This window comes from Virgibacillus oceani (assembly GCF_014638995.1).
GTDB classification, from domain to species: Bacteria; Bacillota; Bacilli; order Bacillales; family Amphibacillaceae; genus Virgibacillus_E; species Virgibacillus_E oceani.
The window spans coordinates 346,028-403,698 of sequence record NZ_BMFR01000001.1; the positions used below are offsets into that span (position 1 = coordinate 346,028).

61 protein-coding genes, 6 tRNA genes, 2 riboswitches and 1 other annotated feature (2 of these 70 running past the window's edge) are annotated in these 57,671 nt (G+C 35.7%); of the genes, 49 read left to right on the top strand and 18 right to left on the bottom strand.

The window, feature by feature from the left end; translation table 11 throughout:
- The 17 genes from ybeY to IEV74_RS01845 form a co-directional block, all read left to right on the top strand.
- On the top strand, window positions 1-189 hold the 3' end of the coding sequence (gene ybeY, locus IEV74_RS01765; protein WP_188453624.1) for an rRNA maturation RNase YbeY. Its footprint begins 276 nt before the window's first position; the window shows 189 of its 465 coding nt (coding positions 277-465); its start codon lies beyond the left edge, outside the window; its stop codon occupies window positions 187-189.
- Window positions 167-562, top strand: a complete 396-nt coding sequence (locus IEV74_RS01770; RefSeq protein ID WP_188453625.1) for a diacylglycerol kinase family protein — start codon at window positions 167-169, stop codon at window positions 560-562. The genes ybeY and IEV74_RS01770 overlap by 23 nt, the downstream gene beginning before the upstream one ends.
- A gap of 742 nt (window positions 563-1,304) precedes the next feature.
- Complete coding sequence (gene era, locus IEV74_RS01775) at window positions 1,305-2,207, top strand: GTPase Era (protein WP_188453626.1); 903 nt, start codon at window positions 1,305-1,307, stop codon at window positions 2,205-2,207.
- A 95-nt stretch (window positions 2,208-2,302) separates the two neighbouring features.
- Window positions 2,303-2,449, top strand: coding sequence for a YqzL family protein (locus IEV74_RS01780; protein ID WP_188453627.1), 147 nt, complete (start codon window positions 2,303-2,305; stop codon window positions 2,447-2,449).
- A 38-nt stretch (window positions 2,450-2,487) separates the two neighbouring features.
- Window positions 2,488-3,231: a DNA repair protein RecO gene (recO, locus tag IEV74_RS01785; RefSeq protein ID WP_188453628.1), complete on the top strand. Its 744-nt coding sequence runs from the start codon at window positions 2,488-2,490 to the stop codon at window positions 3,229-3,231.
- 57 nt (window positions 3,232-3,288) lie between these two features.
- Window positions 3,289-3,458, top strand: a binding site (T-box leader).
- A gap of 64 nt (window positions 3,459-3,522) precedes the next feature.
- On the top strand, window positions 3,523-4,401 hold the full coding sequence (glyQ, locus tag IEV74_RS01790; RefSeq protein ID WP_188453629.1) for a glycine--tRNA ligase subunit alpha: 879 nt from the start codon (window positions 3,523-3,525) through the stop codon (window positions 4,399-4,401).
- Window positions 4,402-6,486 carry a glycine--tRNA ligase subunit beta gene (glyS, locus tag IEV74_RS01795; RefSeq protein ID WP_188453630.1) on the top strand — a complete coding sequence of 695 codons (2,085 nt, stop codon included), beginning with the start codon at window positions 4,402-4,404 and terminating at the stop codon, window positions 6,484-6,486.
- Between the two features lie 231 nt (window positions 6,487-6,717).
- Window positions 6,718-7,347, top strand: a complete 630-nt coding sequence (gene ccpN / locus IEV74_RS01800; protein ID WP_188453631.1) for a transcriptional regulator CcpN — start codon at window positions 6,718-6,720, stop codon at window positions 7,345-7,347.
- Window positions 7,348-7,427: 80 nt separating this feature from the next.
- A complete protein-coding gene (locus tag IEV74_RS01805; protein WP_188453632.1) occupies window positions 7,428-8,231 on the top strand; it encodes a pyruvate, water dikinase regulatory protein in 804 nt (267 codons plus the stop codon).
- A 548-nt stretch (window positions 8,232-8,779) separates the two neighbouring features.
- A complete protein-coding gene (gene dnaG, locus IEV74_RS01810) occupies window positions 8,780-10,594 on the top strand; it encodes a DNA primase (protein WP_188453633.1) in 1,815 nt (604 codons plus the stop codon).
- Window positions 10,595-10,623: 29 nt separating this feature from the next.
- Window positions 10,624-11,745 (top strand): RNA polymerase sigma factor RpoD, encoded by a 1,122-nt coding sequence (gene rpoD, locus IEV74_RS01815; protein WP_188453634.1) that lies wholly within the window; start codon window positions 10,624-10,626, stop codon window positions 11,743-11,745.
- 87 nt (window positions 11,746-11,832) lie between these two features.
- Window positions 11,833-12,372, top strand: a complete 540-nt coding sequence (locus IEV74_RS01820) for a hypothetical protein (RefSeq protein WP_188453635.1) — start codon at window positions 11,833-11,835, stop codon at window positions 12,370-12,372.
- Between the two features lie 103 nt (window positions 12,373-12,475).
- On the top strand, window positions 12,476-12,856 hold the full coding sequence (gene cccA / locus IEV74_RS01825) for a cytochrome c550 (RefSeq protein WP_188453636.1): 381 nt from the start codon (window positions 12,476-12,478) through the stop codon (window positions 12,854-12,856).
- Between the two features lie 83 nt (window positions 12,857-12,939).
- Window positions 12,940-13,659 carry a tRNA (adenine(22)-N(1))-methyltransferase gene (locus IEV74_RS01830; protein ID WP_188453637.1) on the top strand — a complete coding sequence of 240 codons (720 nt, stop codon included), beginning with the start codon at window positions 12,940-12,942 and terminating at the stop codon, window positions 13,657-13,659.
- Complete coding sequence (locus tag IEV74_RS01835) at window positions 13,640-14,755, top strand: Nif3-like dinuclear metal center hexameric protein (protein WP_188453638.1); 1,116 nt, start codon at window positions 13,640-13,642, stop codon at window positions 14,753-14,755. The genes IEV74_RS01830 and IEV74_RS01835 overlap by 20 nt, the downstream gene beginning before the upstream one ends.
- Before the next feature lie 38 nt (window positions 14,756-14,793).
- The gene (locus IEV74_RS01840) at window positions 14,794-16,110 is read left to right on the top strand and encodes a DEAD/DEAH box helicase (protein ID WP_188453639.1); all 1,317 of its coding nucleotides are present in this window, start codon (window positions 14,794-14,796) and stop codon (window positions 16,108-16,110) included.
- A 52-nt stretch (window positions 16,111-16,162) separates the two neighbouring features.
- A complete protein-coding gene (locus IEV74_RS01845) occupies window positions 16,163-17,056 on the top strand; it encodes a deoxyribonuclease IV (RefSeq protein WP_188453640.1) in 894 nt (297 codons plus the stop codon).
- A 309-nt stretch (window positions 17,057-17,365) separates the two neighbouring features.
- Here IEV74_RS01845 and IEV74_RS01850 read toward each other — a convergent pair whose 3' ends face one another.
- Entirely contained in the window at window positions 17,366-17,650 is a 285-nt protein-coding gene (locus IEV74_RS01850) for a DUF2624 domain-containing protein (RefSeq protein ID WP_188453641.1), read from the bottom strand.
- 171 nt (window positions 17,651-17,821) lie between these two features.
- Here IEV74_RS01850 and IEV74_RS01855 point away from each other — a divergent pair, with 171 nt between their 5' ends.
- Complete coding sequence (locus IEV74_RS01855) at window positions 17,822-18,226, top strand: DUF4190 domain-containing protein (RefSeq protein WP_188453642.1); 405 nt, start codon at window positions 17,822-17,824, stop codon at window positions 18,224-18,226.
- A gap of 38 nt (window positions 18,227-18,264) precedes the next feature.
- Here IEV74_RS01855 and yqfZ read toward each other — a convergent pair whose 3' ends face one another.
- Window positions 18,265-18,591, bottom strand: coding sequence for a protein YqfZ (gene yqfZ, locus IEV74_RS01860; protein WP_188453643.1), 327 nt, complete (start codon window positions 18,589-18,591; stop codon window positions 18,265-18,267).
- Between the two features lie 79 nt (window positions 18,592-18,670).
- Between yqfZ and IEV74_RS01865 the strand changes: the two genes are divergently transcribed.
- From IEV74_RS01865 to phoU, 16 genes are all read left to right on the top strand, one after another.
- Window positions 18,671-19,324: an NfeD family protein gene (locus IEV74_RS01865; protein ID WP_188453644.1), complete on the top strand. Its 654-nt coding sequence runs from the start codon at window positions 18,671-18,673 to the stop codon at window positions 19,322-19,324.
- A gap of 211 nt (window positions 19,325-19,535) precedes the next feature.
- Entirely contained in the window at window positions 19,536-21,161 is a 1,626-nt protein-coding gene (locus IEV74_RS01870) for a Na/Pi cotransporter family protein (RefSeq protein WP_188453645.1), read from the top strand.
- 234 nt (window positions 21,162-21,395) lie between these two features.
- A tRNA-Asn gene (locus IEV74_RS01875) sits at window positions 21,396-21,470 on the top strand.
- 3 nt (window positions 21,471-21,473) lie between these two features.
- Window positions 21,474-21,550, top strand: a tRNA-Met gene (locus IEV74_RS01880).
- Between the two features lie 21 nt (window positions 21,551-21,571).
- A tRNA-His gene (locus IEV74_RS01885) sits at window positions 21,572-21,647 on the top strand.
- Window positions 21,648-21,656: 9 nt separating this feature from the next.
- Window positions 21,657-21,733: transfer RNA gene (locus IEV74_RS01890), tRNA-Ile, on the top strand.
- 10 nt (window positions 21,734-21,743) lie between these two features.
- Window positions 21,744-21,836: transfer RNA gene (locus IEV74_RS01895), tRNA-Ser, on the top strand.
- A 70-nt stretch (window positions 21,837-21,906) separates the two neighbouring features.
- Window positions 21,907-21,979: transfer RNA gene (locus IEV74_RS01900), tRNA-Phe, on the top strand.
- A gap of 172 nt (window positions 21,980-22,151) precedes the next feature.
- On the top strand, window positions 22,152-22,763 hold the full coding sequence (locus IEV74_RS01905) for a superoxide dismutase (RefSeq protein ID WP_188453646.1): 612 nt from the start codon (window positions 22,152-22,154) through the stop codon (window positions 22,761-22,763).
- 297 nt (window positions 22,764-23,060) lie between these two features.
- Window positions 23,061-24,332, top strand: a complete 1,272-nt coding sequence (locus IEV74_RS01910; protein ID WP_188453647.1) for an MFS transporter — start codon at window positions 23,061-23,063, stop codon at window positions 24,330-24,332.
- Window positions 24,333-24,402: 70 nt separating this feature from the next.
- On the top strand, window positions 24,403-26,517 hold the full coding sequence (locus tag IEV74_RS01915) for a peptidoglycan D,D-transpeptidase FtsI family protein (RefSeq protein WP_188453648.1): 2,115 nt from the start codon (window positions 24,403-24,405) through the stop codon (window positions 26,515-26,517).
- Window positions 26,518-26,737: 220 nt separating this feature from the next.
- Window positions 26,738-27,682 carry a PstS family phosphate ABC transporter substrate-binding protein gene (locus IEV74_RS01920; RefSeq protein WP_373284296.1) on the top strand — a complete coding sequence of 315 codons (945 nt, stop codon included), beginning with the start codon at window positions 26,738-26,740 and terminating at the stop codon, window positions 27,680-27,682.
- A gap of 95 nt (window positions 27,683-27,777) precedes the next feature.
- Window positions 27,778-28,707 (top strand): phosphate ABC transporter permease subunit PstC, encoded by a 930-nt coding sequence (gene pstC / locus IEV74_RS01925; protein WP_188453649.1) that lies wholly within the window; start codon window positions 27,778-27,780, stop codon window positions 28,705-28,707.
- Window position 28,708: 1 nt separating this feature from the next.
- Complete coding sequence (gene pstA / locus IEV74_RS01930) at window positions 28,709-29,587, top strand: phosphate ABC transporter permease PstA (protein WP_188453650.1); 879 nt, start codon at window positions 28,709-28,711, stop codon at window positions 29,585-29,587.
- A gap of 44 nt (window positions 29,588-29,631) precedes the next feature.
- On the top strand, window positions 29,632-30,414 hold the full coding sequence (pstB, locus tag IEV74_RS01935) for a phosphate ABC transporter ATP-binding protein PstB (protein WP_188453955.1): 783 nt from the start codon (window positions 29,632-29,634) through the stop codon (window positions 30,412-30,414).
- Window positions 30,415-30,432: 18 nt separating this feature from the next.
- Complete coding sequence (phoU, locus tag IEV74_RS01940) at window positions 30,433-31,089, top strand: phosphate signaling complex protein PhoU (RefSeq protein WP_188453651.1); 657 nt, start codon at window positions 30,433-30,435, stop codon at window positions 31,087-31,089.
- Window positions 31,090-31,663: 574 nt separating this feature from the next.
- Here the strand turns inward: phoU and IEV74_RS01945 are convergent.
- Both IEV74_RS01945 and IEV74_RS01950 read right to left on the bottom strand, forming a co-directional pair.
- Window positions 31,664-32,188: a hypothetical protein gene (locus IEV74_RS01945; RefSeq protein WP_188453652.1), complete on the bottom strand. Its 525-nt coding sequence runs from the start codon at window positions 32,186-32,188 to the stop codon at window positions 31,664-31,666.
- 19 nt (window positions 32,189-32,207) lie between these two features.
- Complete coding sequence (locus IEV74_RS01950; RefSeq protein WP_188453653.1) at window positions 32,208-32,426, bottom strand: hypothetical protein; 219 nt, start codon at window positions 32,424-32,426, stop codon at window positions 32,208-32,210.
- 285 nt (window positions 32,427-32,711) lie between these two features.
- Between IEV74_RS01950 and rpmG the strand changes: the two genes are divergently transcribed.
- The 5 genes from rpmG (at window position 32,712) to IEV74_RS01970 (ending at window position 36,433) form a co-directional block, all read left to right on the top strand.
- Window positions 32,712-32,861, top strand: coding sequence for a 50S ribosomal protein L33 (rpmG, locus tag IEV74_RS01955; RefSeq protein ID WP_099158510.1), 150 nt, complete (start codon window positions 32,712-32,714; stop codon window positions 32,859-32,861).
- 90 nt (window positions 32,862-32,951) lie between these two features.
- Window positions 32,952-33,521 carry a 5-formyltetrahydrofolate cyclo-ligase gene (locus IEV74_RS01960; RefSeq protein ID WP_229683032.1) on the top strand — a complete coding sequence of 190 codons (570 nt, stop codon included), beginning with the start codon at window positions 32,952-32,954 and terminating at the stop codon, window positions 33,519-33,521.
- Window positions 33,521-34,534 carry a ThiF family adenylyltransferase gene (locus IEV74_RS01965; protein ID WP_188453655.1) on the top strand — a complete coding sequence of 338 codons (1,014 nt, stop codon included), beginning with the start codon at window positions 33,521-33,523 and terminating at the stop codon, window positions 34,532-34,534. The genes IEV74_RS01960 and IEV74_RS01965 overlap by 1 nt, the downstream gene beginning before the upstream one ends.
- A gap of 63 nt (window positions 34,535-34,597) precedes the next feature.
- Window positions 34,598-34,789, top strand: a complete 192-nt coding sequence (yqgO, locus tag IEV74_RS20075; RefSeq protein ID WP_506016878.1) for a protein YqgO — start codon at window positions 34,598-34,600, stop codon at window positions 34,787-34,789.
- Window positions 34,790-34,882: 93 nt separating this feature from the next.
- Window positions 34,883-36,433: a rhomboid family protein gene (locus tag IEV74_RS01970; RefSeq protein WP_188453656.1), complete on the top strand. Its 1,551-nt coding sequence runs from the start codon at window positions 34,883-34,885 to the stop codon at window positions 36,431-36,433.
- Window positions 36,434-36,470: 37 nt separating this feature from the next.
- Here IEV74_RS01970 and IEV74_RS01975 read toward each other — a convergent pair whose 3' ends face one another.
- Window positions 36,471-37,322, bottom strand: coding sequence for a hypothetical protein (locus IEV74_RS01975; protein ID WP_188453657.1), 852 nt, complete (start codon window positions 37,320-37,322; stop codon window positions 36,471-36,473).
- A gap of 237 nt (window positions 37,323-37,559) precedes the next feature.
- Here IEV74_RS01975 and IEV74_RS01980 point away from each other — a divergent pair, with 237 nt between their 5' ends.
- The 3 genes from IEV74_RS01980 (at window position 37,560) to IEV74_RS01990 (ending at window position 41,454) form a co-directional block, all read left to right on the top strand.
- Complete coding sequence (locus tag IEV74_RS01980) at window positions 37,560-39,017, top strand: spore germination protein (RefSeq protein WP_188453956.1); 1,458 nt, start codon at window positions 37,560-37,562, stop codon at window positions 39,015-39,017.
- Window positions 39,018-39,099: 82 nt separating this feature from the next.
- Window positions 39,100-39,300: a YqgQ family protein gene (locus IEV74_RS01985; protein ID WP_188453658.1), complete on the top strand. Its 201-nt coding sequence runs from the start codon at window positions 39,100-39,102 to the stop codon at window positions 39,298-39,300.
- A gap of 270 nt (window positions 39,301-39,570) precedes the next feature.
- Window positions 39,571-41,454 (top strand): LTA synthase family protein, encoded by a 1,884-nt coding sequence (locus IEV74_RS01990; protein ID WP_188453659.1) that lies wholly within the window; start codon window positions 39,571-39,573, stop codon window positions 41,452-41,454.
- A 60-nt stretch (window positions 41,455-41,514) separates the two neighbouring features.
- Here the strand turns inward: IEV74_RS01990 and IEV74_RS01995 are convergent, their stop codons facing one another.
- The gene (locus IEV74_RS01995) at window positions 41,515-41,685 is read right to left on the bottom strand and encodes a DUF2759 family protein (protein ID WP_188453660.1); all 171 of its coding nucleotides are present in this window, start codon (window positions 41,683-41,685) and stop codon (window positions 41,515-41,517) included.
- Between the two features lie 170 nt (window positions 41,686-41,855).
- Between IEV74_RS01995 and IEV74_RS02000 the strand changes: the two genes are divergently transcribed.
- Window positions 41,856-42,479, top strand: a complete 624-nt coding sequence (locus IEV74_RS02000) for an MBL fold metallo-hydrolase (protein ID WP_188453661.1) — start codon at window positions 41,856-41,858, stop codon at window positions 42,477-42,479.
- Window positions 42,480-42,833: 354 nt separating this feature from the next.
- Here IEV74_RS02000 and IEV74_RS02005 read toward each other — a convergent pair whose 3' ends face one another.
- The 9 genes from IEV74_RS02005 to comGA all read right to left on the bottom strand — a co-directional run bounded on the left by IEV74_RS02005 (window position 42,834) and on the right by comGA (window position 47,858).
- Entirely contained in the window at window positions 42,834-43,073 is a 240-nt protein-coding gene (locus IEV74_RS02005) for a DUF2626 domain-containing protein (protein WP_099158500.1), read from the bottom strand.
- 84 nt (window positions 43,074-43,157) lie between these two features.
- Window positions 43,158-43,859, bottom strand: coding sequence for a helix-turn-helix transcriptional regulator (locus IEV74_RS02010; protein WP_188453662.1), 702 nt, complete (start codon window positions 43,857-43,859; stop codon window positions 43,158-43,160).
- A 130-nt stretch (window positions 43,860-43,989) separates the two neighbouring features.
- A complete protein-coding gene (locus IEV74_RS02015) occupies window positions 43,990-44,367 on the bottom strand; it encodes a competence type IV pilus minor pilin ComGG (protein WP_188453663.1) in 378 nt (125 codons plus the stop codon).
- Window positions 44,339-44,788, bottom strand: a complete 450-nt coding sequence (locus IEV74_RS02020) for a ComGF family competence protein (RefSeq protein ID WP_188453664.1) — start codon at window positions 44,786-44,788, stop codon at window positions 44,339-44,341. Before IEV74_RS02020 ends, IEV74_RS02015 begins: the two co-directional genes overlap by 29 nt.
- Entirely contained in the window at window positions 44,736-45,077 is a 342-nt protein-coding gene (locus tag IEV74_RS02025; RefSeq protein WP_188453665.1) for a type II secretion system protein, read from the bottom strand. The genes IEV74_RS02020 and IEV74_RS02025 overlap by 53 nt, the downstream gene beginning before the upstream one ends.
- On the bottom strand, window positions 45,064-45,498 hold the full coding sequence (comGD, locus tag IEV74_RS02030) for a competence type IV pilus minor pilin ComGD (protein ID WP_188453666.1): 435 nt from the start codon (window positions 45,496-45,498) through the stop codon (window positions 45,064-45,066). Before comGD ends, IEV74_RS02025 begins: the two co-directional genes overlap by 14 nt.
- 8 nt (window positions 45,499-45,506) lie before the next feature.
- Window positions 45,507-45,815, bottom strand: coding sequence for a competence type IV pilus major pilin ComGC (comGC, locus tag IEV74_RS02035; protein ID WP_188453667.1), 309 nt, complete (start codon window positions 45,813-45,815; stop codon window positions 45,507-45,509).
- A 14-nt stretch (window positions 45,816-45,829) separates the two neighbouring features.
- Window positions 45,830-46,885 (bottom strand): competence type IV pilus assembly protein ComGB, encoded by a 1,056-nt coding sequence (comGB, locus tag IEV74_RS02040; RefSeq protein ID WP_188453668.1) that lies wholly within the window; start codon window positions 46,883-46,885, stop codon window positions 45,830-45,832.
- Window positions 46,848-47,858 (bottom strand): competence type IV pilus ATPase ComGA, encoded by a 1,011-nt coding sequence (gene comGA / locus IEV74_RS02045; protein ID WP_188453669.1) that lies wholly within the window; start codon window positions 47,856-47,858, stop codon window positions 46,848-46,850. Before comGA ends, comGB begins: the two co-directional genes overlap by 38 nt.
- A 118-nt stretch (window positions 47,859-47,976) precedes the next feature.
- Here comGA and IEV74_RS02050 point away from each other — a divergent pair, with 118 nt between their 5' ends.
- Together IEV74_RS02050 and IEV74_RS02055 are read left to right on the top strand one after the other, a co-directional pair.
- Window positions 47,977-48,474, top strand: coding sequence for a shikimate kinase (locus IEV74_RS02050; RefSeq protein ID WP_229683033.1), 498 nt, complete (start codon window positions 47,977-47,979; stop codon window positions 48,472-48,474).
- Window positions 48,467-48,709: a YqzE family protein gene (locus tag IEV74_RS02055; RefSeq protein WP_229683034.1), complete on the top strand. Its 243-nt coding sequence runs from the start codon at window positions 48,467-48,469 to the stop codon at window positions 48,707-48,709. Before IEV74_RS02050 ends, IEV74_RS02055 begins: the two co-directional genes overlap by 8 nt.
- 26 nt (window positions 48,710-48,735) lie before the next feature.
- Here the strand turns inward: IEV74_RS02055 and IEV74_RS02060 are convergent, their stop codons facing one another.
- On the bottom strand, window positions 48,736-49,539 hold the full coding sequence (locus IEV74_RS02060; RefSeq protein ID WP_188453670.1) for a YqhG family protein: 804 nt from the start codon (window positions 49,537-49,539) through the stop codon (window positions 48,736-48,738).
- Entirely contained in the window at window positions 49,529-51,190 is a 1,662-nt protein-coding gene (locus tag IEV74_RS02065; protein ID WP_188453671.1) for a DEAD/DEAH box helicase, read from the bottom strand. The genes IEV74_RS02060 and IEV74_RS02065 overlap by 11 nt, the downstream gene beginning before the upstream one ends.
- A 177-nt stretch (window positions 51,191-51,367) precedes the next feature.
- Window positions 51,368-51,470, top strand: a riboswitch (glycine riboswitch).
- 3 nt (window positions 51,471-51,473) lie between these two features.
- A riboswitch (glycine riboswitch) is annotated at window positions 51,474-51,587 on the top strand.
- Window positions 51,588-51,650: 63 nt separating this feature from the next.
- Between IEV74_RS02065 and gcvT the strand changes: the two genes are divergently transcribed.
- The 3 genes from gcvT to gcvPB are packed head-to-tail and all read left to right on the top strand — an operon-like array spanning window position 51,651 to window position 55,569.
- On the top strand, window positions 51,651-52,757 hold the full coding sequence (gene gcvT / locus IEV74_RS02070; RefSeq protein ID WP_188453672.1) for a glycine cleavage system aminomethyltransferase GcvT: 1,107 nt from the start codon (window positions 51,651-51,653) through the stop codon (window positions 52,755-52,757).
- A gap of 12 nt (window positions 52,758-52,769) precedes the next feature.
- Window positions 52,770-54,119: an aminomethyl-transferring glycine dehydrogenase subunit GcvPA gene (gcvPA, locus tag IEV74_RS02075; RefSeq protein ID WP_188453673.1), complete on the top strand. Its 1,350-nt coding sequence runs from the start codon at window positions 52,770-52,772 to the stop codon at window positions 54,117-54,119.
- A complete protein-coding gene (gene gcvPB / locus IEV74_RS02080; protein WP_188453674.1) occupies window positions 54,112-55,569 on the top strand; it encodes an aminomethyl-transferring glycine dehydrogenase subunit GcvPB in 1,458 nt (485 codons plus the stop codon). The genes gcvPA and gcvPB overlap by 8 nt, the downstream gene beginning before the upstream one ends.
- 51 nt (window positions 55,570-55,620) lie before the next feature.
- Here gcvPB and IEV74_RS02085 read toward each other — a convergent pair whose 3' ends face one another.
- A complete protein-coding gene (locus IEV74_RS02085) occupies window positions 55,621-55,986 on the bottom strand; it encodes a rhodanese-like domain-containing protein (protein WP_188453675.1) in 366 nt (121 codons plus the stop codon).
- 414 nt (window positions 55,987-56,400) lie between these two features.
- Here IEV74_RS02085 and IEV74_RS02090 point away from each other — a divergent pair, with 414 nt between their 5' ends.
- A protein-coding gene (locus tag IEV74_RS02090) for a vitamin B12-dependent ribonucleotide reductase (protein ID WP_188453676.1) crosses the window boundary here: on the top strand, window positions 56,401-57,671 show its 5' end (the start). Its footprint extends 1,291 nt past the window's final position; only the first 1,271 of its 2,562 coding nucleotides appear in the window; it begins with the start codon at window positions 56,401-56,403; the stop codon falls past the right edge of the window.

Here is a 57,671-nt window from a genome sequence, read left to right on the forward strand (position 1 = left end):
GTCATTTCGGTTGACCGGGCTAAAGAACAAGCCGAGGACTATAACCATTCATTTGAACGGGAATTAGGGTTTCTAACTGTTCATGGTTTTCTTCATTTATTAGGGTATGACCATATGAATGAAGAAGATGAAGCGCAAATGTTTCAAAAACAAGAGGAAATTTTAGATGAATTCGGGCTCGCACGATAAGTCGAAAAAGCGGTCAATTGGGTTTATCTATGCGTGGAATGGTCTGGCGAATATGATTAAATCGGAACGCAATTTCCAAATCCATATCTTTTCAGCAGTAATTGTGATTGTGATTGGATTTATAGTCCGTTTATCTACTTTGGAATGGTCCATTGTTTTATTGGTTATAGGCTTCGTATTAGTTACAGAAATGGTAAATACTGCAATAGAAAAAATAATTGACTATCTTAAACCCGATATTCATCCCGATGCCAAAATGATTAAGGATGTTGCAGCTGGAGCTGTCCTAGTGTCTGCAATAATAGCTGCAATTGTTGGATTTCTTATTTTTCTGCCTAAATTAATCTCCATTATGAGGCTATTTTCCTTATAGATTAAAAATCAGATAGAAACGATAGATTAGCTGCCGTTGCTGAAATTCCCGGTATTCCTAAGTTCCGCGATGTGTCCGCTCGGAAGGGAAAAGTTCCTGCAGTGACCCGTAATCTTTGCCATCTATGTTGTTCATTCTCTGGGGTTGGGCTTCATCTGTTTATTTTATTTATGAGGGAATAGATATACAGTATACAGGTATATTTTTTGTATGCAGTCCGTATTCAAAGTGACCCATGAAGAATTGATGCTTCAGTTAAAAAAGTATCTGTGTGTCCCGTAGTGCAACAAGCAAAATCACTGCTGAAAATCTGCGTGCTGCGAGAGTGCAGCATTGAAGAAAATATTTGCATCAAGTGAATATCGGGCACGGGAACATCTATTAACTGCACTCGGAAAATCACTTAAGTTACATTTTTACTGAAATTGACATGTCTCAGTAACAGGGCCGCCACCTAAAACCAAATACCCGTATTCTTCTTGTTCAGTAATGTCACTACAAACGTTAGTCCCCTTGCTTATGCCGCCTATTCTCAATCAATCGCCTACACGTATATACTATCTATGTCATATTTTGATAAAGTAAATAATCTTTTTAAAGCTTTTGTCGATTGCATGAAAATAGATTGCATTTGTAGTATTATAAAATAAACATGAAGAAATATTCTCGGAGCACAAGAAAGTCTTTTGAATAAACGTAGCACAGGAATAGTATTTTCTTTTCGAGAACCGGAGGATACAGCATGGAACACAACTTTAAATCTGGCTTTATCGCAATTATCGGCAGACCAAACGTAGGAAAGTCAACATTTATGAACAGAGTTATTGGTCAGAAGATAGCGATTATGAGTGATAAAGCTCAAACTACACGAAATAAGATTCAGGGTGTTTTAACACAGGATGATGCACAAATGGTCTTCATTGATACACCTGGAATACACAAACCGAAGCACCGCTTAGGGGATTTTATGGTAAAAATAGCTGAAAATACACTAAATGAAGTTGATGCCATATTGTTTATGATTAATGCAAATGAAGGTTATGGGAAGGGCGATCAATATATATTGGATCGATTAGAAAAAGTGAAACGTCCTGTTTTTCTAATCATTAATAAGATCGATTTAATCCACCCGGACGAGTTATTTTCATTAATTGAACAATACAAAGATAAACATGAATTTGAAGAAATAATCCCTATTTCAGCATTACAAGGAAATAATGTTGCACATTTGCTTGATGTCCTAAAAGAACACCTACCTGCAGGACCGCAATATTATCCAGATGATCAAGTTACTGATCATCCGGAACGATTTATTATTGGTGAATTAATTCGGGAAAAGGTATTGCAGCTGACAAGAGAGGAAATTCCTCATTCAATTGCAGTAGTTATCGAAAATATTGAAAAAAGAGATTCAAATGCGATATTTATTCAGGCGACAATTGTGACTGAAAGAAAAACACAAAAAGGAATTTTAATTGGCAAACAAGGAAGTATGTTGAAAACAATTGGCAAAAATGCTCGCAGGGATATTGAGGCATTACTTGGAACGAAGGTGTATTTAGAGCTATGGATAAAGGTGCAAAAAGATTGGCGTAATAAACAAAATCAATTGCGTGAATATGGATTTCGAAATGATGAATATTAAACATGGTAAAATTTAAAACTCATTCTTTAATGAGCAGTGGTAATTCTATAAATGAGTGCTTTTTCAAATAATATTTAAGAAAGGTGGGGTTTCTTGTGATCGACTTTACTTGGAAATTATTTAGTCAGACGGGGAACATTGAAACCTATTTGTTATTGAAAGAGTTAGAAGTGAACCCAAATCATGCAGATCCAATTCAAGATGGAAAAAAAGAATTTACACAATTAGATTCGAAAATGTAGCATATACAGTTATCAAATGACAAGAAAGGTGATGCTGTGTGCTCGAAAAAATGGAAGGTATTATAATCAAAACGCAGGATTATGGTGAAACACATAAATTGGTAACAATTTTCAGCGGGAAAATAGGAAAGTTCACAGCAATAGCTAAAGGTGCAAAAAAACCAAAAAGTAGAATGGCTGCAGTTGCGCAGCCATTCATACATGGTGAATTTTTAGTTTATGTTAATTCTGGATTAAGTACAATCCAGCAGGGAGATGTAGTAAATTCATTTCGGGCAATTCGGGAGGATATTATAAAGACTGCATATGCCGCTTACCTTGCAGAATTAACGGATAAACTTCTGGATTCTAAGGATACTGAACCATATTTGTACAAGCAATTGTATCAAACATTTCAATGGATAGCGGAAAATGAAAATACGGATATACCTGTCATGATCTACGAGCTAAAGCTATTTGTGAAGGGCGGTTTTGCGCCAGTAGTGAATCACTGTGTAAACTGCGGTCTTAACGAACCTCCTTTTTCTTTCTCAATAACTGAAGGGGGTTTGCTTTGTGAAAAGTGCACGCACATAGACAATAATTCAATTGTCTTACCAAATAAGATTGCAAAACTTTTTTATCTATTTATGAGCGTTGGCCTTGAACGAATTGGTAAAATTTCATTAAAAAGAGAGAATATACAATTATTACGCCAAATCATTGATGAATATTATGATCGTTATGGCGGCTATTATTTGAAATCAAAGAAGTTTTTAAAGCAATTAGATAAAATTATGTAGTATTTATATTGACAAAGTATTGATGGATAAAGTATATTTGTACATATTTCATGATAATTTATTGCTGTGATGGAGAAAAGTACCTATTGAGCTCTATTTGAAGCGAGTCCAGAATAGTGTGAGCTGGATAATAGTACATTAGGAAAAGGCGCTCTTGAGCAATCTAATAAAGTGGCTCCGAGTTTGGGGCAAATAGGGTGGAACCGCGGGTATGTCCCGTCCCTATGTCTGTTTAATAACAGACATAGGGACGGGCTTTTTTATTATTCTAAATGATAGGAGTTTGAGTTTATGAATATTCAAGAAATGATCTTAACACTGCAAAAGCATTGGTCCGATCAAAATTGCATCCTGACACAAGCATATGATGTGGAAAAAGGCGCGGGTACGATGTCACCAATGACATTACTGCGCAGTTTGGGACCAGAGCCTTGGAATGTAGCATATGTTGAACCGTCAAGAAGACCTGCAGACGGGAGATACGGACAAAATCCAAATCGCTTGTATCAGCATCATCAATTTCAAGTTATTATGAAGCCTTCACCTAATAATATACAAGATCTTTACTTAGATTCACTAAAGGCATTAGGAATTGATCCATTAGAACATGACATTCGTTTTGTTGAAGATAATTGGGAAAACCCTACACTTGGCGCTGCAGGACTTGGATGGGAGGTTTGGCTTGATGGGATGGAAATTACACAGTTTACCTATTTCCAGCAAATTGGCGGTCTTGAAGCTAATCCTATAACAGTTGAACTGACCTATGGACTGGAGCGGTTGGCTTCCTATATACAAAATAAGGAAAACGTGTTTGATTTAGAATGGACAGCCGGGGTTACCGTTAAAGATATTTTCTTCCAGCCGGAATTCGAACACTCAACATATACGTTTGAAGAATCTGACACTGATATGTTGTTTAAGCTGTTTAGTATGTATGAACTAGAAGCTAAGCGTACCATGGAAAATGAACTTGTATTTCCAGCATATGACTATGTACTTAAATGTTCACATACGTTTAATCTCCTTGACGCAAAAGGAGTAATTTCAGTTACTGAACGTACAGGCTATATTTCACGAATTAGAAATTTAGCACGAAGTATCGCGAAGGCTTATGTAGCAAAAAGAGAAGAACTAGGATTCCCAATGTTAACAAAGGAGGAGAAATAATTGGCTAAGGATGCGTTATTTGAAATTGGATTAGAAGAATTACCTGCACGCTTCGTGGATGATGCAGAACAGCAGCTTTTAGAAAAGACAGAAATCTGGTTAAAAGAATTACGTATTTCTTTTGCTTCTGTTACTTCTTATTCAACACCAAGAAGAATTGCAGTTTTTATTCAAGATATGGCGGAAGAACAAACGACAATAGAGGAAGAGGCAAAAGGTCCCGCAGAAAAAATCGCTAAAGATGCTGAAGGTAATTGGACAAAAGCAGCTATTGGCTTTACAAAGGGCCAAGGCAAAACACCGGATGACATATATACGAAAGAAATTAATGGAACATCCTATATATTTGTCAAAAAACATATCGACGGGAAACAAACAAAAGAATTACTTCCAGGCTTTAAGGAAATTATTCTAGCTTTACAGTTTGCTAAAAACATGCGCTGGGGAAAACAAACTCTTCGATATGCTCGACCTATAAGATGGCTTGTAGCATTATTTGATAATGAAATTATTCCATTCGAAATTGCAGGCGTCAGAACGGGGAATCAGACATTTGGGCACAGATTTCTAGGAAAACCTATCACACTTGTCAATCCAAATGATTACGCAGCATCCCTTGCCCAAAATTATGTTATTGCAGATGCTAAACAACGTGAAAATCTTATTGTTAATGGAATCAAGGAGCTTGAAAGGAAGGAAGGTTTTCACATTCCTGTGTCACGGGAATTGTTAAATGAAGTTCGTAATTTAGTAGAATATCCGACTGTTTTTATGGGTTCATTTGATGAATCTTTCTTAAAGCTTCCTTCCGAGGTGCTGATTACTTCTATGGCAGAACATCAACGGTATTTCCCGGTAAAATCAAAGGATGGTCATTTACTTCCCCACTTTGTTGGGGTTCGCAACGGTGATGATTATAAGCTGCAAACAGTAGTAAAGGGAAATGAAAAAGTATTGAAAGCAAGACTTTCTGATGCACAATTTTTCTATGAAGAAGATCACAAACACTCAGTAAATCATTATTTACAAAAATTAGAAAAGGTTGTTTTTCAGGAAAAGTTAGGTACAATCAGTGACAAAGTTAATCGAATTATGCATATTACCGAAAAATTAGCAGAGATGCTAAATGTTGATAATGTAACCAAACAAAGAGCTGTAAGAGCCGCACAAATCAGCAAATTCGATTTGGTAACAAATATGGTAAACGAATTTACTGAACTTCAAGGGATTATGGGTGAGAAATATGCAATGAACTTTGGTGAGGAGAAAACAGTCGCAAAGGCAGTTGCTGAACATTATATGCCTCGTCATGCTAATGGAAAGTTACCAGAATCTGCAGAAGGCTCTATTGTAAGTGTTGCTGATAAACTAGATACGATTGTTGGCTGTATTTCCGTAGGCTATATCCCAACAGGTTCACAGGACCCATATGGTCTTAGACGTCAAGCATTGGGGATATTAAAAACATTGCAAAAGAATGAATGGAATATTACTGTTGAATCATTGTTAGATATTACACTAGATCTATATCAGACTTTAGACATTGAAATAAAAGATGTAAACAAGGTATCAGCAGAGCTTAATGAATTTTTCCTAATGCGTGCGTCTTATTTGATGAAAGAAATGTCTATTCCACAAGACATTATTCAAGCAGTACTGTATAAACAGGTTGGAATAGTGGGATATACAATGGAAAAAGCAAGTATATTGTCAGAAAAACGAAATGATGCAGATTTTAAACAGGTACAAGAAGCATTTACACGCGTTTTAAATTTATCTAAAAAGGCACAGTTTACTGAAGTTGATGAACTTTTGTTCGAAACCGCGTCAGAGCAAGAACTGTTTCAGCAATATTTAAGCGTATCAGCTGACTATTTAGACAAAAGGAATAGTCGGGATGCCAATCTGGCCTTGGAGCAGATAAGTAAATTAGCAGAACCAATTCATACCTTTTTCGAACATAATATGGTTATGGCTGAAGATGAAAAGTTACGTAAAAATCGTTTATCGTTAATCCGTCTTGTCGCGAAGTTAATTTATGACTTTGCGGATATGACGAGGATTGAATGGAAGCAGCACTTTTAATGCGTTCCTGTGGCGCATGTTGTAATAAATGGACATTCTATTAGTGAATTCCATCAAAATATCTGCTTTCTTGCATAGAACGTTGCTAACAATCAGTGGGTAAGAAAGAAAAGTCCCCACTGTTTGAAGTTTTAATTTTATATAGTATAACTAAGTTTCCTTTTTCACTATAAATAGTCTATAATATTTAATTAATAGTATAACTGATTGTGTTTGATAGGTGGTGAAAAAGTGGAGTTATCGAATAGACAGGAACAGATTATAGAGATCGTTAAAGAGAACGGACCAATTACCGGGGAACATATTGCGGACCGCTTAAGCTTAACAAGGGCTACTTTGCGTCCGGATTTAGCAATATTAACAATGGCAGGTTTTCTTGATGCTAGACCGCGTGTAGGATATTTTTTCACAGGAAAGACAGGCTCTGAACTATTGACTGAGAAAATAAAGAAGTTTAAAGTACATGAATATCAATCGGTCCCAATAGTAGTTAAGGAAAGTGTATCAGTATATGATGCAATTTCAACAATGTTCCTGGAGGATGTAGGAACATTGTTTGTTGTAGATGAACATGCATGTCTGACAGGTGTATTATCACGTAAGGACCTATTGCGGGCTAGTATCGGAAAGCAGGATTTAAATAACATTCCGGTACACATTATCATGACAAGAATGCCGAATATTACCATATGCAGAAAAGACGATTTACTTTTAGATGTTGCAAAACAGTTAATCAACAAGCAAATTGATGGTATTCCCGTAATAAAAGATACCGAAACAGGACTTGAGGTTGTTGGACGCATCACCAAAACAACCATAACCAAGGCTTTTGTAGAGCTGATAATGGATGAACATTTATAGGAAGACGTGTTCAAGAAAAGATATGTGCTGCTTAATTGCTGCTAATTGGCAGACTTTTGAATATGGGAAGGAGCTTATATATGGGTACAAAACCGTTAGTTTTCGTTTTGTCAGATTCTGTTGGCGAAACGGCAGAATTGGTAATTAAAGCAGGCTTAAGTCAGTTTAATAATGGCCAATATCAAATACAGCGAATTCCTTATGTAGAGGATAAGAAAACCATTGATGATGCTTTACTTTTAGCAAAAGAAAAGCAAGGTATAATTGGATTCACATTAGTTGATCCAATACTTCGGCAATACTTAAACAATGAAGCGGATAAAATAAATATCGAAGCAATTGATATTATGGGACCGATGATGGATGCAATGGAACGGGTTTTCGGAAAATCTCCTAGGCTTGAAGCTGGGTTAGTTCATAAGCTGGATGATGATTATTTTAAACGAGTTGAGGCAATTGAATTTGCTGTGAAATATGATGATGGCAGAGACCCACGCGGGATCTCCCGAGCAGATATAATATTGATTGGTGTTTCCCGAACGTCGAAAACGCCACTTTCCCAATATTTAGCCCATAAACGGCTAAAAGTTGCTAACGTGCCGATTGTTCCAGAGGTTGATCCGCCAGAGGAATTGTACGAAGTTGATCCTAATAAGTGTATTGGCTTGCGAATTACGCCGGAAAAACTAAATGACATTCGCAAGGAGAGGTTGAAGGCGTTAGGATTAGGTGACCAGGCAACATATGCAAATATGGATAGAATTCACCAGGAGCTTCATTATTTTGATAAGGTAGTAAATAAAATTGGATGTAAAGTTGTGGACGTTTCAAATAAAGCAGTCGAAGAAACAGCCAACAGTATAATGCGACTCATTAGAAAGTAATGCGGAAAAATACAAACACTTTTGAAGGTAGTGTGATGAAATAAACCTCTACATATAGTGTGTGCTATTTAAAAAATGGATAAGAATTAAAACATTCTGTACAGTAAATGGCAGAGTGTTTTATTATTTTAATAAAAAAATATAATTTTTTTCTGGCATTATAATAAATATTGTATTATAATTAATATTTGTGTAAAAATGAAATAATAAAGTTTCTAAACGCTATTCTGTTGTAAAGGTTTAGATATTCAGAAAAATAAAACATTGTGAATTAAGGAGGATTCTTATTCTTTTATGTAGAATAATGAGTAAAGAAGAGATGGATTGAGTTGATTTACCCATACTTCAAGTATTTGCAGCTAGTGTTTACAGCATAGCCACAAGAGGCACAATAGTAAGGCAAATATCTCAGGACATAAGAGATAAGGGCTCCTTTTATACTTACATGACATGGTAGAAGGGAATTTTTTTCGATTTATGAAAAAATAATGTCGAATTATGAAGGATATTCTGCATGTGGTCTCGAATATTAAAACGTGGTGATCGATATGTCTAGTCAGATTCCTGAAGAAGTAATAGAAGAAGTTCGAAAAGCAAATGACATAGTTGATGTTATTGGTGAATATGTACAATTGAAAAAGCAAGGGAGAAACTATTTTGGATTATGCCCATTTCATGGGGAAAAAACTCCCTCATTTTCAGTCACACAAGAAAAACAAATTTTTCATTGCTTCGGCTGTGGAAAAGGCGGAAATGTAGTGACATTTTTAATGGAAATGGAAAGCTTTTCATTTTATGAAGCATTATCGTTGTTGGCTGATCGAAGCGGTATCAAACTTCCCGAGACAGGAGTCAGGAATGAAAGTTCATTATCAAAAGAGCATCAAGATGTTTTATCCGCTTATGAATGGCTGACAAAGCTTTATCACCATTTATTAAGATTTACGAAAGATGGGAAAGAAGGATACAGCTATTTTAAAGAGAGAGGAATAAGCGAAGAAACTATTGATGCATTCCAATTAGGATTTGCGTCAAATACAAAGGATTTTACAGCTGAATTCCTGCAAAAGAAAGGTTTCCACCAACAGGTTCTAATTAAATCCGGTTTGTTGACATTGCATGAGGATAATAGTGTATCAGACCGTTTTAGAGGAAGGGTTATCTTCCCGATCAGAAATCATTTAGGTAAAACAATAGCATTTGGTGGAAGAACAATTACAGAGCAAGAGCCTAAATATTTAAATAGCTCGGAAAGTAAATTGTTCCAAAAAAACAAGATTCTGTATAATTTTGATTTAGCAAAAAAGCATATTCGCAAAAGCAGTGAAGCTGTGCTGTTTGAGGGATACATGGATGTTATTTCAGCTTATCAGGCAGGTGTGAAAAATGTAATTGCCACATTGGGCACTGCTTTGACTGAAAATCAGGCAAAATTGCTGAGACGTTATGTGGATACGATAGTTCTCTGTTATGACTCTGACAAGGCTGGTATTGAAGCAACGTATAAGGCTGCTAACATCCTCCGTAAAGTAGGATGCCAGGTGAAAATAGCGCGAATGGATGAAGGAATGGATCCTGATGAATATATTGAGGCTTATGGTGGCGATGCATTTCAGAATAAAGTAATTAAAGCAAGCGGAACGTACATGAGTTTCTACATGCGATACCTTAAAAAGGACTATAATTTAAATCTTGAAGGAGATCGCATTGAGTATGTCGAAAATGTTCTTAAAGAGCTTGCAATGATTGATAGTTCTGTTGAGAGGGAATATTATCTTAAAGAGCTCAGTAATGAATATAATTTATCAATGGATACATTAACTGAGGAAATCCATAAATATCGCCAAAACATGGGGGTTCATAAGGATAAGAGAGAAAAGAAAAGATATACTAATAGTGCTATAAAATTTAATCAGTCAACAAAGCTGCTGCCTGCCTTTCAAAATGCAGAAAAACAATTGATTGCATATATGTTGAAAGATAGGTCCATAACTGATAAGGTGCAGGAGGAAATAGGCGGTGCTTTCAACGTAGATGAGCATAAGATTATTGCCACATACTTGTATGCTTTTTACGAGGAAGGGCATTCCGCTGACGTTAGTTTGTTTATTGAAAGGCTAACTGATGAGAAAATTAAACAATCAGTTACCAAGATAGCAATGTCACCTGTTTTTGAGAATATTAGTGATAAAGAAATCAACGATTATATACGGATTATCCGTGCCGAAAACAGTGATGTAGCAAATATTAAAACCTTAAAACACCAGCAAAAAGCAGCTGAACAGCAAAATGATCCACTAAAAGCTGCACAGCTTGCAATGCAAATCATTGAATTACAAAAACAGTTAAAAAATACAAATTGAATTTAAGTAGTATGGAAGGAGGGGGACTCATGGCCGAAAATAAGCCGTCACAAACGAAAGAAAATGGGACTGAATTAACACTTGAACAAGCGAAAGAGCAATTGCTCGAGCTGGGCAAAAAACGCGGTGTATTGGCTTATGAAGAAGTCGCTGATCGTTTGTCTGGATTTGAAATTGAATCTGATCAAGTGGACGAGTTTTATGAGTACCTGAATGAGCAAGGTGTTGAAGTAATAGGTGAGTCTGAAGAAGATCCAAAAATGCAGCAAATAGCAAAAGAAGAAGAGTTCGATTTGAATGATCTAAGTGTACCACTTGGAATAAAAATCAATGATCCAGTTCGAATGTATTTAAAGGAAATTGGGCGTGTAGATTTATTATCAGCATCTGAAGAAATCGAGCTTGCTAACAGAATTGAACAAGGTGATGAGGAGGCAAAAAGGCGCCTCGCTGAAGCAAACCTGCGTCTTGTTGTAAGCATTGCAAAACGTTATGTTGGCAGAGGGATGTTATTTTTAGACCTTATTCAAGAAGGGAACATGGGTCTGATGAAGGCCGTTGAAAAATTTGATTATCGTAAAGGCTTTAAATTTAGTACGTATGCAACGTGGTGGATTCGTCAAGCGATTACACGTGCCATCGCCGATCAGGCAAGAACAATCCGTATCCCCGTTCACATGGTAGAAACGATAAATAAATTAATTCGTGTACAGCGTCAATTATTGCAGGATCTAGGGAGGGAGCCTACCCCTGAAGAAATTGGCAAGGAAATGGATCTTTCCCCTGATAAGGTAAGGGATATCTTAAAGATTGCTCAGGAACCTGTCTCTTTAGAAACACCAATTGGGGAAGAAGATGATTCCCATTTAGGCGATTTTATTGAAGACCAAGAGGCGGTTTCTCCTTCTGATCATGCTGCATATGAGCTGCTCAAAGAACAATTGGAAGACGTCTTAGATACACTTACAGACAGGGAAGAAAATGTATTGCGCTTGCGCTTTGGACTTGATGATGGACGTACTAGAACTCTAGAAGAGGTTGGTAAAGTCTTCGGAGTTACTAGAGAGCGTATCCGACAAATTGAAGCTAAAGCATTACGTAAGTTACGTCACCCAAGCCGCAGCAAACGACTAAAAGATTTTCTTGAATAAATGAGCTTCAGTCATTGGGCACGAAATGTGAACAATGACTGTACAGCTGAATTTTGACTTTTTGCCATTCAACCAGAGGTGATATGTATGGCAGAAGAACGAATTGCTATAATCATTAAGGAAATAAATTATTGGAAACAGCATAAATTACTTCCGGAAATGTATTGCGATTATCTACTTGCGTTGTATACTAAAGGAACTGGACAAGGTGAAGCGAATACAACTGAAAAGGGTAAGATTAAAATGGTTCTTATCCTGCAATTTATATTACAGCTTCTATTGTTACCGTTTTCATTTCTTGTTACTTATTTTACGGAATTTCATCCGATAATGCAACTCGGTATTTTGTCACTTTTTATTGTTTTGTCATTTTGGCAATATAAATCCTTAAAAACAGAAGATAATATAATATGTCAGCTTTCATTCGTTATATTTTTGTTATTAGTGTTTCTTACCTCTGTTTTTGCTGGTGAAATATTAATAAGAAGCAATCAATGGCTAACAACAATCATAATGTTACTGAATTTTTTGGGATGGATTGTCTGCAGTAAGAAAAAAGGGATATTATATCTTAACTTTATCGGAATCATTGGTATTATTTTTACATCATTTTACATTGTTCTATAAGTTTTCACAACTTATCCCTTTAAACTAAATTGATTTTCGAGTAAAATAAGTATAGTCTTTTTGGCAAACTAGATTAAGGGGATTACATAAGGAGGAAATACGGATGAAAAGAAACGCAGTCATCCCTTATGCACTCATAGCCGTAATAGGGATACTTACAGTTATCGTTATTTCTGTTATTGGAATTGACCAGCGCAAAACCATTCAAGAGGCTGAAGAAGGCGGCGGAGAGAAGCAGGAGCAAGCTGAAGGCGGTGCAACAGCAGATGATCCAGAGGCTATTTTTGAAAACAATTGTGCATCATGTCATGGTGCCGATTTGACAGGCGGTATGGGTCCTGATTTAACTAAGGTTGGCGGCCGGCTATCTAAGGATGAAATTAAAGATATCGTTATGAATGGCAGAGGTTCTATGCCACCGGGGATAATTAAAGAGGATGCGCAAGCAGAAGCGATAGCAAAATGGCTGTCTGAGAAAAAGTAATTATAGATAATTACAAGTTAAACTACAGAGAAAGCTTTCTGATATAATGCAGAAAGCTTTCTTTTATATACGAGGAGATAACAATGAGCAATAATTTTAAGCTTTCAAAAAGATTAACTCGCGTGGCTGCATACTTGCCTGCAGGTGCATTATTTGCTGATATCGGATCAGATCATGCTTATTTACCGTGCTATGTATGTTTGCTGGATAACAATGCAAAGGCGATTGCTGGTGAAGTAAATGCTGGACCATATGACAGTGCAAGGGAAACGGTAAATCATTATAAGTTAACGCAAAGGATTGATGTTCGACTAGGAAATGGACTAGAAGTTGTTAAACAGGGAGAAATAAAACAACTCGTTATCGCCGGGATGGGAGGATCGCTCATTCGCAGTATCCTAGAAGATGGAGAAGATAAATTTGATTGTATTGAACGCATCATAACACAGCCAAACGTGGATGCAAAAAATGTTCGTTCCTGGATGATGAAAAATAATTATACAATTACAAGTGAAGAAGTAATTGAAGAAAATGGGCACTTCTATGAAATAATCGTAGGGGACGTGAATACATCCGGTAATATTTCGAGACTTACTGATAAAAAGTTATTTTTCGGACCGTTGCTGTTACAAAATAAAACGAATGCGTTTTACCGTAAATGGGAGCGGGAGCAGAATAAGCTGCAGTTTGTTATTGAGCAACTAAAACAAGCTAAAATACCTAATGATGTAAAATTAGAGAAGTTTCAAACTGAGCTGGAATGGATAAGGGAGGAATTGCAAGATGACAAGTACAATCCGTAATGCAGATGTTTTTCGTATAATGGAGGAATGGGCACCCAAACATTTGGCTTATGATTGGGATAACGTTGGAATGCAGCTTGGTTCATCATCAAAACCAGTTAAAAAAATAATGGTTACGCTAGATGTATTAGAATCTGTTGTAGATGAAGCAATAGAAAATAATATTGATTTGATTATCGCTCATCATCCACTGTTCTTCAAATCGACCAAGCAGATAAATACTGACTCACCACAGGGAAGAATTATTCAAAAATTGATTTTGCATGATATAACAGTATATGCAGCACATACTAATTTAGATGCTGCAGATAATGGTGTAAATGATATGCTTTGTGACATTTTAGATATAAAATCAAGGGAAATTCTTTTAGAATCACATACAGAAAAATTAGTTAAAGTTGCTGTATATGTACCGGATACACATATTAAAGAGGTGAGAGAGGCTCTAAGTGATAATGGTGCAGGACACATAGGCAATTATAGTCACTGTACATTTCAAACATCGGGACAAGGAACATTTAAACCATTGGAAGGAACTAATCCATTTATTGGTCAGGCGAATGAAATGGAAATGGTCAACGAGATAAAATTAGAAACAATTGTACCGGAATCGATTCTTCCATCTGTATTAGATGCTATGGTAAAAGCTCATCCATATGAAGAAGCATCCTACGACGTATATCCATTGAATCGTAAAGGAAAAGCATATGGAATTGGCAGGGTAGGTTTATTAGAAAATAGCATGACGCTAGAAATGTTTTGTGAATATGTTAAGGAAAAATTAAATGTTCCCAAGGTAAGGGTAACAGGGGACTTATCAGCAAAAGTTTCAAGAGTGGCGGTGTTAGGCGGAAGCGGGGAGAAATACATAAATGATGCCTTCCGTAAAGGTGCTGATGTATTTATAACCGGTGATATGACATTTCACGTTGCACAGGATGCATGGCAAATGGGTCTTTCCGTGATTGATCCAGGACATCATGTAGAAAAAGTGATGAAACAGGCAACCAAACAGTACCTGGATCAGCATTTATCTAAAAACCGTGTTAATGTTTTTGTTTCGGAAATGAATACAGAGCCATTTCGGTTCGTTTAAAACAGTTTTTATATCGAATTATAAAGGGGTATTTTTATATGAATAACAATTATTTTAATCAATTCGCTTTCCACCCGGTTTTAACGGAAGTAATTAATCGTCTGCATTTTTATAATCCAACAAAAATACAAGAGGAAATTATACCTGAAATTTTGAACGGGCAGAGCGTAATAGGGCAATCTCAAACTGGATCCGGTAAAACGCATGCATATTTATTGCCATTGTTTAATCAAATTAATGCCAATAAACGAGAAGTTCAATTTGTAATTACAGCACCTACAAGAGAGCTTGCGATGCAAATTTTTGAGGAAGTTAAGAAAATAATCCATTATGCGGATAAAGATCAAAAATGGATTGCCAAATTGCTGATCGGTGGAACAGATAAGCAGAAAATGATGGAAAAGCTGAAAGAACCGCCACATATTATCGTTGGTACTCCTGGAAGGATATTGGATTTAGTCAAGGAAGAAGCTATTTCAATTTACGCAGCTAACTCGTTCGTCATTGACGAGGCAGATTTAATGCTGGATTTGGGATTTATCAATGAAGTCGATCAATTACTGGTTCGTTCTAAAAAAGATGTTCAATTACTTGTTTTCTCGGCAACGATTCCTCAGCGGTTGGAACATTTTTTAAAAAAATACTTAGACAATCCGTTTTATGTTAAAATTGATGACAAGCTTTCTCCGGAGACAATGGAACACCGATTGATCGCATTAAAGCATCGTCAAGCATCCGATATTATTGCAGATATATCAAGTTCCATTCAGCCATATTTAGCAATTATTTTCACGAATGGAAAAGATATTGCGAATCAACTGGCTGGAGATCTGCAGCAAAAGGGAATGGATGTAGGTTTAATTCATGGAGGATTATCACCAAGAGAGCGTAAACGTGTATTGAAAGATATTCAAAATCTGCGTTATCAATATATTGTCGCAACTGATCTAGCATCACGCGGTATTGATATTAAAGGAGTAAGTCATGTTATCAATGCGCAGCTTCCCAAAGAGGAAGAATTCTATATTCACCGTGTTGGAAGAACAGCTCGGGCGGGAATGGAAGGAACCGCCATTAGTTTATATGAGGAAAAAGACATTAAACTTATTGAAAAATTAGAGCAAAAAGGATTGGATTTTTCGTTTTTTGATGTTAAAAATGGTGAATGGCAGGAAGTTAAAGCCTGGAATGAAAGAACATTGAGAACCAAAACAGAAACCAACATAGAGAAAGAAGCTTGGAAACAGGTTAAAAAATCAAAAAAAATAAAACCTGGATATAAGAAAAAAATGATAAGACAGAAAGATGCTATAAAAAAACAACTATCAAAAAAGACAAAATATAAGAAGAAATAAGTGTTTATATGATACCATCACTTTAAATGCAAAATGAGAGAGGGGAAAGTATATGTTAAAAATAGGATCACACGTATCGATGAGTGGTAAAAAAATGCTTTTAGGCTCAAGTGAAGAAGCCGTTTCCTACGGTTCAAATGTATTTATGATTTATACTGGTGCGCCACAGAATACACGCAGAAAACCGATTGAGGAACTAAATATTGCTTCTGGTATCGAGCATATGAAAGAGAATGGAATTGTTGATGTTGTTGTTCATGCTCCATACATTATTAACATTGGTAACTCGATAAAAAATGCTACTTTTGAATTAGGCGTGAATTTTTTACGAAATGAAATTGAACGAACAGAGGCAATTGGAGCTAAGCAAATTGTACTTCATCCTGGAGCACATGTTGGAGCTGGTGCAGACGCTGGAATTGAAAAAATTATTGAAGGATTAAATGAAGTATTAACAGAAGAACAACAGGTACAAATTGCACTTGAGACCATGGCTGGAAAAGGTTCGGAAATTGGACGAACCTTTGATGAATTAGCTAAAATCTTTGATGGTGTATCGCTTAACGATAAATTATCGGTATGTCTTGATACATGTCATATTCATGATGCAGGGTATGATGTTGTAAATGATTTTGACGGTGTATTAAATCAATTCGATAAAATCATTGGACTTGATCGTTTAAAAGTAATTCATGTAAATGACAGTAAAAACGAACGCGGTGCTCATAAGGATCGGCATGAAAATATTGGTTTTGGGCATATTGGATACGACGCCCTTCGTTATGTCATCCATCACCCAGAGCTTCAAGAACTCCCAAAAATATTGGAAACGCCATATGTTGGGGAAGATAAGAAGAACAAGAAGCCACCATACAAATTTGAAATTGCGATGATAAAAGGCGACACTTTTGACGAAGATTTAAAAGAAAAAATAATGAATCAATAACGTAAAGGGACTGGGATATAACAGAGACATTGGCTTAAAATTACAGGATAGGATGGTTAGAACTTTATTTAAAACAGTAGCGTAAATAATTTAGTTTAATTCTTGACCTCTATTACGGGCTGCGGGGCAAAAAAAGTATCATAATATACTTACGGCACAATATACGTTAATTTGCTTTATGGATAATGAATACCCGAACCTCCACCAAAAAAAGAAGTATCCGAACTAATACAAATTCTAATGGAAGAATTCACAGTTCGGATTTCTTTTTGACTAAAATGCTTTTGTCCTAAACCCCTTTACTGAAGATTAATTAAAAAGATATTCCAGTCCATAAGATTTAATTATTTCCTCAAATAATTTTTGAGCTTTTTTTGCAGTTTGAAGATCAGTGATACGAGCTAATTCTTTTAGCATTTTAACACGATCCTGTGAGCTGAATGGATCGATTTGCTGCGTTTTTAAGTATTTCGTAATGCTCTGTGCTTCTGCTTGTGATAAATTAAAGCCATATTTCTTGCTGTAATGAAGCAGTTCATCCGAAGTAAGCTGTTTCAATTTTTTAGCGATCATTTCCTTTATGAATGTAGACATTATCATTCCCCTTTTATCCATTACTGTTTTATACTATGGTCCAATGCCTTAAATGGAAACTTGGACTGTAAAATAACTTGCTTTATTTCCATAAAATAACGCCATTATAATAAAAAAATATCCATAAACTATAAACGCACCTCAATCAAAGGGAAAGAGAGGTATCTGTTTATGGATGAATTTGGACGTACTACGAACAATGTTGACAGGCCAGCTTCCGATGACAACAATGACACACAAGATCTTGTTGCAACAAATTTAAATGGGCAGCGAAGATCGGCTATACAATCAAGAAAACGTGATGAAGAAACAGCTGCTGAGATGACAGCAGATGATTTTGATCGTCCGGTTACTATGGAGGACGACGACACAGACTCACATGCAAGTACTTGGGGTTGGGTAGCATTAGCATTATCCATTGTGTCATTTTTTATATGGCCAATAGTTCTTGGTGGAGCAGGTATTATTGTTGGCTTCGTTGCTAAGAGTAGAGATGCAGACACGTTAGGTAATACAGCCATTATCGCTGGGGCTGTATCCATTATCATTACACTCTTTATATTGCCATTTGTTTAAAAATGGGGAGGCTGGCCATTGGGTCAGTCTCCCTTTAATTATGTATCGTTATATAGCGGAAAATAATAATAATGACCAACTCTAAGATTGTGTGGATCAACATCGTTAATTGCATTAAAGTCTGACAGAAGTTTTGTAATATCTAATGATTTACTATTATTATTTACTTCTTCCATTATCGATAACACGGTATCACCTGATTGTACTTTAACCTTAATCACTTTATATTTTTTGGATACTTGATCCGTATTAAACTGTATTTTTTTTTCATCGCTTTCAAAAGAACCACTTGTTAAATCTTTATAAACACTTACAATTAATAATAGAATAATTAAAAAGATGCCACTTTTTTGTAAGAAATTCACATTAATTTCTCCTTTTATTGAAACTAAAAACAGTTTTAAAGCGTATAACATAATAAGTAAAGGTGAAGGAGGGAAACAAATGGACATATTTTCTGCCGATTGGCTGGGCTTAGTCATAACTGGATTTGGAACGTTATTTCTAATAGGAGAAATATTAGTTAATATGCGCGGATTTTTCGGGTTGTTAGGTATTGGATTCATCACCGTTTATTTTTCAGCTTATTTAGAAACAGGCTCCTTTATCATTATGATTATTATTTATTTTATTGGTTTATTACTTATAATTATTGATGGCAAACTGTTAAACGATGGAACGCTGGCAACACTTGGTTTAGCTAGTATGTTAATATCAGTAGCATTGGCAGCGCCGAATATATATGCGGGATTGTACGCCGTAATCGGGGTTTTAATTGGTGGTTTTTCAGCATTCTTTTTCTTAAAGGTTTTTAAACATCGTGATATGTGGTCAAAAATAACGTTAAAGGATCAATTGACAAAAGAAGCCGGATACAACTCTATGAGCACTGAATATCAAAAATTAGTACATGAAACAGGGGAAACGTTAAACGATTTACGTCCTGTTGGTACTGTGAGAATTAATAATAAAGATTATAGTGCCATCTCAAATGGCCGCTGGATACCAAAACATAGTAAGGTTCAAGTGGTTCAGGTGGATGGAACGAAAATACTTGTAGAGATAATGAATGAACAAAAGGACAATACGCCTAGCTAACCGAATAGGCGAATTGTCCTTTAGTTTGTAATAAATATACGTTGAATGAGATTGATTATAGAGTAGACAATACATAGTAGAAACATAGTAGAAACTCAATTGTAAATTTAGTGTTAAGAATGTTATACATGCCTTTACAAACTGTTTATATGTAATTAATAATGAAAAAGTATGCGACATAATTCTACACAGATGAAGGGATGGATAATAATTGGATATTGATATACAGAAACTTATTTTCGAGTTTGTAGGCGGTTTAGGTATTTTCCTCTTAGGTATAAAATTCATGGGAGAAGGCTTACAAAAGTCAGCGGGGGACCGATTACGAGATATTCTAGATAAATTCACCAGCAATCCCTTTTTAGGTGTACTAGCAGGTATGATTGTGACCATACTGATTCAAAGCAGTTCAGGCACAACTGTTCTAACAGTTGGACTTGTAAATGCCGGATTTATGACATTAAGACAGGCTATCGGAGTCATAATGGGGGCAAATATTGGTACTACGGTAACAGCATTCATTATAGGTATTGATTTAGGAGAATATGCGTTGCCAATTATTGCAGTCGGTTGTTTCTTAATCTTCTTTTTTAAAAATCAAAAAGTTACTGCATTGGGACAGGCTATCTTCGGCTTCGGTGCACTATTTTTTGGTTTAGAATTGATGAGCAGCGGTATGTCGCCACTCAGGGAACTGGAATCATTTCATGAGCTGACTTTAAATATGAGTTCAAATCCAATATTAGGTGTTGTAATTGGTACATTGTTTACTGTTATAGTTCAAAGTTCGAGTGCAACAATTGGTATTCTTCAAGGGCTGTTTGCCGAGGGTGCAATAGATATAAAAGCAGCGATACCAGTGTTATTTGGGGACAATATTGGTACAACTATAACAGCTGTTTTGGCTGCGATTGGCACCAGTGTAGCTGCAAAAAGAGCAGCATTTACGCACGTAATATTTAATCTTATAGGTACGACTATTTTTCTCGTGCTTTTAGGTTTATTTACAAAATATGTAACCTTTTTACAGGAACAATTGAATTTAAATGCTGAAATGACAATTGCCTTTGCTCACGGTAGCTTCAATTTAGCAAACACGATTATCCAATTCCCATTTATTGGTGCATTGGCTTGGATTGTTACGAAAATAATTCCTGGTGAAGATTCTATTGTTGAATACAAACCAAAACATCTGGACCCAATTTTCATCCAACAATCCTCTACACTAGCATTAGATCAGGCAAAGGCAGAAATTATACGCATGGGTGAGTACGCAGTTAAAGGTTTAGAGGAAACAAACTTATATTTAACTACACAGCAGCAAAAACATTCAGAAATTGCTACACAGGTGGAGGGTGCTCTCAACAATTTAGATAGAAAAATCACCGAGTATTTAGTTGAAATTTCTGGTGGATCAATGACGGAATTAGAAAGTGCCAAGCATACAGCACTAATGGATTCCGTGCGTGATATTGAACGAATTGGGGATCACTTCGAAAACATCATTGAGTTAATTGATTATAAAATTTCAAATAAGGTATATTTAACAGATCAGGCTAAGGAAGATTTAAATAACATGTTTGATCTAACTATTTTAACCGTACAGCAAGCAGTAAAAGCCCTTGACGAAATGGATAGAGAAGAGGCACTGGCTGTTGTTCAAAAAGAAGACCAAATAGATAAAATGGAAAGAAATTACCGTAAAAAGCATATAATTCGCATGAATGAAGGTTTGTGCGATGGTTCAGCGGGAATTGTATTTGTCGATATTATTAGTAATTTAGAGCGGATAGGAGATCACGCTGTTAACATAGCAGAAGAAGTTTTAGGCGATTAATTTATAATAAAACGGTCTTTTCTTTATAGTAGGGGAAAAAGACCGTTTTAATTCTAAAAATATATTTTTAAAAATTATTATTGAAATCTATTAAGGAAGATGCTATAGTATTTATTGTTGTTTCATGTACATAGAATTTTTTGGGGGAAAAGCAGCAAAAAGTTATTGACATATCTTGTCAATCATGTTAAATTATATTTTGTCGCTTGTGAAAAATATCTTTTATCTTATTATTCCACAGTAGCTCAGTGGTAGAGCTATCGGCTGTTAACCGATCGGTCGTAGGTTCGAATCCTACCTGTGGAGCCATATGGCGGTGTAGCTCAGCTGGCGAGAGCGTACGGTTCATACCCGTGAGGTCGGGGGTTCGATCCCCTCCGCCGCTACCATACTTAATAGAATATATAATGGCGGTCGTGGCGAAGTGGTTAACGCACCGGATTGTGGCTCCGGCATTCGTGGGTTCGATCCCCACCGGTCGCCCCATAAAAAATAGGACCCTTAGCTCAGTTGGTTAGAGCTATCGGCTCATAACCGATCGGTCGCAGGTTCGAGTCCTGCAGGGTCCACCACTATATACTCGGAGGAATACCCAAGTCTGGCTGAAGGGATCGGTCTTGAAAACCGACAGGGGTGTCAAAGCCCGCGGGGGTTCGAATCCCTCTTCCTCCTCCATACATAAAAAGGCTTTGCAGAAATCAGTGTTAAGTGTAATAAAGGTAGTTATAATAGGTTTATATGATATGGCTCTGTAGCTCAGTCGGTAGAGCAAAGGACTGAAAATCCTTGTGTCGGCGGTTCGATTCCGTCCGGAGCCACTTTTAAAAACAAGCTTTTGCTTGTTTTTTTGTTATCTTTATATATTTTTTATCATTCTCACTGTAAAAATATGCATATAATTTGCAAGTATAATAAAGCTCTGATAATCTTGCTTTAAAAGGATGAAATAAATCCTTTTTATTATATTATTTCAAGGGAGGATGTTTTATAATGGCAAAATTTGAATTACCAGAATTACCATACGCATACGATGCTTTAGAACCATCAGTTGATAAAGAAACAATGAATATTCACCACACAAAGCATCATAATACTTATGTAACAAAATTAAATGGTGCACTTGAAGGAAATGCAGACCTTCAAAATAAATCTCTTGACGATCTTTTAAGTAATCTAGATGCTGTTCCTGAAAATATTCGTACAGCTGTTCGAAATAATGGCGGCGGTCATGCAAACCATAGCTTATTCTGGAAAGTATTATCACCAAATGGTGGCGGCGAACCGTCAGGCGAATTGGCCGATAAATTGAATGGTAAATTTGGAAGCTTTGATAAATTTAAAGAAGAATTCGAAGCTGCTGCAACTGGTCGTTTCGGCTCAGGCTGGGCTTGGTTAGTTGTAAACAATGGTGAGCTTGAAGTAACTAGCACCCCTAACCAAGATACTCCTGTAATGGAAGGTAAAACTCCAATTTTAGGTCTTGATGTTTGGGAACATGCTTACTACCTTAAATATCAAAATAAACGTCCTGAATATGTTTCAGCTTTCTGGAACGTGGTTAACTGGGATGAAGTAGCAAAAAATTATAACGAAGCAAAATAAATATTGATGTATAAAAACACATGAGCAACTGCTCATGTGTTTTTTTGTAAACTTTGCCGCGTTCTACCTAACATGCGCCATAAGTGCTTGTGATGGTTTAGTTCATCTTGGACTTTCTTCTGCCCCGCAGCCGTATACACACGATTTTCCGAGGGCAGCGGTCTAAGAATTGCGTTGCATCTTTATATAATTTGTTTAAAATAGACTATTTTTAGAAATATAGCCTTATCCCAAAAGCTTTCGTATAACTTACAGTGTTTTGCTTAGACTAATGTAATATAGAAGAGGAGCTTATATATGGGAAAAGGATTAGAATACATAACAGGAAAAGTTGATATAACAAGAGATTTAGTATTTTTATTAGTAATTGGAGGACTTTACTCGTTAGGAATATTTCTATCCAATACATTTGTAAACATTTATTTATGGAAACAATCTGGTGATTATATCACGATTGCAATGTACAATTTAGGGATATTTTTGTTTCAGCCAGTTACGTTTATTCTCGCTGGGAAACTGGCTAAAAAGATTGATCGCGTAATCGTATTGCGTTTAGGGGTAATATTTTTATCTCTATTTTTTTTGAGTGTTTTACTTATTGCAGATAAAGCTTCAACATATAATTTTCTTTTGGGCAGTCTGCTGGGTATAGGCTATGGATTTTACTGGCTCGCATTCAATGTCCTGACTTTTGAAATAACAGAGCCGGAAACAAGGGATTTCTTTAATGGATTTCTTGGTGTTCTACAATCATTTGGCGGTATGGTTGGTCCGTTGTTAGCAGGGATTATTATTGCTAAAATGTCCCAGAACTTTGGCTACAAAACAATATTTACTATTTCCTTCATATTGTTTATAGGAGCTGTTGCTTGCAGCTTTTTGTTAAAACGACGTCAGGCTGAGGGAAACTTTTTTTTCAAAAGGATTCTAATTGAACGGCACCACAATAAAAATTGGAGAAAAATTCTGCATGCACATGTTTTTCAAGGGCTAAGAGAAGGAATATTCGGTTTTATTATTGCTATTTGGGTCTATTTAGTAACGAAAAGTGAATTTGCTTTAGGTATGTTTAATTTGTTTTTGTCTGGCCTTTCCTTTGTATTTTATTTCATTGCTACAAAATTTATAAAACCATACCGAAGAAAGATGGCAATATTGATTGGGGCATTGATTCTATACTTCTCCATTTATATTATTCTGTTCCAAATAAGCTATGTGAACCTTATTATTTACGCAATTCTAATAGGTATTGCATATCCAATTATCAATGTTCCATATGCATCCTTGACTTATGATGTAATTGGCAAGGGCTGGAAAGCAAAGGAATTACGGGTGGAATATATCGTTGTAAGAGAATTGTTTGTTAATATTGGACGTGTTTCTTCAATTTTAATCTTTCTTATAACGGTATCTTTATTTCACGCCGAAAAGGTCATTCCTCTATTATTGATTGTTTTAGGGACTGGGCATTTGTTCATTTACCTATTTATTAAAAATATATATCTGGGAAGCCCACGAAAAAAAGAAGTAATGATAAAAGAACAATTGACCGACGAAAAAAATCGTTAAAATCGGTTAGAATTTATAGTAATACGTGATATAATAAGAGGAAATGTGTTGTTTGAGGTGGGGGAGATACATGGTAAATAAGAAAAAAAAGAAGAAAAAGGCACAGCTTCCCTTTCGTTTAAATATATTATTTTTTGTTGTCTTTTTGTTATTTTCCGTTTTAGTACTTCAATTAGGGGTAGTTCAAATCCTTAATGGAGAAGATTTTCAAAAAGAGATTGACCGGACAATAAAAGATACAACAAAAATTCCAGTGCCCCGGGGAAAAATGTATGATCGGAATGGAAATGTAGTCGTGGATAATAAACCATTATATTCTATTACGTATACTCCAGCAAAGGGTGTAGATGCTGAAGAACGGCTGGAAGTTGCTGCAAAACTATCGGAATATATATCCATGTATAATAAGGAAAATAAAGAAGAGGTTCTAGATACAATTACAGAACGAAATAAAAAAGAGTATTGGTATTTATTGCATCAGAAGGAAGCGGATAGTCGCTTATCAGCAAAAGAAGCAGAGGACATGAAACCTGGTGAACAATACAATACGATTTTAGATCGTATTACCGAAGAAGAAATTAGTAATTTTACAGAGAAGGATAAAGAAATCATGCTTATCAAGAAAGAACTTGATAAAGCACAAACACTTACCCCTCAAATCGTGAAGAATGAAAATGTTACCCCTAAAGAGTATGCACGTGTTGCAGAGCATTTGAATGAGCTTAAAGGAATTAATGCTACAACAGATTGGGATCGTGTATACCCATTTGATGAAACGTTCAGTAATTTCTTTGGCACGATTACATCTCAAGAACAAGGGATTCTTGCAGAAAAAGAAGACTACTATCTATCACATGGATATAGTGCAAACGATCGGGTTGGGAAGAGCGGTTTAGAGGAACAATACGAAAGTGTGCTAAGAGGCAGGAAAGAGCAGATTCTTTATACAACGAATAAAGAAGGAGAGGTAATTGATACAGAAGTTGCTGTAGAGGGTGAACGCGGAAAAGATTTGGTGCTCACTGTTGATATGGAACTTCAAAAACGTGTTGATGAAATCGTTCTGGATGTGTTAAAGACCGCAAAAGGAGAGCATCCATACGAAAATAGGCATTTGAATGATGCACTGGTAGTCATGATGGACCCGCAGACCGGAGAAATTTTAGCCGTTTCAGGAAAGTATTATGATGAAGAGGATAAAGAATATAAGAATGCTGCATTGCGAACATTGTATGCCTCTCATCGCCCTGGCTCAGCAATAAAGGGAGCTACTGTATTAGCAGGGTTACAGTCTGGGGTAATAAAACCTGGGCAAACCTTTGTTGATAAACCAATCTACATTGGTAAGAATTCAGATGGAAAAACGTCATGGACCGGCAATCTGGGTACAGTAAACGACATTACAGCTTTACAAAAATCGTCCAACGTTTATATGTTTTATATTGCTATGCGAATGGGTGGCGACTTTAATTATGTGCCATATGATAATTTGTCGTTCGATTGGGAATCACAACCGTTTCAGCGTTTGCGCAACTTCTACAGTCAATTTGGATTGGGAGTGGAAACGGGAATCGATTTTCCATATGAAGCAACTGGCTATAAGGGTGTCGATCCACAGGCAGGTAACTTTTTAGACTTTGCGATTGGTCAGTATGATACATTTACAGCAATGCAGCTTGCACAGTATGTCTCAACGATTGCAAATGATGGGTATCGAGTTCGGCCGCATTTAGTAAAAGAAATTCGTATGCCTACACCATATGAGAATGACTTGGGTCCTGTATATAAAAACATTAATACAGATGTGTTAAACAGAATTGAAATGAAACAAGGCTATATAGAACGTGTTCAGGAAGGTTTCCGTCGTGCATTTCAGGAGCCAGGTGGTACTGCATATAGCTGGTTTGGTGATAAGGACTATAATCCAGCAGGAAAAACAGGTACAGCGGAGAATAGTGCTGAAGGTGACTATACAGAAAACCTTACACTGGTTGGTTATGCACCATTCGATGAACCAGAGATTGCATTTTCTGTGATTGTGCCGAATACTGGATCAAGTAAACTTGGTCACCCTAATGATGATATAGGTGAAAGAATACTAGATGCATACTTTGATTTGAAAGAAGAACGTGCAAAATCTGGTGATAAAAACGAAATTGATAAAGAAGAGAATACAGAAGAATAAATTTTTTTAAGCCAAAACCTTGCATATTTTGCAGGTTTTGGCTTTTTTGCTGCTAAATTAAGGCTCTAAATTAAATGTCGGTGGCTTACTCTACTTATAGAATTTACGTTATCTTTACACGTAATTAATAGGCAGTTAATACTAGTAAGCTATTATTGGGTTGTAGAGAGGAAGGGAATACACTAGTCTCTATCAATTCAAATATGTGGGGGTAATAGCATTGAGAAAAACAAAACATTTTGTATTATCCATGTTTATTTTATTAACACTTGGAACGCTAGCAGCATGTGGCAATGGTGATGGAAGCAGCAGTGCTGAAGAAGAACAAAAGGTTGAAGTTGATGGATCATCTACAGTATTTCCAATCATGGAGGCTGTTGCTGAAGAATTTTCAGCTGAAAACCCAGATGTGAAGGTTCCAATTGGTGTCTCAGGAACAGGTGGCGGTTTTGAAAAATTTATCGCTGGTGAGACCGATATTTCCAATGCATCACGTCCTATCAAGGAAGAAGAAAAGAAATTGCTGGAAGAAGAAGGAATTAACTATACTGAATTTAAGATCGCTTTAGATGGATTATCTGTTGTCGTAAATAAAGAAAATGATTGGGTAAACCAGCTTACTGTAGAAGAATTAAACAAAATGTGGTCTGAAGAAAAAGGTGTTAAAACATGGGCAGATGTTCGGGATGGATGGCCGGAAGAAGAGATTGAATTTTTCAGTCCAGGGGCGGATTCGGGAACATTTGATTACTTTGATGAAGTAATCTTAGACGGTGCACAAATACGAAAGGATGCTGCATTATCAGAAGATGACAATGTACTTGTTCAAGGTGTTTCCGGAACGAAAAATGGTATTGGTTACTTTGGATACGCTTATTACTTGGAAAATAAAGATTCGCTAAAAGTGGTTCCGATTGTAAATAGCAGTGGAGAGGCAATTACACCAAGTCAGGAAACCATTCAATCGGGTGAGTATGAACCATTATCCAGACCAATGTTCATCTATGTGAAACATGAATCATTAAAAAATGATACAGTATATAATTTTACAAAATATGCACTTGAAAATGCTGGTTCTATGTCAGAGGCAGTTGGTTATGTAGCATTACCAGACAGCACCTATACAGATGCATTAAACAAGCTTGACGAAATTACCGAAAAGTAATTTCTAATGGCAAATGCGGGTTAATAGTAATTGGATAATGAGGAGAGTTTAATCAAGTTCTCCTCACCTTTCTTTTTTACTATAGGAGGAAATTTATGTCGAAATCGGTTAGCGAAATTATTAAAGAAAAGAAACGAAGAAAATTTTTGCCGGGATATTTGGAAAAGGCAGCACCAATTATTTTTGGAATTTGTGCTGTCATATCCGTTTTTACAACGGTAGGGATAATTTTCACGCTAGTAATTGAAACGATTACCTTTTTTAATCGTGTGTCAATCATAGAATTCATTACAAGTACAGATTGGTATCCATTTACGGAAAAAGCGCCAAGTTATGGGATTCTTTCGTTAGTATCGGGAACATTGTTAATAACCTTTATTGCGATGCTGGTAGCAATCCCTGTTGGACTTTCTACAGCAATATATTTAAGTGAATATGCCAGTGAACGGGCTAGACGGATTATTAAGCCTATACTAGAGGTTCTAGCTGGTGTTCCAACGATTGTTTACGGCTTTTTCGCATTAACATTTGTTACACCATTACTGAAAGGAATTATTCCAGGACTTCCGATTTTTAACGCATTAAGTCCTGGAATTGTAGTCGGAATTATGATAATTCCAATGATTGCCTCCCTCTCAGAGGATGCAATGAGTTCCGTCCCTAGTTCAATGCGGGAAGGGGCGTTAGCAATGGGGGCGACAAAATTAGAGGTAGCCTTGAAGATCGTTCTTCCTGCAGCACTTTCTGGTATTATTGCATCCTTTGTTCTTGGTATATCCCGTGCAATCGGTGAAACAATGATTGTTGCTGTAGCCGCTGGTTCTACTCCTAAGTTTACCCTAGATGTGACTGAATCGATTCAGACAATGACAGCGTATATTGTTCAGGTTAGCTTAGGGGATGCATCGTATGGATCAACTATTTATTACAGTATTTATGCTGTAGGAATGTCATTGTTTGTTTTTACTTTGCTAATGAATTTATTGGCGCAGTATATCTCTCGTCGTTTTAGGGAGGAGTATTAAGATGAATTTGGTTGATAAACAACTTGTTAAAAATAAAATGGGTATGCGTTTAATTCGTAATAAGTTAATAAAGCAGCTATTCTTGATGGCTACTTTATTCGCTATCATCATCTTAGGTACACTTTTATACCGTATTTTCACACAGGGGATTGGTTATTTAGATTGGGAGTTCTTTTTAAGCTTCGCATCTAGATTCCCTGAAGAAGCGGGCATTAAAGCAGCTATTATTGGTTCATTATGGTTAATGGCTATTACTGCCCCCATATCGTTAATTTTAGGTGTTGGTACTGCTATCTTTTTAGAGGAATATGCTTCTAAAAATAAATGGACACGATTTATTCAAATGAATATTTCAAACTTAGCTGGGGTGCCCTCGATTGTATTTGGATTGTTAGGTCTTACTGTATTTGTAAGATTACTAGAAATGGGGAGGAGCATTATTGCTGGGGGATTGACGATGAGTTTGCTGATTTTGCCAATTATAGTTGTTGCATCCCAAGAGGCGATTCGATCCGTTCCAAATGATCAGTATGAAGCTTCATTTGCAATGGGAGCTACTAAATGGCAAACCATTCGGAGAGTAGTGTTACCAGCGGCTATTCCAGGAATATTAACTGGGGGAATTCTGGCATTATCAAGAGCGATTGGTGAAACTGCCCCACTGTTAATGATTGGTGCATTGACATTTATTGCTTATTTGCCGGAAAATATATGGTCGGGGTTCACAGTAATGCCAATACAGATATTTAATTGGACCAGCAGACCTCAAGAAGAGTTCCACTATGTTGCTGCTGCTGGAATTATTGTGCTCTTGGTTATGTTATTAATTATGAATTCAATAGCAGTGTTTATTCGTAATAAATTCTCAAAACGTTATTAAATAAGGAGGAATTTGTCTTGTTAACTGTCGAAAGGAATAGACCAATGGCAAGTTCTATTAGTCCAATAAAAGATAATTCAATTTACACTGTACGAAATTTCAATTTATGGTATGGAGCTGACCATGCATTAAACGATATATGTATGGATATTCCAACAAATAAAGTAACAGCTATTATTGGTCCGTCAGGGTGTGGAAAATCTACCTACATTAAGGCATTGAATCGTATGGTTGAATTAGTCCCATCGGTTAAAATGACTGGCAGTATTGATTACAATGGACAGAATATTTTTAATCCAAAATTTAAAGTTGAGGAATTAAGAACTAGTGTCGGGATGGTGTTTCAAAAACCAAACCCATTCCCAAAATCTATATATGAAAATGTAGTTTATGGGCCCAAAATCCATGGAATTAAAAAGAAACAAATCCTTGATGAAGTAGTGGAGAAAAGTCTTAAAGGGGCGGCATTATGGGATGAGGTAAAGGATAGATTGCATGAAAATGCTTTTGGGCTATCTGGTGGACAACAGCAGCGGCTTTGTATTGCCAGATGTTTAGCAATTGAGCCAGATGTGATTTTAATGGATGAGCCGACATCAGCACTAGATCCAATTTCAACGTTGAAGGTTGAAGAATTAGTACAATCGTTGAAGAAAGAATACAGCATAGTAATTGTGACGCATAATATGCAGCAAGCAGCCAGAATTTCAGATAACACTGCCTTTTTTCTTAATGGAGAAGTAATTGAATATAATAAGACAGATCAAATCTTTTCTAATCCCACAGATAAACGTACAGAGGATTATATTACAGGCAGATTTGGTTAATTTAGAAGGAGGACGCTGATGGTTGCAAGAGAACAATTTCAACTGGATCTAAAAGATATGAAAGAGGAAATTATACAGCTAGCAAAGTATACTGAAGCGGCTTTAGTAAGTGCCGTGGACGCCCTTTATAATCAGGATATGGCTTTGGCGGAACAAATTATTGAAAAAGATAAAGATATTGATAAAAAAGAACTGGATATTAATAACAAGGCAATATTACTAATAGCAAAACAGCAGCCAGTTGCAAAAGATCTCAGAAGGTTGATTATCGCATTGAAAATAACTACGGATCTTGAAAGGATGGGAGACCATGCAAAGAATATTGCTAATGCAACAATCGAACTCGGTGAACATCATCTATTAACTGTCCACCCTGCTGTAAGAGATATGCGTGATATTGCCATTGAAATGGTCAAAGTAGCAGTTAATGCGATTAGATATGAGGATATTTCGGTGGCCGGAAAGTTGTCGGGGATGGATGACAGTATGGATAACTTATACGAAACAATTATTCGGGAAATGCTTGAAGAAACGGCAACAAATCCAGAAAAAGTTCAATATGTTATGCAAATGGCATTTAGTGCAAGATACATTGAAAGATTTGCTGACCATATTACGAACATCGGTGAAAATATTTTATTTCTCGTTAAAGGTGAATCGTATAATTTAAACTAAAGGTACATTTAATAAGTTTGATTGCATTTAAAATATCCGTAGACTGCGACGTAAATACTTGTGGTGATTTTGCATTATTTTGGACGCTCTTTGGTCCCGCAGCCCGTATACACTTCGCTTTCCGTGGGCGGCTGATGAGCCTCCTCACGCTGACGCGCTCCGGGGTCTCACCGATGCCTCATCTCCCACAGGAGTCTCCGTGTATACGGGCTGCTAGTAAGTGTATTTATAACGTAATCATGATTTCTTAAAGATTATAGTTACTTTATATTTAATAATTACAATCTATGCAAGTACCGATATATATTAATTCCACTGCACTAGTCCGGCATCGCTGCGGGCGGTGACTCCTGCTCAGAAAAGCACGAGTCCGAAGACACCAAAGAATGGTTTTCTCGAGGAGGCAGAGGCCGTGCCCTAAGGTGTGCATCCGCCCGGAGCGATCCCGGACGGCGACCCGAGAATATTACGTCGCATTTTACGTCGATTGTGAAACACTATTTTTTAGAAACTAGTCAAATAAAAAAAGCTGTATCGGAAGTAAAGATTGACTTTATTCCCGTACAGCTTTCTTTTATTTAGTAAGTTCTTCTGCGATTTCGAAATTACTCATGGAACTCGAAACGCTAAATTCGCCAAGCTGGATTTTTGTACTATATCCTTCATCTTCTAAATAACTTGTAAATTCCCTAGCATTATCAATAATTCCATTTTCAGCTAAACGGGAACTGATTTCAGATGATGGCATGCCTGATTCTATTTTTAAAGTATAGGTTTTCTCAGCATTTTCTTGAGAGGACTTTTCATCTTGTTTTTCTTTTTCAGAAGCATTATCCTCTTTTTCTTCAGCAGATGCGGTTTTCTCTTCCTTATCAGCTGTCTTTTTGTTATCTTTTTTTTCATTCTTATCATTTACAGAAAGTGAAATATATTCCGATTCTGTAATTACACGATAACCGTCTGCTTCAATGGCAGCTATCATTTCATCTGTATTCAAATCATTTGATTTAGCTTTTGAGTCTTCAAAAAAGTAGAATACCAGTACAATGATACTCGTTGCCAAAACGCCAATAGAAAATAAACGAACAGGTTGTTTCATCGATTGTACTCCTTATTTATTAATTTTTATGATTCTCATGTGTTGGAAGGATTTCTTCTGTTAATAATTCCTCTTCCAAAATCTTTATTTTCTTCTTCATTTGATATGTATCCTGCATGGTTGAGATAGATAACTGTTCTAATTGACTTTCTAATTCCTCAAACTTATCGTTCATAAAGAATGATAGTACAAATAACACAATAGCCACAGCAATTAAGGTTATTAAAACATATAACATAATTTTACCTCCAATAAATTTTACACATTAATAGTTATAACATAGAATAAAAGTAAAAACCATTGTCTATTTTTACAAACTATTAATTCATCAATTAATAGTATTCGATAGATTATTTGTGATTATGGGGGATGTAATTCAAAAGGAAATAAATAGTTATTGGAATTCAATCGTTATTTTTTTTCGGTATATCTTGATTGAATGCGAAAGATCTGCTATTATAATTAAGTCTGAAATGAAATTATTATGCCAACAAAGCAGTTTTCATAGTTTGGAGGGAAAAACATGCGAGTAAACATTACATTAGCTTGTACTGAAACTGGTGATCGTAATTATATTACTACAAAAAACAAGCGTACTAACCCTGAGCGAATAGAGCTTAAGAAATATTGTCCACGATTGAAAAGACATACTTTACATCGTGAAACAAAATAGTCAAAACGATAAAACTCTTATCACTTATTGGTAAGGGTTTTATTTTTTTTAGCATGAATATTTGCTACTATAGCTATGGGGGGCTGTGCTTTGGATAAATTACAATTACGAAAATCGACAATAGCAACACTAAAGGCAATACCTGAAACCGAAAAGAAAACAATTGAACAAAATCTAGCGTATTTTCTAACAACATCTGCTATGTGGAACAATGCTACTACTATTGGAATCACCGTTTCCAACGGATTCGAATGGAACACTAGACCAATAATCGAGGCAGCATGGGCACAGGGGAAAACAGTGAGTGTCCCCAAATGTGAACCGAAGCAGAAGCAACTTACTTTCTATCAATTTGAATCGGACGATCAATTGGAAATTGTATATTATAATTTATTAGAACCAATACCTGAAGAAACTAAAAAAATGGATAAGCATGATATCGATTTATTAGTAGTACCTGGTTTACTTTTTGATAAATTTGGTTTCCGAATTGGTTTTGGCGGGGGGTATTACGATAGATATTTAACAGATTATGCAAATCAAACAGTTTCTCTGGCAAGCAGCCATCAGCTTGTTGATTCATTGCCTTTCGAATCGTTTGATATTCCCGTGAATCAGTTAGTTACAGATACGGGAATTATATACAGGAGGCCATTATAATGAACTGGGAGCGTTATTCACGACAAATGTTATTTTCACCGATAAAAGAATCGGGCCAGGAATTATTAGCAAAGCGATCCGTGCTTGTTGTTGGGGTCGGGGCACTTGGGACGGTGATATGCAATCATCTTGTCCGATCCGGAATTGGCAGACTGCGTATTGTTGATCGGGATTATGTTGAATTGAGTAATTTACAGCGGCAAATGCTTTTTGATGAAAATGATGTTATCGAGGCTTTGCCCAAAGCAATTGCTGCCAAAAAGAAATTAAATAAAATCAATAGTGATGTTTCTATTGAAGCTATAGTTGATCATGTTACATATGGAAATATTGATGAACTGACTGATGAAATTGATTTAGTATTAGATGGGACGGACAATTTTGCAACCCGGTATCTTTTGAATGATATCTGTTACAAGAAAAATATTCCCTTTTCCTATGGCGGAGCAGTTAGCTCCAGAGGGATGACCGCATTATTTATACCAAATGAAACTGCTTGCTTAAGGTGTATAACGAAGCCGGGATCAGAAAATGGACAAACTTGTGATACGGCAGGTGTCATTTCACCCGCGGTCGATATCGTAGCTTCCATGCAGGCTGTGGATGCGTTAAAGTACTTAACCGATAACAAACAGAACATAAGAAAATCATTAATAACATTTGATGTTTGGTATAATAAGCAATACGATATAAATTTTCCTAAACCGGAGCCCAATTGCCCAACCTGTCAGACAAAAGAGTACCCTGCACTAAAGAAACATTCACAGGAACAGGAAACCGTTCTATGCGGCAGGAATACGGTACAGATTCATCAAAAGGCCAATTTGGATATATCCATGCTTGAAAAACAATTATCAGGTGTTGCTAGAATTCAGCGTACACCATTTCTATTGAAGGCAAAATTAAATGAAGATGCTGCATTTGTGATTTTTCCTGATGGACGAGTGCTCGTACAAGGAACGGAGGATAAAATTTATGCACGAACACTTTATGACCGTTATATTGGTTCATGATGTATAAATATAATCCTTTTGAAAATAACTAATAACATCACTTTTATAGAAAAGGGTGTTTATATGCGGTTCATTTTAATTTTCACATTTATTTTAGCGGCAGCGTCAGTAATTTACAAATGGAGATACAGAGTGGTAAATACTATTTTGGCAATTAGTTTTCTTAGAAGAATTGCAGTTTCCATTACCATGAACATGCCGAAAATCAGAAAAAATCTACTATCTAATTTCTACAGCAATCAAACTGCCCGATAAAATGAACAAAAAAGAAGCTCATCAGCTTCTTTTTTGTTTTATTCAAGAAATTATCCCTTTGTTTTGTTATGATGTTGGTAGGGAGGAACGTACATGTATTTATCCGAGCAATATCTGATGTATAGAACAGCGCACTTGTTAGTGGAAAGGTACCAATTTGAAGTCTTGCATCTAAATGATAACGAAGGGGAAATATGGTTAGAAAAATTTGAAAATAGGACCTCGCATATTGTGAGACTGCTGCATAAAGGATTTGATTGGAAAAATCATTTGAAGAAAGATATTGCATTGGTATTCCAAAAAACAAAAGCTATGACGCGTTATCTGCAAGGAAAAAATATCGAGATACATAATGTTTATATTTCATCGCATGCACCAGTGGATGACTGGGAATCCTTAAAGAAACCAATGCTGTTGAATGAAAAAAATCCAATAAAAATGGGTGTTTATTACCTCGAAGAAAAGGAAGCCGAAAATGAAAGAGCAAGATTATTTAAATCATTGGATATTCCTATAATAAATGATACAGAAAATTTTACTGATACTGAAAAAGAGAAACAGATTAATAATAGTAAAGAGAAACTAATGAATGCATTAAATTTGAAGCAAAAAGAAGCTGAGACAGTATTTTCGTTTGGCAAACCTTTTCTGACATACTTACTTTTATTTATAAATATTGCTCTGTTTATTATGCTTGAAACGAAAGCCGGCGGAAGTCAATCCACAGAAAACCTGATAAACTTTGGTGCGAAATATAATCCAGCTATTATTGATGGTGAATGGTGGCGGATTATAACATCAATGTTTTTGCATATTGGACTAATACATTTATTTATGAACATGTTAGCCGTATATTACTTAGGGATTACAGCAGAACGAATTTATGGATCATGGAGGTTCCTGGTTATTTATCTTTTAGCGGGAATTGGCGGGGGTCTTGCTAGCTTTGCTTTTACATTCAATGTATCGGCTGGAGCTTCGGGTGCATTATTTGGCTTATTTGGTGCGTTGCTTTATTTCGGACTTTTATATAAGAGAATATTTTCCCAAACAATGGGAAAAGGATTACTTATTTTAATTGCAATTAATATAGTTTTTGGCTTTTCCTTCCCGCAAATTGATAATGGCGCGCATATTGGCGGATTAATAACTGGTTTTGCAGCTTCAGCAATTGTCGGTTTACCAAAAAAAAGAAGAGTAGCAACTCAATTGGGTGCGTTTATTTTATATGTTCTGATTATTGGTGGATTGAGTTTGTTTGGTGTACAGAATAACATCAATAGTGCAAACTACCAATTAATCAAAATTGATGAAATGTTACAACAAGAAAATTACGAGGAAATAATTAATAGTGCGACAAAAGGTCTTGAACATCCAGGAGAACTGGAGGGACGACTATTATTTCAACGATCATACGCATATATTGAGCTGGGCAAGGCGGAATTGGCGACAAAAGACCTTGAACGAGTGGTTAAATTGGAAGATATGCCTGAAGCCTACTATAATCTAGCAATATTGTATTCGGAACGCGGTGATGAACAGCTGGCAGCAGAAGCAGCAGAGAAGGCATACGAATTAAAACCGAACGATGAGGATTACATTCGTTTTTACGAGCATATCACTGGCGAAAAGCTAAGCAATTAAACGTGAGGTCTGTCTTTGTTTTCGATGGAGACAGACTTCAATATTTTTGTATGAGTCTCTCTTTTTTGCCATTAACTTCATACAAAACAAATAAATGTGTACTTTTTTTATCGAATAAAACAATCGGAATATAACTTGATAGTTTATTATCAGAAGGTGATGTTGCAGGAAGAATATAATTTTTATACAGTCCTTCCCATAATTGACCGATGATCTGGTCTGTTTGCACTAAGGTCATATTAGGCAGATTTTCCTCGTTATATTTGTACAGACTAGTTAATGGTACTGAGATATAATCTTCTTTATTAATATCAAAGTAATTCATAAGCCTATTCCAATGATAAAGTAATTGCTGTTTTGTTGTCAGGTCTAATAAATTTTTCCATTCGTTTTCAAATTCGCCCTTTGGTTCTTTAAATGACTCAAGCGGTGTGGTAGGTGAGTCAATTACATATAATTCATCATATGACATTTGGTGAATACTTTTAATTTTGTCATCGGGATAATGAATTTCTCCATGATGGAAAGAAATTGCCTGAAAGTATCCACTGTCCTCATTAGTAAGTTTTTGATTCAATTGAATAATATCTTCGTTTTGCCTCCATTTGCTTAATACTCCTTTTAGTCTTCCATTATCAAACAATAAAGAAGCATCCTGTCTTAAATAAACTTTTTTGTCGCTTTTGGAATTACTAGTCCAAGAAATATCATAGGAATTATTGTCTTGCTGCGAATAGAATTCAATGGATGTATGTGAATCTTCAAATGTTGTTTCCTGGTCAATAGGAAAATAAGTTATAGCGGGAAGAGAACTTAATCTTCCTATATATAAAAATCCAGCCAGTATTATAAATGAGATGAGTATACAAATGAATGTCCATTTATTCATGATAATTACATCCTTTTTAATTACTTGTTTATTTAAGATTTATGTTAACAGACAAGTCTTTATGAATAGATTTGATGCAGACAGTACAAACTATTTTAAGAAAAAATCCAAACATCCGTTTGAAGCGGGGATGCACTGTTGTGTTGTATTGCTCAGCTGCCTAAGGATACTTTGCAAGTGCTTATTGTATTTTTCATTTCCTTGCTTTATAAAAAGTCAAAACAACAGGTGATGTTTATGAATAAAGAAAAACAACCTTTATTTTCCTCCTACGATGAAAATGTTGAATACATGAAAGACAGACTAGCTGTTGATAAAAGTTTTGATGTTATTAATTTAGATTTAGAATATGCTGGCCGTAAAATGGCAATGTTTATGATTGATGGTTTTGCAAAAGATGAAATTATGCATTTTATTATGAAGCTGCTCGCAAAACTGGAACCAGAACAATTGGAACCAGATCCGTTAACAAAATTATTTAAAACCTATATACCGTACATTGAAATTGGAAAACAAACTGATTTGATAAAGGCATCCGATCAGGTCCTTGCTGGTCCAGTGGCATTGCTGGTTGAAGGAACCGACGCAATACTAATGATAGATGCAAGAACCTATCCAGTTCGTTCACCGGCAGAACCAGATCTGGAACGGGTAGTGCGCGGTTCAAGGGATGGCTATGTTGAAACAATTGTTTTCAATACAGCATTAACCCGAAGACGGGTCCGTGATCGTTCATTACGGATGGAATATATTCAGGTAGGAAGAAGATCTGAAACAGATGTCTGTTTATGTTATTTAGAAGACATTGCAGAACCGGATCGTGTAGCTGAATTAAAAGATGTATTAAAGAGAATTGATACAGATGGACTTCCAATGGCCGAAAAGACGATTGAAGAATTCATTAGTGGCAGACATTGGAATCCTTATCCTACTGTTCGGTATACGGAAAGGCCAGATACGGCAGCTGCGCATATATATGAAGGACACGTTTTGATAATAATTGATGGATCACCTAGTGTTATGATAACACCGGCAACATACTGGCATCATTTACAGCATGCTGAGGAATATCGCCAAAAGCCATTAGTAGGCGCATACTTACGATTAGTCCGTTTCATTGCAGTTATGGTCTCTATTTTTATTTTGCCGCTGTATTATTTGTTTTCTACAAATCCAGAATTATTGCCACAAGGATTACATTTTATTGGCCCTGCCGAGGCGGGGTTAATTCCGTTAATTGTTCAATTTTTAATTGCAGAGATAGGTATAGATGTCCTCAGGATGGCAGCTATTCATACGCCAACTTCCTTGGCAACAGCATTAGGGTTAGTTGCGGCAATTTTAATTGGACAGGTTGCGGTAGAGGTAGGTTTATTCTCAAATGAAGTTGTTTTATATTTATCGGTTGCAGCAATAGGAACATTTGCTACACCTAGTTATGAGCTAAGTTTAGCGAATCGGATTGTTCGAATAATGTTACTGGTGGTAACTGCTTCGTTTGGGGTTATAGGATATGTTGCTGGTATTACGTTTTGGATTTTATATTTGACAAGAATGACTTCTTATAACACAGCATATTTCTGGCCATTTATGCCATTCTCGTTTCGGGCGTTTCGTGATATACTTATTCGTTCTCCGATTCCACTCAAAAACAGACGCCCGGCATTTTTACATCCTCAGGACCCAGATCGCTAAGGCGATCTGGGTTCCATATTTTAGGCTAAATGATTATTCCCATAATGAATTATATTTGATATAATTAAATTTGGTGATTCTTATGAATACAGTTTATGATATCCAACAATTACTAAAAAAATTTGGAACATTTATTTATATTGGTGATCGGATGGCTGAATTAGAATTAATGGAAATGGAATTAAAGGAATTATACGATTCACAATTCATACGCCGAGAGGAATATACAAAAGCAATACTGATCTTAAGGAAAGAGGCAGCACAATTGCGTGATAACCAATAGGCAAAATCCAATTAGAATAAATAAGCATAAAAATAAAAGTCTTTCATACATATCATTTAGTATATGTAAATGCATCTTTAAATAGATATTAAAAAAATAACAGGATTATCTGAAACTTTTATCCATGTAAATTCGTCTTATAGAGTAGTTTACTAATCTGCTTGTTTCAAAGTAACTTAAAAAGGGAAACAAGAAATAATGGTAATAAATAATGGTAATGAAAAGAAAATTTTGAATTAAAACATGTTTTTATGTTAGGAGGAACGAATGATGAACATAAAACGGGCTAAAATTCCATTATATATAATAGCAACTTTGTTGTTTGGCGTAAAAACATATATTATTTATCGCTTTATGTTTAGCATTGAATTGGATAATTCCATGCAAGAATTAATACTGTTTATTAATCCATTCGTGTCGGCGTTTTTAGTTTTTGCCTTAAGTGTCTGGTTTAAGAAACAATCACGACAAATGAAATTTTTACGATATACCGCGTTAATTGGGACAATCATCTTATATTTCAATCTAGTATTCTATCGTTCATTTACAGACTTTATAACGATTCCACAATTATTTCAAGCAAGCAACATGGGGGATTTGGGATCAAGTATACTGACGCTGATAAAGGTTTATGACATATTGCTATTTGCCGATGTGGCAATAATTTGGTATTTAAGTAAGAAAAAACAGGATGCAATGACTGTCAGTTACCCAAGAAGTGGTAAATTTTTCGCGCTTGCAATGTCGTTTGTTTTAATTGCAGGTAATTTTTTCTTGGCTGAAATGGAGAGACCGCAGCTTTTCACCCGTGCTTTTGACAGAGAATATCTTGTGAAAAATATTGGATTATTCAATTATCATATTTATGATATAGCTGTACATTCAAAAGTTAAAACACAACGCGTATTTGCAGATGGAACTGAATTACCGGAGATTAAAGAATATATCGATGGAATTCAAAGTAAGGAAAAGTCAGAACTGTTTGGTGCAGCAGAAGGCAAGAACGTCATTTTTATTTCTGCTGAATCCCTTCAAAGCTTTCCTATCAATAACGAGGTGAATGGTGAAGAAATAACGCCATTTTTAAATAGTCTGACCAAAGATGATGATACATTTTACTTTGAAAATTTCTATCATCAAACCATGCAGGGAAAAACATCCGATTCCGAGTTTTTAACAGCTAATTCACTTTATCCATTGTCTAGAGGTGCTGTGTTTTTTACGCATGGTCAAAATGAATACCATGCACTGCCGGAAATGTTAAATGAAGAAGGGTATTATACAGCTTCTTTTCATGCGAATAATAAAAGCTTTTGGAATAGAGATCAGATGTATGAAAGCTTAGGATTTGATCATTTTTATGGGGAAGAAGCATACGAAGTGACAAAAGAAAATTCAATTGGATGGGGATTGAAGGATAAACCGTTTTTCGAGCAATCGATTAAATATCTGCAAACAATTGAACAGCCATTTTACACGAAGTTTATTACCTTGACCAATCATTTTCCATTTGAATTAAGTGAAGAAGATCGTTCGATTGAACCATATGATTCTAATTCAAATACGCTGAATAATTATTTTCCAACTGTAAGGTATATGGATGAATCAATTGAACAGTTCTTTAACCAGTTAAAAGAATCTGGTATATATGAGGATTCCATTATTGTAATTATGGGTGATCACTATGGAATTAGTGAAAATCATAATAAAGCAATGAGTAGTTATCTAGGAAAGGAAGAAATAACTCCATATGACCATATACAATTACAACGGGTTCCTTTCTTTGTTCACATTCCAGGAAGCGGTAAGGGTAAGGTAATGTCAGAAGTAGCAGGACAAATTGATATTAAACCGACTTTATTGCATTTACTTGGGGTTGATACTACTGATGATATTTATTTTGGAAATGATTTATTTTCAGATGATCGTAAAGGCTATGTTGCTTTAAGAAATGGTGACTATATCAGCGATAAATATATTTCTACAAGTGGTATTTGCTATAACCGTGAGACAGGGGAGCCAGTAGTAGAAAACGCTGAAAATGAAAAACCATGTGCACCAATTGAGGAAAAGGTGGCACAAGAACTTGGATATTCAGATGATCTTATATATGGTGATCTTTTCCGCTTTGTTGATTTTAATAAAATTAAATAAAATGAAGAGGCTGATTCAATTTCGAATCAGCCTCTTTCTTTGTTCTAAGTATGTTTTAGATCAACCAGTGATTTCGTATATAAGGGTAGCAATGGAGAAAAATCCAAATGCCAATGCAGAAACAGCTGAAAAACCTAATGCAAACATATTTTTTAATTTAATTTGACGAATTACAGAAACCGCAGATAATAATGCAACAATTAGTAATAAACATGCTAATACTATTCTCATTCTCTTATTTCCTCCTTACCGTATTCCACTGTTGATATAGGAATTGCATTTATATTATTATGTAACTAAACATTACTATTTATTATTTTATAGCATTATAATGGTTTTGTCGAGCATGTTCAATAGGGATTTTGCAACAATTTATAAATGCAAAATAAGGGGAGATTTAATTGAAAATAAAAGGTATTTCAGCAGGTCCATTAGGAACAAATTGCTATATCGTATATGATGATAGGAATGCAGTTATAATTGATCCTGGTGGTGATGCAGAAAAAATAAAGTTATTTATAGAAAGGGAACAGATTAAACCGCATGCGATTTTATTAACCCATGCCCATTTTGATCACATTGGTGCTGTAGAGTTATTACGAACTCACTTTAAAATAAATGTATATTTGCACGAAAATGAAATGGATTGGTTAACGGATCCTATGTTAAATGGGTCAAAATTATTTTTGGAAGAGCCTATTGTAATTCAGAAAGCTGATCATTTACTAAAGCCTGGGGAGTTAAGGATATCTGGTTTTAATTTTGAAGTAGTTCACACTCCAGGGCATTCACCTGGAAGTGTCAGTATTATTGCACATGATGCATCGTACATTATAGGTGGTGACGTTTTATTTCATCATGGAATTGGAAGGACCGATTTACCAGGTGGAGACATGCAGCAGTTAATAACAAGCATACATAAGGAATTTTATAGCCTTGACGATAACTACATTGTATATCCCGGGCACGGTGCTGAAACATCAATAGGGGAGGAGAAAAAAAATAATCCATTCGTAAAACAATAACATGGTATAAATTGCGATTTCTAAATTTAGATGTGTCGATTAGACTCAAGTGTAAAAGTTAAAGCACTTTATGTTTGGGGATGTGGTAGTTTGTCATAATTTTTAGAAACAGAATTGCACATGACTGACCAGTTGTTTATCTAATCTACCCAAGGAATTTTAAACAATAAAAAAACCCTTCTTTATAAAGAAGGGTTTTAGGGGGGATGTGCTCTGCTCTTTTGTTGGTTAGGGATAAAAGTTAAGCTACTACTATAACTATAAATGCATATTAAGAACATGTCAATAGAAAAATAAAAAAACCCTGCATAAAAAAATATTATGTAAGCAGGGTTTTTTGTTGCGCTTTTCGGCTTATTCAAAGCCAGGAACAAGTATAAAGTTTGAATACCATGTAAAACCGACCATAAATACTGTTAAATAAGCTCCGAATAAGTACATATACATGCGCTCAGATAATTTTAAATAACTTACTGTAAGGAAAAAAGCTGTTTGAACTAGGAATAATAATGCCGTCTTTTGCATGTCGCCAATAAAAAACATTACTGTAAAAATCCCTGTCCAAAAAGCAAGCACTCGAAACATTCGATCCATGCTTTCCCCCTCCTTCTTGGTAACCTTATCATTTCTTATCATTGTTATTATAAACGAGGAAATGAATATTGTAAATGAATCTTGCTAAACAATTGAAAGTTTTGCCACATACGTACAACTTTCACATCCTTGAAACATGTTTTCTTCCTCAATTAATTCCACATCATTAAAAAGAGCCTCAAACATTCCTTTTAAGAAGTAATTATGCATCTCGCAAATTGTTTTGTGATTGTGGCTGGCAACTTCTTTAAACGGGCAATTGTTAATGCAAAACGTAATACTATTTGATTCCTGATTATAGGTGAAATTAGGATACATGCCTAACATATGTCCTGCATTTTCCAACAGGTGTATTTTCTTATCAACTGTTAGATCTTCGTTGGAATAATGTACAGTCTGCAAACGTTCGATTACCTTTAAACCATATTTTCTTCCGGTATTGTATAATGCATGTTTGCCGGCTTCCCCAAGTTCACTGAAAGATTCAATGGCTATTGATGAAAGCAGTTTATAGTCACGATGTGGAAAACTTAACTCAATAACTTCATCGGAAAGTTTATAAAGTCTGCTTGGTCTTCCGCCTTTTCCAGTCTTTTTCGGGTAGGAAACGATCATACTTACGTCTTCCAGCTTTGATAGATGAAGTCTTGCCACATTTGGATGAATCTCAAATTGCTTTGCTATTTCACTAACATTTACTTCCTGATTCTGTTTAACAATGTATTGATAAATATTAAATCTAGTCGGATCACCTAAAACACTTGAGATTTGTAATGCTTTTTCCAATTAAACCCACCTCACTATGGTTATATCTTTATTATAGTAAAGATCTTCTTGAAATGGGTAAATAGAACTAATTGTTGAAAAATATACACATTCACGTATACCTAAGTAGTTTATCGCAATTGCTTGCAATTTATTCAGGTGAATTGTCAAATGATAAAATGTTAGTTGTAACATATGATTTAGTATCAGTATTAATTGTAAAGGTTAATTCGTACTTTTTGCTCGTAATCTGTTCAATATCGATATATACATCTCCATCTGGAAATGTATATACTACGGGCTGACTGCTATTTTCATGCTGCGGAAAGTTTTGTTTTAGTTTAGCCCTGCTAATTTGCAGCAATGTTTCAATCTTTAGTTGTTCCAATTGATTGTCGGTAATTCGTATATCACTTTTGTATGTGTTTACAGCAGCTGTTAACACAATTAATACGATAGCAGTTAAAAATAAGACATATGGCAGAAAAAATCCATTTTGCTTAGTGGTAAAAAATGATCGATTTTTCATAGATTTCTCCTTGTATGGAGGTAATTGTAAGATGGATACCGAATGGCAATGGCTTAAGTTCAAATTGTTTAACATTGCGCAAATATATCTCGTGCCCCTGACCATCAACCTGTCTTCTAACCGTGTTATTATACTGTTCAAATGAAACAACGGTTCCATCCTTCATATTTAATTTTAAGCCTTTCGCGTCTACGTAGAAATTTGTCGCTTTCATAACATCATCTCTAATAAAATGGAAAAACTGCAGTGTTGAAATTTCATCATAATTAGAGGAGTAGGTTACAGTCTTTGAGATATAGCCAATAAACGGCAGTGTCATAAAAAATAAAGTAATAGTTACTAATAGTGTTATGAACGTAAACCCCTTTTCATTCCTGAGGATACCCATATAAACAATACTTTTCGATGGATTGTTTGACATTTTGCCACTCTGCACATCCTTTAATTAAACGGTTTTCCAAATTAAAATGAAACAATACTTCTTTCTTATTAATTCTTTCTGTATATGTCTTGGGGATTGCAGGTTCGCTATCCCATAAATAGTCTTGCAATTCATCGTGAAGACGATTTGTTAACATACGTCGCTGGCTTAATACCTCAAGTTCAGTATTCAGCGTGGTTGCTATTGGGACAAGCGTTGTTGCAATCATAAAAATGATACTGAAAGCTACTAATACCTCGATTAGTGTAAAACCCTTATTGTTTTTCAATGTAGCAGCGCCCCTTGCCTAACGGGAATACGATTCGATATTCTGACAATTTCGTCTGAATGTACAAAGAGCCAGATTGTTTAATTGTCCCATTTGCATTAAATGAAATAGGTTTTGTCATTTTTCTTTTTTGAACGATCCAGTCATCCGGAATAGATCTCTTAACAAGCAATTCATCGTTATTTCCTTTTCTGATTTCATACGTGTTGCTATTAAGCTTAAAGGTTAATCGGATATAGTCAGTTGTAGTGTAAGACATGTTTTGCATATATAGCAGATCAAATTCAAATGTTTCAAAAAACTGTTTTTCCTCTTGTTTATCAATTACTGAAAACATCACTGGCACACTTAAAAGAATAAATAGTCCCCATATACTTAGTGAAAACAAAACTTCAAGAAGGGTGAACCCGTTTTTTCTCATTACTTCTCCTACTCGGTTGACACATTAACAATATCGTCTTTTAAGGTTAAGGAATCTTTATTTGGACATGACATTTGTTCACCAGTTATATAACCTGCGCTTTTCAATACTTCTAAACTTGCAGGGCTATTACCTTTGTCTAGCTTATACGCATCAACCTGGGCCTGAACTACAGAAACTAACGCATCGCAGCCTTTTGAATAAACCTTGTCACTTTTATCACTTAAATTTGGAACGAACAATATAATTAAGACTGATATAATTAACAAGACTATTAGCATTTCAATCAGTGTGAAACCTTTTTGATTTTTAAACATTGGTCAAATCTCCTTTATATAGTTTTAATCAATTGGAACATTGGCCACATAAGAGTTATATAAATGAAAATAATGAAACCAGCCAGCAATAGAAAAAACGCTGGTTGAATATATGTAATTACTTTCATTATTTTACGGTGCAAATCCTCCGTGATCAGTTCGGCGTATACGGATAAATCTTTCTCCAAAGCATTTATATCCGCATTTTTTTGGAAAATCATTGCAATTTGTTTCTCCAACAATTGCAATTGAGATAGTAAACTTGATAATTGAAGTCCTTTTTGCAATTCCGCTGTCATTAGCGTTGAATAATGAGATAAGATTGGTAACTTTGGCTGCTGTGACATAATAGTCAAAATTTCTTTAATAGGGATTCCAGTTTTTAGAAGAGAGCTAAAATGTGTTGCAAATAGAAATGACGTTTGGATTTGTTTGTATTTACGATATATGGGGATAGAACGGTATACTTTAATTTGCTTTTCAATACTAAGTTTTTGCTTATTTATCTGCCATAGACCACCTCCTATAAGAATTAAGACAAATAATACCATTACAAAACTGCTTAAAAAATCAATGACAACCATTGATAAGTATACGGTTGATGATGTTTCAGGATTTGATTGGAATAGATCCAGAAATGAGGGGAGCACAGATTGTTTAATAAAATAGAGTAGAATAGAAAAGATGAAAAGCAATATAATTGGATATCGTGCCACTTGTTGAAACTTTTGCAGATACTGTATTCGCTGCTCGAACATATTAATACATTTTTCAATGGTAGCCTGAACATCACCATTTGCCTGTACAAAGAATAAATAAGAGGTAACAATGGTATTAAATCTTGCCTTTTCAAAAGCCTGATCAAGCGTTGCTCCATTTTTTAATGCCTCCATAATAATAGTGGAGGGCCGCTCAAGGTTTTTATCCCATTTTATTACTTCAAGCGCTTCTATTAAGGTATACCCGTTATGTAATAATCTGGATAACCTATTTAGAAATAATAATTGTAATTCCTTTCTTATTGTTTTGTGCTTAATTCGCGTTAAAAACTTTTTTAGATACAAATCCATAAGCAAATGCCTTCTTTCTTAAATGATGAAAAGTCTGGAATTGCTCCATATTTTCAACGTTAACTCCATTCAAAGCACAATCTAATAAATCACCTTCCAAAAATTCCAAAATAGCGGCTCTTCTTGAGATTGTTTTGTTTAATTCAATTGGCAATAATTGTAATGCTGCAACAGAAATAAGCGATTGTTTTAAATCGGTTACTGAAAGTCCCATTTCTAATAATCGATGTATTGTGCCATTTGCATTTTTTGCATGAAGCGTACTTAATACCAGATGTCCTGTTAAGGAAGCTTCAAAGGCAAAACGTGCAGTTTCCCGGTCACGAATTTCACCTACCATAATAATGTCCGGATCATGTCTTAATGCAGCTTTTAACCCAACTTGATAGGTTATGCCTGCCTTTTCATTTACTTGCACCTGCAAAATATTTGTGATTTCTTTTTCGATTGGGTCTTCTAATGTAATCGTTTGGTAAGAATCACGTTGAAGAATTGTCTGAAGCAATGCATAAAGGGTGGTTGTTTTACCGCTGCCGGTTGGACCTGTAAAAAGAATAATACCAGCACGATTTAAAAGTAAATTTTTCAGTTTGTTAAGTTGGTTTGGAAAAAGAAATAGCTGTTCGAGTGAAAGGTTTTCGTCCTGTGGCAGAATTCGGATGGCAAGGCTTTCCATATGATTAACGGGAAGCGTCGATAAGCGAAGATCATAATGAATTGCAGCAGATTGAAAGGTAATGGTACCATTTTGAGGTTTTCGTATTTCACCAATGTCCATTCCCGATGTAAACTTAAAGTATGCTAACAACAATTGATACTGGGAGAAAAGTATCTGTTTATGAAAAATTCGTTTGCCATGTATTCGAAAATAAATATCCGTATGCTTTTCGAAGGGATAAAAATGAATATCGGAAGCTTGTGCTTCAAACGCGGATAGAAGAAGCTTTTGCGAGAGGGTTGTTGCGGGGTTCAATGAAGAACACCTCCATATTTAATTTTTATTTTGCTATAATAGCTATATTCGACATGAATTAACAAATTCCTTCTTTTTTCTTAAAATATTTCAAAAAAGTTTTTAGAGGTGGAGTAACTTGAAAACAATTTATTTAATTGGTTTTATGGGAAGCGGCAAAAGTTCGATAGGGGAGTGTCTAAGCTTATTATTAGATGTTCCTTTAATTGACACGGATGCAGCGGTAGAGGAAAAATACAGTCAATCAATAGCAGCAATATTTAAAGAGAAGGGGGAGAGTACGTTTCGTATATATGAATCAGCGGCATTAAGAGATACCCCCAACACAAATGCTGTCGTATCAACCGGTGGGGGAATTGTGGAAAACAAAGGCAATACGAATTATATGAAATCCGGTACAGTGATTTATTTACATACATCCTTTCATGAAATTAAGAGACGATTACAATATGATCAAAAGAGACCACTTTGGAACAGCAGATTGGAGGAAAAGGAACAATTGTATAAGCTGAGACTTAATCTCTATAAATCATGTGCTGAGTATACTATTTCCACAGATAGCAAATCAATTGAGGCTATTACGAATGAAATAATTGCAAAAATCAAACATGTATAAGTATATCCTAAATACAAATGGAAATGCTAAAACTAAAGAAAATGAGGTGATAGCTATTTCGGGCAATGATTATGTAAAATACATGACAGAGCAGGTAGTAACATTTATGGATATGCCACGTAATGAAAGAAAATCACGGAGAAAACACAAAAAAAGTGATGTTTCATTACTTTCGAATAAATGGCTAGGTGTCCTGCCCTTCGCCTTAAAAATGTTCATGAAGAAAACTAATTAGCAGGCCCACGCTATTTGGGGCCTGCTTTATTGTATAGTAAGAGCTGGGTCATCATTAAGATAAAATATACCACCATTTATTACACGAAATGAAACGTGAGGCTGGTATCGATTTATTATCTCATCGATCTCTTGTTCCATTTTCCTTTCCAAATTTTCTTCATCCATCCTATCACTATAAAAATGTTTTAGCATCTTAATTTCCTCATTCAGTGTCTTTACAGATTCGTCTGCCCATTCGAATGTTTGATTTTCAATATAATTTTCAAGAACGGCTTCAATACGTTTGAACCCACTGCTCACCTTGATTAATGGTGATATAGTAAAACAATAATCAGATATTGTCATTTGGAGCGGCAGGGTTTTTAAATAATCCATCATTTCGGTTTTCATCATTCCATTAACTAAATGTAAACCAATGGAAATAATTTCATCTTTTTTTTGTTTTCCTACATAGCTGATTTTTATATTTATAACCAACCAAGGATAAAGGGCTAACTTTGCAGTGGTATCAATTTTTTGAAAAAGCCTTGTATATTTTTCATTTGTGTGCAGGTGCGTAAAAAGCTGCTGTAATCTTGGACTGCCAAAATGAATCCAGTCTCCTTTTTCGTCCCGTTTATCGGGATTGGTAATCAAAGTTAGCTTCATTGGTTCGCCGGCAAAACCGGTACTTTTAACATAATGCCAGTAAAATGGTCTATTCATTAAAGCCCTGTCCATTTTTTCCGTTAACTGTACGGTCAATACTCCATCCTGATTGTGCAGTAAATCACAGCTATGTGCTGTAAAATAATTTTGTAAAAAATCGTTTAAATGTTCAATTGCCATATTGATTTTCCTCACTAACAGTAGAATCATGTGTGTACTTGATAACAGAAGAAAGATTATCAAGCTTAATTTTAGCCTCACCAGTTGATGTTGATTCGGAAAAAATAGATTGAAGTTCGGCTTCGATATCGGTTATATTCAGCTCAGCTAAAATCATGTCTAGATTTCCTATAACCTGTTCAAATAGATTAATCTTTTCATATAGTAAATTCATGATGTGTTCTTCAACGGTTCCACGGATAGCCATATTATAAATATGAACATCTTTTTCCTGTCCGTAACGGTGGATACGACCAATTCGCTGTTCAATGCGCATCGGATTCCACGGCAGATCATAGTTAATCAAATGATTGCAAAATTGCAGGTTAATCCCTTCCCCGCCTGCCTCTGTCGCAATTAATACCTGTGCATGGTTTTTGAATAATTGTTTCATCCAATCTTTTTTTCCGCTTTTAAATCCACCTCTAAATGGAACTGAAGTAATATTATTCTGCTGTAAATACCATTGCAAATAAAGTTGACTAGCCCGATATTCCGTAAAAATAATAACTTTTTCATCCGGGTTTTGCTTGATGATCTCAACTGCCTTTTCCGCTTTTGAGTGGTTAGGCAGTTCTTCAATTTTACGCATAAGAGATTGGTATAACGCATCATTTGCTGTACCATTTTCGGTCATTTTTTTTAGTGATAAAAAACATGCTTCGCGTGATGAGCAAATTTCTCTTAATAAAGTAATCTTAGCAAACGTTTGAAAAGTTCCTGTAAGCTGATCCAACTCTTGGTAAAATGCATTTTCCTTTTCTGTGAAATCAATCCATACTGTTTCGATGTTCCGGTGTGTATTACTTAATTCTGTACCTTTTCTAGTGTTACGAATCATTACCTTTTGAACTAACTGCTTTAAAAAAGCATCTTGTTTTATGTTTTTGCGATCCTTGCCATATTGTTCCAAAAATGATTCATAATTTCCTAAATGCCCTGGCTTTAGAATGGATACCAAATTAAAAATTTCAATTAATCGGTTTTGCACAGGAGTTGCAGTTAATAGAAGACAATACTTTTTCTTTAAAGCCCTGACAAATTCATAATTTTTGGTTTTATGGTTTTTTAATTTATGCGCTTCATCAATTAATACGAAGTCATAATTTATATCTAATATCTGCTCCTGGTGTGGTGATCTTTTTGCTGTATCAATGGAAGATATCAGAATGTCAACTTGCTCCCAATTGTAGCTTTTTCGATAAGAGATTGCAGGAATGTAAAATTTTTCATTTAACTCCTTTGCCCATTGACTGACTAATGATGCCGGGACTAAGATTAATGCTTTTTTCACCAAACCTCTAATCATATATTCTTTTAATATTAAACCCGCCTCTATTGTTTTTCCTAATCCAACTTCATCTGCTAGAATTGCACGGCCATTCATTTCCTCAATAGCTTGCTTTGCTGTTTGAAGCTGGTGCGGAAGAAATTCTACATGTGGTAAATAGTCTAAAGCACGTAAACCATTAAAAGTTGGTGTCATAGCAGTTGCTTCTGCTTGGTAGTTCATTTGAAATAATTCCCAGCTGGAGAAGGGACCTTCGTTTTCAAGCTTGTTTTGAAACTCCTCAATAAATGCAGTGTCTTTTCTAATTTGTATTTTGCTCATTACGTGTACATCCTTCATTAGATTGACATGTTTTTGTGAAATTAAAAAGTAAAAATGTTTCTATATTTGGTTCTATTTTTCCTATGTATTGTGTGATATACTTAACCCAAAATAAATAGATTTTTCGCGAGTATTGATACATAGTATAACCAAATACATATATTTTCATTAAAGCGAATGATTACAAGGGGAGAGATTACTTATAAATTATAAGTCTATAAGTAACGCCGAAGGAGCAAACAATTGTGAATCTCTCAGGCAAAAAGACTCTTGTAGGACGCAGCTCTGGAGAGTGTTTACGCAATAGTAAACCACCAACGAAGCAAGCATCTTATCCTGAAATTATGTAACAAATGTGATTTCAGGTGATGCGCAACTTTCAGGTTGACGGACAGAGATTTCCTGGATAGCCGTGAAATCTCTGTTTTTTTATGGACAAAAATATAAGGAGTGGATTAATGTGACTGAACTAAAGCGGACCCCATTATTCCCCGAATACGAAAAGCATGGGGCAAAAACGATTGATTTTGGTGGTTGGGATTTACCGGTTCAATTTTCGAGTATTAAACATGAACATGAGACGACTCGAACAAAAGCCGGTTTATTTGATGTGTCCCATATGGGAGAGATTATTGTCAAAGGAGAAAATAGTCTGGACTTCCTGCAAATGATAATGACCAATGATATTTCAAAATTACAGCCTAATCGTGCGCAATATACATTTATGTGTTACGAAAATGGCGGAACAGTTGATGATTTAATTGTTTATATGCTGGAAGAAAATCATTATCTGCTCGTTGTAAACGCTGCTAATACAGAAAAGGATTATGAATGGCTTGTAAAAAATTGCTCGGAAGGTGTATCTATATCAAATGTTTCAGAAAATTATGTTCAATTGGCGCTTCAAGGCCCATTAGCAGAAGAAATTTTACAAGCATTAACGGACACAGATTTAAGCGAAATTAAATTTTTCTGTTTTAAAAATCAAGTTCATTTTTCTAATATCCACTCTAGTGCGATTGTTTCAAGAACTGGCTATACAGGTGAAGATGGTTTTGAAATTTATATTGATGCATCAAGCGGCAGGGGACTATGGCAATTATTACTAGAATCCGGGAAAGACAAAGGGTTGGAGCCAATTGGACTTGGGGCAAGAGATACGTTGCGATTTGAGGCAAATTTAGCATTATATGGACAAGAGCTTTCAAAGGATATTACACCAATCGAGGCAGGTCTTTCTTTTGCGGTTAAGCTGAACAAGGGTGCGGATTTCATTGGAAAAAATGTACTTCAAAAACAAAAGGATGAAGGTCCAAAAAGGAAACTTGCCGGTATCGAGATGATTGATAAGGGGATACCGCGTCACGGGTATGATGTTTTATCGGATGGAGAAAATATTGGTTTTATTACTTCCGGTACACAATCACCTACATTACAAAAAAACGTTGGATTAGCATTACTAAAATCAGAATTTGTCCAAATAGGAACGGAAGTGGATGTACAGGTTCGCAAACGTCAATTAAAGGCTGTTGTTGTTGAAACGCCATTTTACAAACGTTCAAAATAGGGAGGCTAAAAAATGGAATTTCGTTATTTACCAATGACTGAAACCGATAAAAAAGAGATGCTCAAAACAATCGGTGCAGATTCTACAGATGCATTATTTTCGGATATACCAAGTAAAGTTCGTTTCGTGGGAGATCTTAATCTCAAGAAACCTGCAAATGAGGCAGAATTGAAAAAAGAACTTACAAATCTAGCCAATAAGAATGCCAATCTAAAGGAATACAGTTCTTTTCTAGGTGCAGGGGTTTACGACCATTTTATTCCTTCAGTTGTTGACCATGTTATTTCAAGGTCAGAATTTTATACTGCATATACACCGTATCAGCCTGAAATTTCGCAAGGAGAATTGCAAGCAATTTTTGAATTCCAGACAATGATTAGTGAACTGACAGGAATGCCTGTAGCTAACTCGTCAATGTATGATGGCGGAACTGCACTTGCAGAGGCGGTAAATTTAAGTGCTGCAACAACGAAAAGAAAGAAGATCCTTGTATCTAAAACGGTGCATCCCGAATCACGAGCTGTTATAGATTCCTATGCTAAAGGACCGAATTTGGAAATTGTTGAGATTGATCAAGTAAATGGACTCACTGACTTAAAGCAATTAGCAGATGAACTAGATGAAAATACTGCAAGTGTCGTTATTCAATACCCTAACTTTTTCGGGCAAATAGAACCATTAAACGAAGTGAAAGAATTAATTGACCAACAGAAGAAGACAATGTTTATTGTTTCCAGCAATCCATTAGCTTTAGGGTATTTAACACCTCCCGGCGAGTTCGGTGCAGATATTGTTGTTGGTGATACACAGGTATTTGGTATCCCGGCACAATTTGGCGGTCCGCACTGCGGTTATTTTGCAACCACAACTAAACTAATGCGTAAAGTACCTGGAAGACTAGTAGGACAGACTACCGATGAAGACGGCCAGCGGGGTTTTGTATTAACATTACAGGCTCGCGAACAGCATATTAGAAGGGATAAGGCTACTTCTAATATTTGTTCAAACCAAGCACTAAATGCCTTAGCAAGTTCTGTAGCAATGAGTTCAATTGGTAAGCATGGCTTGAAAAAAATGGCTATGTTAAATATGCAAAAGGCACGTTATATGAAACAAAAGTTAAGTGAGTCGAATTTTGAAATAATCACACAAGATGCATTTTTTAATGAACTAGTTGTGAAAGTTACTGGGCCAGTTTCAGATTATAATGAGAAGCTTTTGAAAAAAGGGTTTATTGGGGGCTATGATTTAGAGCAAGCATATCCAGAATTACATGGACATATGCTTATTGCGGTTACGGAAATTCGTACAAAAGAGGAAATCGATACGTTTGTTAAAGAATTGGGGGATATCAATGGCTAATCAAGATTTTCCATTAATATTTGAACGAAGTAAAGAAGGCAGGACCAGCTACAGTCTTCCTGAATTGGATATTCCGGAATTTGACTTAGAAGATGAATTTGAAGACACGTTCATTCGTAAAACTGCACCTGAATTACCGGAAGTAAGCGAGCTTGAGATCATGCGGCATTACACTGGATTATCACGCCGTAATTATGGGGTAGACTCTGGGTTTTATCCATTGGGATCTTGCACAATGAAATACAACCCCAAGATTAATGAAGATGTAGCACGATTAGATGGATTCAGTCATATTCATCCATATCAGGATCCGAAATCTGTTCAAGGTGCAATGGAAATGATGTATGACTTACAGGAGTCGTTAAAGGAAATTACCGGTATGAATGAAGTATCCCTTCAGCCTGCAGCGGGCGCGCAAGGTGAGTGGACAGGTCTCATGATGATTCGTGCGTTCCACGAAGCTAATGGAGATTTCAATCGTACTAAAGTAATTGTTCCTGATTCTGCACATGGTACAAATCCAGCATCGGCTACTGTTGCAGGATTTGATGCGGTAACAGTTAAGTCCAATGAAAAAGGATTAGTAGACTTAGAGGATTTAAGAAGAGTAGTCGATAATGATACTGCTGCATTAATGCTGACAAATCCAAATACATTGGGATTGTTTGAAACTGAAATACTGGAAATGGCCGAAATCGTTCATGAAGCAGGTGGGAAACTATATTACGATGGTGCGAACTTAAACGCAATTATGGGCTATGCTCGACCTGGGGATATGGGATTTGATGTCGTTCATTTGAATTTGCACAAAACATTCACAGGCCCACATGGCGGTGGCGGTCCTGGTTCAGGTCCAGTTGGTGTATCAAAGGAATTAACTCCGTACCTGCCTAAACCACTTCTTATAAAAAATGATGATATGTATGTGTTTGATTATGACCGTCCAGAATCAATCGGACGTGTAAAACCATACTATGGTAACTTTGGCATAAACCTTCGTGCTTATACGTATATACGAACGATGGGCGGAGAAGGACTTAAAAAAGTTAGTGAATACGCTGTTTTAAATGCTAATTATATGATGCGAAAACTTGAAAAGGAATATGATTTACCATTTCCACAGCATTGTAAGCATGAATTTGTTCTATCTGGAAAAAGACAAAAGAAACTCGGAGTACGCACTTTAGATATAGCCAAACGGTTACTTGATTTTGGCTACCATCCGCCAACCATATATTTTCCATTAAATGTGGAAGAAGCGTTAATGGTTGAACCAACTGAAACGGAATCAAAAGAAACATTGGATGGGTTTATTGAAACGATGCTAGAGATATCCGATGAAGCAAAAAACGATCCGGAAACCGTTCAGGATGCGCCACATAACACAATTGTAAAGCGAATGGATGAAACTACTGCTGCAAGGAAACCAATTTTAAGGTATAACAAGTAATGAAAAGGGAACATTCCGAGAATGGAATGTTCCCTTTATAAAACATTATTACTATTTAATCTTACCTGTCCACTTTTTAAATCCGCCCTTTAACTGGTTTAAATCCTCATAGCCTTTTTTCCTGAGCAATTGAGCGGCTCTTGCCGATCTTGACCCGCTTTGACAGTATAAATAAACAGGCTTATCTGGCCTGATTTCCACTAAACGTTGTCTCATTTGTGTTAAAGGAATATTCCTCGCGCCGAGAATATGCCCCTTTTTAAATTCTTGTGGTTCCCTAACATCGATTAATTGTGCTTTGCGATATCCTTCACGAAATTGCTCTTCCGTTAAAGTTTTTAAATAAGCACGCTGTCTAAAATATCGAAATAAACCAAAACCGAAAAGAATTACAAGCAGTATAATTAAAAATTCCATAATTTGTCCCCTTTTTTTCTATTGTTCCCTTTTATATTATAGGCTCGATTGCATTTTTTTTCAAAGGATTTTTATTTTAAATTTCTGCGGGCAATTTAGGTCTTTTTATTTATTTTTAATTTGTAAGACATATCTGAACGCCACTTTAATGCAATATGCGGTTATTTCCAACATAACCAACAAATTTGATTATAATGCAACTGACAAAAAAGTCGGTTTAATAGATGTTATAGTTTGTTTACTCTCATTTGCGTTCATTTACATACAAAATTGAGGTTTTTCTCATATTGACAAACAGCAGTTAATTCGTTCAAAAACACAACATATAGTGTTGAGATAAAAATATTATACAATATATTGTTTATATGATATGGTTATTGTAGATATTATATTAATATAAAGGAGCGATAAATTTTGTCGATTGTTGTTGAAGAAAAGAATAAAATTGATATTAAAAAACTAAACCAAGACATTGAACTATTCTCGCAAGTACATCCGATTACTGATGACATGAAGCTAACGCATAAAGGTGTTTCCCGTTTGGTAATGCTGGATCGCTATGCGTTTAAGGACACTGAAAAGACTACACTGACAGAAGGAGACTTTGTTGTATTGACCGTTAAAGCCGATCCAAAATTTCCAGCAAGGGGGTTAGGATTTGTTAAGGCGATCGATTGGGTGAACAAGACAGCGGATATTCAGGTAGACCCTGAATTTGTTTCAGTTCTGGACAATGAGGATGAGCTTGAAACGGGAGTTGTTAGGCGTTCGTTAGACGTAATTGATAAACCATTGGAAGTTTTTTATGAACAGATTGCTAGAAGAAATGCAACAGGTCTATCAACTGTTGAAAAAACAGAAGAAAAGCAAAATGAATGGTTTGATAAATTTAATGATGAACTTTCCAATTTAAATTTCATACCAGCTGGACGCGTTTTATACGGTGCTGGAGCAAACACAGACGTAACTTATTTCAATTGTTACGTTATGCCTTATATTCAAGATTCGCGTGAAGGCATATCAGATCACCGGAAGCAGGTAATGGAAATCATGTCAAGAGGCGGCGGCGTCGGTACGAATGGGTCTACATTACGCCCAAGAAATACACTAGCGAAAGGTGTTAATGGCAAATCATCTGGATCTGTCTCCTGGTTAGATGATATTGCTAAATTAACACATTTAGTTGAGCAGGGCGGATCAAGACGTGGAGCGCAAATGATCATGTTAGTCGATTCTCATCCCGACATCATCGAATTCATCATATCAAAAATGCAGAATCCTAGAATTCTACGTTACTTAATTGAGAATACAGAAGATGAGCAAATTAAACAGCTGGCTAAAGAAAAACTTAATTTTAAACCGTTGTCAGATACGGAGATTGATTTATATCAAGGTATTGTTAATTACAAGTCAATGCCAGGGCTAGGTGGTTTTACGCAAGCGGCAATCCGTGAGGCGGAACAAAAGCTGCAAACTGGTGGAGCATATTCTGTGCATAACGCGGAGTTTTTAACTGGCGCAAATATATCGGTTTGTTTAACGAAAGAATTTATGGAAGCAGTGGAAAACGATGAGATGTACGAGCTTCGTTTTCCGGACGTGGAAAATTATACAAAAGAGGAAATGCGGGAGTACAATGAGAACTGGCACAATGTAGGTGATGTTCGAAAATGGGAAGAAATGGG

What these genes read in the sequence shown, in the direction of transcription:
- IEV74_RS01770 (WP_188453625.1), top strand. Translation starts at nt 167, where the DNA reads ATGAATTCGGGCTCGCACGATAAGTCGAAAAAGCGGTCAATTGGGTTT.
- era (WP_188453626.1), top strand. Translation starts at nt 1,305, where the DNA reads ATGGAACACAACTTTAAATCTGGCTTTATCGCAATTATCGGCAGACCA.
- glyQ (WP_188453629.1), top strand. Translation starts at nt 3,523, where the DNA reads ATGAATATTCAAGAAATGATCTTAACACTGCAAAAGCATTGGTCCGAT.
- IEV74_RS01805 (WP_188453632.1), top strand. Translation starts at nt 7,428, where the DNA reads ATGGGTACAAAACCGTTAGTTTTCGTTTTGTCAGATTCTGTTGGCGAA.
- dnaG (WP_188453633.1), top strand. Translation starts at nt 8,780, where the DNA reads ATGTCTAGTCAGATTCCTGAAGAAGTAATAGAAGAAGTTCGAAAAGCA.
- rpoD (WP_188453634.1), top strand. Translation starts at nt 10,624, where the DNA reads ATGGCCGAAAATAAGCCGTCACAAACGAAAGAAAATGGGACTGAATTA.
- IEV74_RS01820 (WP_188453635.1), top strand. Translation starts at nt 11,833, where the DNA reads ATGGCAGAAGAACGAATTGCTATAATCATTAAGGAAATAAATTATTGG.
- cccA (WP_188453636.1), top strand. Translation starts at nt 12,476, where the DNA reads ATGAAAAGAAACGCAGTCATCCCTTATGCACTCATAGCCGTAATAGGG.
- IEV74_RS01830 (WP_188453637.1), top strand. Translation starts at nt 12,940, where the DNA reads ATGAGCAATAATTTTAAGCTTTCAAAAAGATTAACTCGCGTGGCTGCA.
- IEV74_RS01835 (WP_188453638.1), top strand. Translation starts at nt 13,640, where the DNA reads ATGACAAGTACAATCCGTAATGCAGATGTTTTTCGTATAATGGAGGAA.
- IEV74_RS01840 (WP_188453639.1), top strand. Translation starts at nt 14,794, where the DNA reads ATGAATAACAATTATTTTAATCAATTCGCTTTCCACCCGGTTTTAACG.
- IEV74_RS01845 (WP_188453640.1), top strand. Translation starts at nt 16,163, where the DNA reads ATGTTAAAAATAGGATCACACGTATCGATGAGTGGTAAAAAAATGCTT.
- IEV74_RS01850 (WP_188453641.1), bottom strand. Translation starts at nt 17,650, where the DNA reads ATGTCTACATTCATAAAGGAAATGATCGCTAAAAAATTGAAACAGCTT.
- IEV74_RS01855 (WP_188453642.1), top strand. Translation starts at nt 17,822, where the DNA reads ATGGATGAATTTGGACGTACTACGAACAATGTTGACAGGCCAGCTTCC.
- IEV74_RS01865 (WP_188453644.1), top strand. Translation starts at nt 18,671, where the DNA reads ATGGACATATTTTCTGCCGATTGGCTGGGCTTAGTCATAACTGGATTT.
- IEV74_RS01905 (WP_188453646.1), top strand. Translation starts at nt 22,152, where the DNA reads ATGGCAAAATTTGAATTACCAGAATTACCATACGCATACGATGCTTTA.
- IEV74_RS01910 (WP_188453647.1), top strand. Translation starts at nt 23,061, where the DNA reads ATGGGAAAAGGATTAGAATACATAACAGGAAAAGTTGATATAACAAGA.
- IEV74_RS01915 (WP_188453648.1), top strand. Translation starts at nt 24,403, where the DNA reads ATGGTAAATAAGAAAAAAAAGAAGAAAAAGGCACAGCTTCCCTTTCGT.
- pstC (WP_188453649.1), top strand. Translation starts at nt 27,778, where the DNA reads ATGTCGAAATCGGTTAGCGAAATTATTAAAGAAAAGAAACGAAGAAAA.
- pstA (WP_188453650.1), top strand. Translation starts at nt 28,709, where the DNA reads ATGAATTTGGTTGATAAACAACTTGTTAAAAATAAAATGGGTATGCGT.
- pstB (WP_188453955.1), top strand. Translation starts at nt 29,632, where the DNA reads ATGGCAAGTTCTATTAGTCCAATAAAAGATAATTCAATTTACACTGTA.
- phoU (WP_188453651.1), top strand. Translation starts at nt 30,433, where the DNA reads ATGGTTGCAAGAGAACAATTTCAACTGGATCTAAAAGATATGAAAGAG.
- IEV74_RS01945 (WP_188453652.1), bottom strand. Translation starts at nt 32,188, where the DNA reads ATGAAACAACCTGTTCGTTTATTTTCTATTGGCGTTTTGGCAACGAGT.
- IEV74_RS01950 (WP_188453653.1), bottom strand. Translation starts at nt 32,426, where the DNA reads ATGTTATATGTTTTAATAACCTTAATTGCTGTGGCTATTGTGTTATTT.
- rpmG (WP_099158510.1), top strand. Translation starts at nt 32,712, where the DNA reads ATGCGAGTAAACATTACATTAGCTTGTACTGAAACTGGTGATCGTAAT.
- IEV74_RS01965 (WP_188453655.1), top strand. Translation starts at nt 33,521, where the DNA reads ATGAACTGGGAGCGTTATTCACGACAAATGTTATTTTCACCGATAAAA.
- yqgO (WP_506016878.1), top strand. Translation starts at nt 34,598, where the DNA reads ATGCGGTTCATTTTAATTTTCACATTTATTTTAGCGGCAGCGTCAGTA.
- IEV74_RS01970 (WP_188453656.1), top strand. Translation starts at nt 34,883, where the DNA reads ATGTATTTATCCGAGCAATATCTGATGTATAGAACAGCGCACTTGTTA.
- IEV74_RS01975 (WP_188453657.1), bottom strand. Translation starts at nt 37,322, where the DNA reads ATGAATAAATGGACATTCATTTGTATACTCATCTCATTTATAATACTG.
- IEV74_RS01980 (WP_188453956.1), top strand. Translation starts at nt 37,560, where the DNA reads ATGAATAAAGAAAAACAACCTTTATTTTCCTCCTACGATGAAAATGTT.
- IEV74_RS01985 (WP_188453658.1), top strand. Translation starts at nt 39,100, where the DNA reads ATGAATACAGTTTATGATATCCAACAATTACTAAAAAAATTTGGAACA.
- IEV74_RS01990 (WP_188453659.1), top strand. Translation starts at nt 39,571, where the DNA reads ATGAACATAAAACGGGCTAAAATTCCATTATATATAATAGCAACTTTG.
- IEV74_RS01995 (WP_188453660.1), bottom strand. Translation starts at nt 41,685, where the DNA reads ATGAGAATAGTATTAGCATGTTTATTACTAATTGTTGCATTATTATCT.
- IEV74_RS02005 (WP_099158500.1), bottom strand. Translation starts at nt 43,073, where the DNA reads ATGGATCGAATGTTTCGAGTGCTTGCTTTTTGGACAGGGATTTTTACA.
- IEV74_RS02015 (WP_188453663.1), bottom strand. Translation starts at nt 44,367, where the DNA reads ATGAAAAATCGATCATTTTTTACCACTAAGCAAAATGGATTTTTTCTG.
- IEV74_RS02020 (WP_188453664.1), bottom strand. Translation starts at nt 44,788, where the DNA reads ATGTCAAACAATCCATCGAAAAGTATTGTTTATATGGGTATCCTCAGG.
- comGD (WP_188453666.1), bottom strand. Translation starts at nt 45,498, where the DNA reads ATGAGAAAAAACGGGTTCACCCTTCTTGAAGTTTTGTTTTCACTAAGT.
- comGC (WP_188453667.1), bottom strand. Translation starts at nt 45,815, where the DNA reads ATGTTTAAAAATCAAAAAGGTTTCACACTGATTGAAATGCTAATAGTC.
- comGB (WP_188453668.1), bottom strand. Translation starts at nt 46,885, where the DNA reads ATGGATTTGTATCTAAAAAAGTTTTTAACGCGAATTAAGCACAAAACA.
- IEV74_RS02055 (WP_229683034.1), top strand. Translation starts at nt 48,467, where the DNA reads ATGTATAAGTATATCCTAAATACAAATGGAAATGCTAAAACTAAAGAA.
- IEV74_RS02060 (WP_188453670.1), bottom strand. Translation starts at nt 49,539, where the DNA reads ATGGCAATTGAACATTTAAACGATTTTTTACAAAATTATTTTACAGCA.
- IEV74_RS02065 (WP_188453671.1), bottom strand. Translation starts at nt 51,190, where the DNA reads ATGAGCAAAATACAAATTAGAAAAGACACTGCATTTATTGAGGAGTTT.
- gcvPA (WP_188453673.1), top strand. Translation starts at nt 52,770, where the DNA reads ATGGAATTTCGTTATTTACCAATGACTGAAACCGATAAAAAAGAGATG.
- gcvPB (WP_188453674.1), top strand. Translation starts at nt 54,112, where the DNA reads ATGGCTAATCAAGATTTTCCATTAATATTTGAACGAAGTAAAGAAGGC.
- IEV74_RS02085 (WP_188453675.1), bottom strand. Translation starts at nt 55,986, where the DNA reads ATGGAATTTTTAATTATACTGCTTGTAATTCTTTTCGGTTTTGGTTTA.